Raw genomic sequence first — 55688 nt, 5'->3', positions numbered from 1 at the left:
ACACCAACTTCGGCAGCAACGGCACCGCGCTGAGTGACGCGGCCACGAACGCGTCGGCCTCGCTGCACAGCGCGAGCACCACGGCCAGCGCCGCCATCACGAGCACTCCGAGTACCACCTGCCCGGACAGCACGCCGAACCACTGCGCCGGCACGAGCACGTTGAGCGCGGCCGAGATCAGCGCCCCCAGCACGAGGAATCCGCCTGCCTCCACCAGGTCGGTGCGGGCGGTCTCCGCGAACACCTGCCAGCGCCTGCCCGGTTCCACGTCGGGCAGCCGGCGCAGGGCCCGTTCGGTGATCCAGGACAGCTTGCCCCAGCGGGCCCAGATCCAGCCCATCACCATCGCGGTGACCAGCGAACCGGCGAACCGGGCGAGCACCATCTCCGGCCGGCCGGGAAACGCGACCGCGGTGGCCACCAGCACCACCGGGTTCACCGCCGGCGCGGCGAGCAGGAAGGTCAGCGCCGCCGCGGGCGCCACGCCCTGGCCGATGAGCCGGCGCGCCACCGGCACGGACGCGCATTCGCACCCGGGCAACGCCACACCGGCCAGACCGGCCACGCCCACCGCCGCCGACGCCCGGCGCGGCAGCACCCGCTCGAGCACCCGCGCCGGCACGAACGCCGCGATCGCCCCGCTGATCAGCACGCCCAGCACCAGGAAGGGCAACGCCTGCACGCACACCGCCACGAAGACCGTCGAACCGGTGCGCAGCGCGGGCACGTCGAACAGATCCTGCAGCCGGCTCTGCGCGAGGATCGCGACGAGCAGCACAGCACACAGGATCTCGATCGAGCTGACCCGGAACCGCCGCGTGCGCGGCCGCTCCTCGGTGGCGTTGCCGGAAATGGTTTCCACGAAGGCGATGATGCCAGCCACCTCCGACGGAATGCCGCCCGCTGGTGCAGTGAAGGGGACCGTCACGCACGTTTCGCGCGGAAGTCACCCGTTAGAGGTGGACAGAACGGCCATTTCGGCCATGGTGGCGGTGGTTCAGGGCGGCTGCATCGGCGCACGCGTCACACCCGACAGACAGACTTACCTTCACGAGCCGTCGCCACTGCCTGTGGGCGGTGCGGGCAGCGGGGCCACACAACCGACACGCCCGGCAACCCGGACGGCGGCGCGAGACAACAGCGCCACAGGACAGCACTGCGACACGGCAGCCGACGCGGGTTCGGTGGGGGGCTGTCAGTCCTGGACGCCGGGCAGTTCGGCGCGGAGCTGCGAGGCGGTCGACACCACCAGCATCAGCAGGGTTCCGAGCGGTGACGGCGCCATGCCCTCGGCCGGGAAGGCGTAGCGGAGGGTCACGTCCACACCGTTGTCGGTGTGTCCCAGGCCCAGTGTGCCGAACAGGCCCTGCCCGGCACGTTCGGCCACCGCGACCGCCAGCGCCGGGTCGTTCGGGCGGTCCCAGGCGACCACGCAGGTCAGGCTGAGCACCGTGAGGCCGTCTGCCAGGCGGGTGGCCTGCACGACGCACGGCACGTCCCCGTGCGAAAAGGTGATCGCGCCGTCGTCGTCCACGTGGACTTCGAGGTAACGCTCCAGCGCTTCGCGGGCCTGGGTCAGCAGGGCCCCGGTTTCGGCGGCTTCCGCGGTGCTCACGGTCGGCTCCCCTCGGCCTGGTCCACGGCCGCACCGAACCGGCGGTCGCGCTTGGCGAAATCCAGGCACGCGCGCCACAGGAAGGTCCGGTCGAAGTCCGGGAACAGCGTGTCCTGGTAAACCATCTCCGCGTACGCCGACTGCCACAGCATGAAGTTCGACGTGCGCTGCTCGCCCGAGGGCCGCAGGAACAGATCCACGTCCGGCATGTCCGGCTGGTACAGGTACTTCGCGATGGTGCGCTCGTCGATCTTGTCCGGGTTCACCTTGCCCGCCACCACGTCCTGGGCGATCCGGCGCATCGCGTCACCCAGTTCGGCGCGCCCGCCGTAGTTGACGCACATCGTCATGTTGAGCGCGGTGTTGTGCTTGGTCTTCTCTTCGGCGACCTGCAGTTCCTTGATCACGCTGGCCCACAGCTTCGGGCGACGGCCCGCCCAGCGGATGCGCACGCCGATCGAGCCGAGGTAGTCCACCTGGCGGCGGATGGTGTCCCGGTTGAACCCCATCAGGAAGCGCACCTCCTCGGGGCTGCGCTTCCAGTTCTCGGTGGAGAAGGCGTACACCGAAAGCCATTTCACGCCCAGCTCGACCGCGCCGCTCGCGACGTCGACCATCACCGCCTCGCCGCGTTTGTGACCCTCGATCCGCGGCAGGCCGCGCTGGTTGGCCCAGCGTCCGTTGCCGTCCATGACGAGCGCGACGTGCTTCGGGACCAGCTCGGCCGGGATCTCCGGCGGCTTCGCGCCGGAGGGATGCGGGTCCGGTGCCCGCAGCTCATACCCCGGCACCCGGGTCTCGCGTCCCCTGCGCAGCACTTCGCCGTCCTCCTGCCGAGTGGACTTTCCCTACCCGGGTGACCCTACTTGCCCCTGCGTGGCCGCCTCCCGGGCACGCCGCTCCACGAGCGGCAGCGAACGCAACTGCCGTTCCAGATGCCACTGCAGATGCGCCGCGACCAGCCCGGACGCGTCCCGCCGGGTGATGCCGGGCGCGGCCTCGGCGACCGGCCACTCCCCCTGCAGCAACGCGTCCAGCAGGGTGAGCACCTCCGGTGCGGGGTGCACCGATCCGGCGATCCGGCAGTCCGGGCACATCGACCCGCCCGCGGCGACGTTGAACGCGGCGTGCGGGCCGGGCAGCCCGCAACGGGCGCATTCGGTGATCGCGGGCGCCCACCCGGCGTAGGCCATCGCCCGCAGGAAGAACGCGTCGAGCACCAGCGACGCGTCGCGTTGCCCGCCGGCCAGCGCCCGCAGCGCGCCGACGACCAGCAGGTACAGCTTGAGCACCGGCTCGCCCTCCTCGGCGGAGAGCCGGTCGGCGGTCTCGGCGATGGCACTGGCGGCGGTGTAGCGCTGGTAGTCGGCGACCAGCGGCAGCGCGAACGCGTCCACGGTCTCGACCTGGGTGATCACGTCCAGCGTGCGGCCGGGGTAGAACTGCACGTCCACATGGCCGAACGGCTCGAGCCGGGCACCGAACCGGGACGAGGTGCGGCGCACTCCTTTGGCGACCGCACGGACCTTGCCGTGCCGCCGCGTGAGCAGGGTGACGATCCGGTCGGCCTCACCCAGCTTGTGCGTGCGCAGCACCACCCCGGTGTCGCGGTAGAGGTTCACCACCTCGACATCGTCCCACTTCCGGGCGACGCCGGGGCGGTGACACCCTGGTTCAGCAGTAGTAACCGGTGCAGTAGTGGGTGTGCACCTCGGTCGCGGCGACGATCCCGACGATGACCAGCACGATCGCGAGCGCGTAGACGACGCCGCCGAAGATGGTGGCGATCAGGCACAGGGTCTTCGTGGTCTGCGAGGCCTGCTGCGCCATCGCGTAGTTGCCCTGCATCTTGAAGGTGCGGACCTCGTTGGACTTGATGATCGCGAAGATCGCCAGGATCCACATCAGGAAGATGCAGCCGATCGCCCAGCCCTTGTACTCCTTGATGGCGTTGAGGTCGCCGGGTGCCCCCGGCCCGCCGCCGTAGCCGGGCTGGCCGAACGGCGCCTGCTGGCCGTACTGCGGGGCACCGTAGGGCTGCTGCTGTCCGTACGGCTGCTGCCCGTAGGGCATCGGCTGGCCACCGGACGGTGCGCCGTAACCGGGCTGGCCGTAGGGCTGCTGCGGCTGTCCGTAAGGATTGGTCATGTCTGCGTCTCTCCCCGACTTCTCAATGCTGGTGAAGCGATCAGTGCTGCGGCGGGTCGCTCTTCGGCGCGGACTCCGGCTTGATCATCTGGGTTCGCTCCGGCCCGGGATCCGCGGTGCTGCCGCCCGGATCGAGCATCTGGGTGCGCTCGGGCCGGTCGAACGGAGCCGGCCCCGCGGGCGGCTGGCCGAAGCCACCGGACGGCGGCTGGCCCGGCTGCGCGAAGCCGCCCGACGGCGGCTGGCCCGGCTGCGCGAAGCCGCCCGACGGCGGCTGGCCGGGCTGCCCAAACCCGGGTGGCGGCTGACCGAAACCAGGCTGCTGCTGACCGGGCTGACCGTAACCGGGTTGCGGTGCGGGCGGGAATCCGCCGGGCTGACCGAAACCGGGCTGACCGTAACCCGGCTGCGGTGCGGCGGGTGCGGCCTCGGCGGGCACCACGACGGTGCTCAGGATCTTGTCCGCGAACGTCTGCGAGCGCTCGTCCCACAATGGCCACAGGAAACCGAGGTAGCAGATCGCCGAGTCGAGCACGTGGGCCAGGTCGCGGGCGAAGGCCATCGCCGCGCCGATCGGTTGCCCGGTCTGCTCGCTCACGAGCTTGATGCCGACGATGCGCTTGCCGAGCGACTGCCCGGTGGTACCGCCCTGGATCCACCGGTTGTAGATGCCCCAGCCGATCGTCGCGAGCCCGCCGATGACGTAGAAGATCGCCGCGGCGGTGGGCGAGGCGAAGCTCAGGATGATCGCAATGACGTAGAGGACGATGATGGCGCCGTAGTCGATCAGGAACGCCCCGGCGCGCTTGCCCCAGTCCGCGTACCCGCCGGGCGGGCCGTACGGGTTCGGGCCGCCGAACGGCGCGGGCTGACCGAAACCGGGTGGCGGCCCGCCGAATCCGCCGGGCTGACCGTAACCGCCGGGCTGGCCGTATCCGCCCGAGGGCGGCTGCCCGGGGTGTCCCGGCTGGCCGAATCCGCCCGGCTGGGCGGGAAAACCACCCGGCGCCTGCGGCACACCGGGCTGTCCCGGCGGCGCACCGAACGGCGGCGCGCCCTGCGGCTGGCCGCCAGGCTGGCCGTAGGGATCGGTCATCGGGAATTCCCCCTCGTGTCGTGGTCCGCTCGCACGTGCCCGGCCTGAAGCGTCCACCATGGACGGCCGGTGCGCGGAGCGTACTCGGTTGGTGCGGTCCGGGCTCATCGAGGCGGGCCCCGGCGGAGGGCACGAGCCCCTTCGACGGCCACCGCGCCATCGCGGTTCCGTCCCCGGCGAAATTCAGACGAACAAGCCGCTGAACGGCGCGAACGGGAGGTTGCGCACCACGAACCAGAGCGTGAACAACACCCCGACCGCGACCGGGGTCCACCGCCAGTGCAGCCACGAACGGACGGCGCGGCCGCGCACCCGGCCCAGCGTCCAGGCAAGCCCGCTCCAGGCGAACAGCACCACGAACGCCACCGCCACCGCGTTGTAGTGCACGGCCGCGAAAACGTTGCCGTGCATCAGGCTGTAGGCCATCCGCAGCCCACCACAGCCAGGGCAGTCGATGCCGAAAAGGAGTTTGGTGGGACACACCGGGAGCAAACCGCCGGGCGTGGTCGGATCGGCCAGCCACACCACCGCGCAGGCCACCCCGGCCCCGGCGAGCACCGCGGCCGGCCCGGCCAGCGCCCGGGCCAGCGCACGCGAGCCGTGCGCCGGCACTCCGGTGTAGACAGTGCTCACGGCGTGAACCGGCTCACCGACGTACCGACGATCAGGAAGACCACCACCAGGAACAGCACGTACAGGCCGATCAGGATGCCGATGCTGATCGCCGACCACATCGCCCATTTCCGCGCCTCTTCCGCGGCCCGGTGCGCCTCCGCCGGAAACCCTTGGTACCACAGGGAGTTCACCTGGCTCGCCTTGACGATCGAGACGATCCCGAGCGGCAGGCAGCAGAACACCGTGCTGAGGATGGCCCACACGAGGTGGTTGTCCGGCGGTGGCCCGTAGGAGTACGGGTACGGCTGCGGCGGCGGATACGGCCCGCCGGGCGGCGGGTACGGACCGGTCATGTGCTTGCCCCCTGTGGTCGCGCTGCCCAGGGCACACTACCCGCCGAGGGCGGGCGCCGGATCAGAACCCGAGCCGCCGCAGCTGCTTCGGATCGCGCTGCCAGTCCTTGGCGATCTTCACGTGCAGATCGAGGTAGACCTTCGAGCCCAGCAGCCGTTCGATGTGTCCGCGTGCGGTGGAGCCGACCTCGCGCAGCCGCGCCCCGCGGTGGCCGAGGATGATCCCCTTCTGGCTGGGCCGCTCGACGTACAGCAGCGCGTGCACGTCGATCAGGTCGTCCCGGCCCTCGTGCGGCAGCATTTCCTCCACGGTGACCGCGATCGAATGCGGCAGCTCGTCGCGCACGCCCTCGAGCGCGGCCTCCCGGATCAGCTCCGCGATGAGCGTCTGCTCGGGTTCGTCGGTCAGCTCGCCGCCCGGGTACAGCTGCGGTCCCTCGGGCAGCCGCGCCACCAGCAGGTCGGCGACCGTGCCGACCTGGAACCCGTCCACTGCGGACACCGGGACGAGCTCGGCGAACTCCATCACCTGCTGCAGCGCGAGCAGCTGCTCCGCGACCCGCTCGGGTGCGACCAGATCGGTCTTGGTGACGATGCCGAGCACCGGTGTGCGGCGCGCGATCTTCTTCAGCTCCTCGGCGATGAACCGGTCGCCGGGGCCGACCTTCTCGTCGGCCGGGACGCAGAATCCGACCACGTCCACTTCGGACCAGGTCTCGTGCACGACGTCGTTGAGCCGCTGTCCGAGCAGCGTGCGCGGACGGTGCAGACCGGGCGTGTCGATGATCACCAGCTGCGCGTCGGCGCGGTGCACGATGCCGCGGATCGCGTGCCGGGTGGTCTGCGGTTTGCTCGAGGTGATGGCGATCTTGGTGCCGACGAGAGCGTTGGTGAGCGTCGACTTTCCCGCGTTGGGCCGCCCGACGAAGCAGGCGAAACCGGACCGGTGCGGCTCGGTCATGGCTTAAGCACCTCGGCGATCTCGCCCGCCGGATCGGCACGCAGGATCGGCGCCTGCTTCGCCACGTCCCGCACCGCGTGCACGGACGCCTCGTCCACGAGCGCATCGGCGGTCACCACGGCGGCCGCTTCGAAGCCCTCGGCCCCGCTGGACAGCGCGGCGGCGACCGCGGCCTGCACCGCGGTGAGCCGGAACGAGGGCTGGTCGACGGTGGTCGCGGCGTAGGTCCGGCCGTCGCTGTCGCGCACGGCGGCGCCTTCCGCGGCTCCGGTGCGGGCCCGCGCCGAACGGGCCAGCGTGACGAGCTTCTGGTCCTCGGCGTCGAGGTCAGGCATGTTCGACTCTCCTGTCGCTTTCGTCGGGCTGGGGCACCCGGGTGCGCCGGCGGGTGCCGGGCCCCTCCGCGGCGTCGGCCGGGTGGACCACCACCGAGGTGATCCGCATGCGCCCGCGGCGGTCCTTGCCCCCCTCGGCGAACAGCCGAAGGCCGGCGACCTCGGCTTCGGCCCCCGGCAGCGGGACCCTACCCAGTCGCTGCGCGAGCAGCCCGCCGACCGTCTCCACGTCGTGGTCTTCCAGGTCGACGCCGAACAGCTCGCCGAGGTCGTCCACCCCGAGCCGGGACGACACGCGCACCGCGCCCTCCTCGAGCTCCTCCACGTCGGGTCGTTCCTCGGTGTCGGACTCGTCGGTGATCTCGCCGACGATCTCCTCGAGGATGTCCTCGATCGTCAGCAGACCCGCGGTGCCGCCGTACTCGTCGACCGCGATCGCCATGTGGTTGTGCGTGCGCTGCATTTCCTTCAGCAGCTCGTCGAGCCGCTTGGAATCGGGAACGAAACCAGCCGGGTTCATCACCGCTCCGACCAGCGTGCTCGGCCCGTCCGGGTCCAGGTAGGCCGACATCAGGTCCTTGATGTTGACCACCCCGCAGATGTCGTCGACCGAATCGTCGATCACCGGGACACGGGTGAAGCCGGTGCGCAGGGCGAGCGCGAGCGCCTGGCGCACGGTCTTGGCCCGCTCGATCCAGACGATCTCGGTGCGCGGGACCATCACCTCGCGCGCCACCGTGTCGCCCAGTTCGAACACCGAGTGGATCATCTCCCGCTCGGAGTCCTCCACCACCCCGCGTTCCTGCGCGAGGTCGACCAGCTCACGCAGCTCCACCTCGGAGGTGAACGGGCCCTCGCGGAAACCCTGGCCGGGGGTGATCGCGTTGCCGATCACGATGAGCAGCCGCGACAGCGGGCCGAGCACCGAACCGAGCACGCGGACCGGACCGGCCACGATCATCCCGACGCGGTACGGGTGCTGGCGGCCGATGGTGCGCGGGCCGACGCCGATCAGCACGTAGCTGACCACCACCATGACCACCGCCGACAGCAGGACCGCGAGCCACAGCCGGTCGAACCACGCGAGGAAGGACAGCGTGACCAGGACCGTGGCGGTCAGCTCACAGCCCAGCCGGAGCAGGAGCAGCAGGTTGATGTGCCGGCGGCGTTCGGCGACGATCGCGGCGAGCCGGCGCGCGCCACCGCGTCCGCCGCGCACGAGCCCGTCGACGCGAGCCTGCGAGACGGTGCCGATCGCGGCGTCGGCCGCGGCGAAGACGCCGGCGAACAGCACCAGTGCGATCGCGACGACGAGCTGTGCCGTGGGACTGCCCATTTTCGCGGTCCTAGGGGGTTTCCCCGGGGGCCGGGGTGTCGAGCCCGGCGATGCCGAGCACGCGGTCGTCGGCGTTGCGCTGCGCGTCGCGCGCGTCGAGTGCGTCGAGCGCGGCCTGGAACTCGCCGAGGATGCGCTTCTGCAGGCCGAACATCTCGCGTTCCTCGGCCGGCTCGGCGTGGTCGTAGCCGAGCAGGTGCAGCACCCCGTGCACGGTGAGCAGGTGCAGCTCGTCGAGCAGCGAGTGCCCGGCCGCCTTCGCCTGGTCCTTCGCGAAGGCCGGGCACAGCACGATGTCGCCGAGCAGCGCCGGTGAGGCGTCCGGTGCGTCCGGGCGGCGGGAGGAGTCCAGCTCGTCCATCGGGAAGGACATCACGTCGGTGGGTCCCGGCAGGTCCATCCACCGCTGGTGCAGGTCCTCCATCACGTCGAGGGTGACGCACAGGATGGACAGCTCGGCGAGCGGGCTGACGTCCATCTTGTCGAGGGCGAAGCGGGCGGCCGAGACGATCGACGCCTCGTCGACGTCGGCGCCGGACTCGTTGGCGATCTCGATGCTCATCGGCGGGAGCCCTTCCAGCCGCCTGCCTGCGGCTGCTGTGCGTCGTGGGCGGCCTGCCACTTCTCGTAGGCGTCGACGATGTCGCCGACCAGCTTGTGCCGCACCACGTCCTGACTGGTCAGCTCGGCGAAGTGCAGGTCGTCGACGCCCTCGAGGATCTCGCGCACGACCCGCAGCCCGCTGCGCTGCCCGGTGGGCAGGTCGACCTGGGTGACGTCGCCGGTGACCACGATCTTGGCGCCGAATCCCAGCCGGGTGAGGAACATCTTCATCTGCTCGGGCGTGGTGTTCTGTGCCTCGTCGAGGATGATGAAAGCGTCATTGAGGGTACGCCCGCGCATGTAGGCCAGCGGTGCGATCTCGATCGTGCCCGCCTGCATGAGCCGCGGGATGGACTCGGGCTCGATCATGTCGTGCAGTGCGTCGTAGAGCGGGCGCAGGTACGGGTCGATCTTCTCGTTGAGCGTGCCGGGCAGGTAGCCGAGCCGCTCGCCGGCTTCGACCGCGGGGCGGGTGAGCACGATGCGGGTGACCTGTTTGGCCTGCAGGGCCTGCACGGCCTTGGCCATCGCGAGGTAGGTCTTGCCGGTGCCGGCCGGGCCGATGCCGAAGACGACGGTGTGCTTGTCGATCGCGTCGACGTAGCGCTTCTGGTTGAGCGTCTTGGGCCGGATCGTCTTGCCCCGCCGGGAGACGATGTTGAGGCTGAGCACTTCGGCCGGCGAGGCGTCGCCGCTGGAGAGCATGCCGACGGTGCGCCGCACGGTGTCCGGCCCGACCTGCTGGCCGCCGCCGGCGAGCTGCACCAGCTCGGTGAAGACGCGTTCGGCGAAGGCGACGTCGGCGGGAAGGCCGGTCAGGGTGACCTCGTTGCCGCGCACGTGCACGTCCGCGGCGAGCAGCTCCTCGGCGACGCGCAGGTTCTCGTCGCGTGAGCCGAGCAGGCTCAGCGCCGCCGCGTCGGGGATCGGGAAGCGGGACTGGGCCACGCTCGTGGCCGGGGCGTCGTCGGGGACGTCGGGACGGGCGGCTCCACCCGGTGCGGTTCCGGCCACGTGGCCTCTGGCCTGCTTTCTGCGCGTTTCGCTGCTCGGGGTACTTGCGGACCCCTCGATGCTACTTGCTCGCGGGTGCGGCCCGCAGGCCGGTTTCGCTACTTCGCGGCCCCGCCGAACCACCCGAGCTGCTCCCCGCCGAGCACGTGCGCGTGCACGTGGAAGACGGTCTGCCCGGCGTCGGCGTCGGTGTTGAACACGATCCGGTACCCGCTGTCGGCGATTCCCTCGAGCTCGGCCACCTTGCGGCAGCTCCGCAGCACCTGCGCGAGCAGGTCCGGATCGGCGGCCGCGAGCTCCCCCACGTTGCGGTACCGCTTCCGCGGCACCACCAGCACGTGCACCCGGGCCTGCGGATTGACGTCCCGGAACGCGAACGTCGTCTCGTCGGAGTGCACGACATCCGCCGGGATCTCGCCGGCCACGATCCGCTCGAACAACGTCTCCGCCGCATCATCCATGGACCCCACCCTACAAAGCCGGGCGGGACGGCTCACCCGGACTCGCGCGCGTACAGATCGCGCAGCAGCGCGATCTCGGCCCCGTGGTGGATCACCTCGCGGTTGATGTGCAGGACGAGCGCGGCCAGCGGCCGTCCCTCGAACGGTCCCGCATCCGTTCCGAGCAGGCGGCCGAGTCCGGCCGGAGTGGCCGCCCGGACGCCGGACGACCAGGCGTCGTAGGCGCGGTCCAGCTGGTCCAGCCCGTCCGCGGCGGTCGCGGCGTAAACGTGCGTGGCGTAGTCGATCGGGGGCCCGTCGAAGTACAGCTCGGCACGTTTGGCCAGGACGTGCACGGTGAGGTGCGCCATCCGCCAGGCGATGGTGGTGACCGGCGCCGGATCGGGTGTGGGAAAGGCGTAGTCGACGGTGAGCCGCCCACCACCCAGTTCGCGTTCGGTCCGGCGCGGACGCAAGGTCCAGCAGCCCGGTACCGGCTCGCGGAAGTACTCCCCGTCGGTCAGCCCGGCCAGCCGGGGGCGCAGCCGCTCCCGCCAGTGCCAGTCCAGCTGGTCATCGAGTTCGTGTGCCCAGTCGGTGTCCACGGGCCTCCCCTCCTGCGGCCGGAATGAAGATGCCGCGACGAGGTGGAGCCTGGGGGTCGCTCCACCGCGCCGCGGCTCCGCCGGACCGAGGGGGAGGTGCCCGGCGGCGTTCGGGTATGCGCGTAGAGGTATGCCCACCCAGTGGCGCGCTGAAACCTCGTCGTACCGCGCGTTGCCGTGCAGCTTAACCGGCGGCGACCGGCTCGCGCCACGTTCCGGCTCGATTCCCCCGCGGCCCGGCTCCGGGTCAGGACCAGCGGCCGGTCAGCGCGCCGAGAGCGCCGAGGGCGACCGCCGCCGCCGTGGAGGTGCGCAGCACGGTGGGGCCGAGCCGGACGGTGCTGGCGCCCGCGGCTTCGAGAGTGGCCAGCTCCCCGTCGGTGATGCCGCCTTCCGGGCCGACGATCAGCAGCAGGTCGCCGCCGGTCGGCAGGTCGAGGTCGACGAGCCGGGCGCCGGCGGCGGATTCGAGCACGAGGGTGGCGGACATGGTGGCGGCGAGCTGGGCGAGTTCGGCGGTGCCGACCGGTTCGGTGACGTCGGGCAGATGCGCCCGGCGGGCTTGTTTGGCGGCCGAGCGCGCGGTGGCCCGCCAGCGGGCGAGTGCCTTCTCGCCGCGGGGCCCGTCGTCCCAGCGGGCCACGCTGCGGGCGGCACGCCAGGGCACCACGGCGTCGGCGCCGGCCTCGGTGGCCAGCTCCACGGCGAGCTCACCGCGATCGCCTTTGGCCAGCGCCTGCGCCACGTGCACGCGCAACGCGGGCGGATCCTCGGTCCAGTGCTCGTCGACGGTGACGGTGAGCGTGGCGTCCCGGCCGGTCCGCACGGCCGACACCGTGCAGCGCGCCATCGCGCCGGCGCCGTCGGTGAGCACCAGCTGCTCGCCGACCCGCAGGCGGCGCACCGTGGCCGCGTGCCGGGCCTCCTCGCCGTCGAGCAGCGCCGCCCCGGACGCCGGGACGTCCGCGGCGAGGAACACCGGCAGCGTGGTGTCCGGCACGGTCAGCGGTTCTTGGTGCGGAGCTTCGAGAACAGACCACCGTGCCTGCCGTTGGTGGCGAGGGTGGGCACCTCCTCGCCACGGTGGCGGGCGAGGTCCACGAGCAGCTCACGCTGCTCCTCGTCGAGTTTGGTGGGGACCACGACGTCGATGTGCACGTGCAGGTCGCCGCGGCCGTCGACGCGGCCGGACGAGCGCAGCCGCGGCATGCCCTTTCCGGTGAGCACGAGCTCGGTGGCCGGCTGGGTGCCGGGCTCGATGTCCAGCTCGTAGTCGCCGTCGACGAGGGTGGCGATCGGCACCGTCGCACCGAGCGCCGCGGTGGTCATCGGGATGCGGAAGTTGCAGTGCAGCTCGTTGCCCTCGCGGACGAACACCTCGTGCGGAGTCTCGTCGATCTCCACGTACAGGTCGCCTGCCGGGCCGCCGCCGGGGCCGACCTCGCCCTGCCCGGAGAGCCGGATCCGCATGCCGTCGCCGACGCCCGGCGGGATCTTGGCGGTCACGTCGCGGCGGGCGCGGACCCGTCCGTCGCCACCGCACTGGCGGCACGGATCGGGGATGACCTCGCCGAAGCCGCGGCACACCGGGCACACCCGGGCGGTGACGACCTGGCCGAGGAAGGACCGCTGCACCGACTGCACCTCGCCGGCTCCGCCGCAGGTGTCGCAGGTCTTGGTGCCGGTGCCTTCCGCGGCGCCGGCACCACGGCACAGATCGCAGACCACCGCGGTGTCCACGGTGATCTCGCGGTCGGCGCCGGTGGCGCACTCCTCGAGGGAGAGTCCCAGCCGGATCAGCGCGTCGGAACCGGGCTGCACGCGGCTGCGCGGTCCCCGGCCGCGACCGCCGCCGCCCCCGCCCGCGGCGCCGAAGAAGGCGTCCATGATGTCGCCGAGCCCGCCGAAGCCGGCGAACGGGTCGCCGCCCCCGCCCCCGCGCCCGCCCGAGTCCATCGGGTCGCCGCCGAGGTCGACGATCTTGCGCTTCTGCGGGTCGGAAAGCACCTCGTAGGCCGTCGTGACCTCGCCGAAGCGGTGCTGGGCGTCCTCCGACGGGTTCACGTCGGGGTGCAGTTCACGGGCCAGCTTGCGGTACGCGCGCTTGATCTCCTGATCGCTCGCGTTCTTGGCCACCCCGAGGATCCCGTAGTAGTCCCTCGCCACGTTGTTCTGCCTTCTCCTTCGTGTTCCGCCCGTACCGCCGGTCAGCGGCCGGACAGGATCTGCCCCACGTAGTTGGCGACCGCACGGACCGCCGCGATGGTGCCGGGATAGTCCATCCGGGTCGGCCCGACGACGCCCATGCCCCCGAGCAGCATGTCGTCCCGGCCGTAGCCGACCGACACGACCGAGGTGCTGCGCATCTGCTCGTCCTCATTTTCCTCACCGATGAGGACGGTCACCGCACCGGGGTTGCGGGCCGCGGCGAGGAGCTTGAGCACCACGACCTGTTCCTCGAGTGCCTCCAGCACCTGGCGCAGCGACCCCGGGAAGTCCGCGACGTTGCGGGTGAGATTGGCGGTGCCGCCGAGCACGATCCGTTCCTCCGGGTGCTCGACCAGCGTCTCGACCAGTGTCGTGCAGATCCGGGTGAGGTGGTCGCGCAGGTCGGCGGGTGCCGATTCGGGCAGCTCCGCCACGGCGGCCGCGGCGTCGGCCAGCCGCCGCCCCGCCAGCGCGCCGTTGACCACCGTGCGCAGCCGCAGCACGGTCTCCTCGGTGACCACATCGCCGAGGTCGACCGTGCGCTGGTCGACTCGGCCGGAGTCGGTGATCAGCACGAGCATCAGCCGCGCGGGCGTCAGCGGGACGACCTCGAGGTGGCGGACCACGGTGTTGGTCAGCATCGGGTACTGCACCACCGCGACCTGGCGGGTCAGCTGGGCGAGCAGCCGCACCGACCGGCGCAGCACGTCGTCGAGGTCGGTGCCGGAGTCGAGGAAGTTCGTGATGGCCCGCCGCTCGGCCCCCGACAGCGGCTTGATCTCGGACAACCGGTCGACGAACCGCCGGTAGCCCTTGTCCGTGGGAATCCGCCCGGCACTGGTGTGTGGCTGGGCGATGTACCCCTCCTCCTCGAGCACCGCCATGTCGTTGCGCACGGTGGCACTGGACACCCCGAGGTTGTGCCGCTCGACGATCGACTTCGACGCCACCGGCTCCTGATTGGAGACGTAGTCGGCGACGATCGCGCGCAGCACGTCGAAGCGCCGTTCGTCGGTGTTCGCCACCTGCACCTCCCTGCGGTCCGCCCCGGTTCTCACCCCGAGTTTACGGAAACGCCGGGTGGCCGGTCGCGGCCCCGCGCGGGAAGGGCCGGTGCGGGGGTCAGGAGTTCTTCGGGAAACCCAGGTCGATCCCGGCGGACGAGTTGTCCGGCCAGCGGGAGGTGACCACCTTCGTGCGGGTGAAGAAGTGGAAGCCCTCCGGTCCGTAGGCGTGGCTGTCGCCGAACAGGGAGTCCTTCCAGCCGCCGAAGGAGTAATAGGCGACCGGGACCGGGACCGGCACGTTGACGCCGACCATGCCGACCTCGACCTCGTTCTGGAAGCGCCGGGCGGCCGCTCCGTCACCGGTGAAGATCGCGGTGCCGTTGCCGTAGGGGTTCGCGTTGATCAGGTCCAGCGCCTCGCCGAAGCCCGCGGCACGGGTGACCGACAGCACCGGGCCGAAGATCTCGTCGGTGTAGACCGACATCCCGGGACGCACGTGGTCGAACAAGGTGGGGCCCAGCCAGAAGCCGTCCTCGGCGCCGGGTACCTCGACGCCCCGGCCGTCCACCACCAGCGTCGCACCCTCGGCCACTCCGGCGTCCACCGCGGACGAGACGCGCTCGTGGTGGGCCCGGGTGACCAGCGGGCCCATCTCGGACCCGGGATCGCGGCCGTCGCCGACGCGCAGCCGGCGCATCCGTTCGGTGATCTTCGCGACCAGCTCGTCGCCGATCTCCTCGACCGCGACCACCACCGAGACCGCCATGCACCGTTCGCCCGCCGAGCCGAACCCGGCCGACACCGCGGCGTCGGCGGCCAGGTCGAGGTCGGCGTCGGGCAGCACGACCATGTGGTTCTTCGCGCCGCCGAGCGCCTGCACCCGCTTGCCGTGGCGGGTGCCCGTCTCGTAGACGTAGCGGGCGATGGGCGTGGACCCGACGAAGGAGATCGCCTTCACGTCCGGATGTTCCAGCAGGCCGTCCACCGCGACCTTGTCGCCGTGCAGCACGTTGAGCACGCCGTCGGGCAGCCCGGCCTCGGCCAGCAGCTCGGCCAGGAACACCGCCGCGGACGGGTCCTTCTCACTCGGTTTGAGCACCACGGTGTTCCCGCACGCCAGCGCGTTCGGCACGAACCACAGCGGCACCATCGCCGGGAAGTTGAACGGCGAGATCACCCCGACCACGCCGAGCGGCTGCGCGATCGAGTACACGTCCACATTGGTCGAGGCGTTCTCGCTGAAGCCGCCTTTCAGCAGCTGCGCGGCGCCACAGGCGTACTCGACGTTCTCGATCGCGCGCGCGATCTCCCCCGCCGCGTCGGACTCGACCTTGCCGTGCTCGCTCGTGATGATCTCGGCCAGTTCGTCCTTGCGTGCCTCGAGCAGTTCCCGGAACGCGAACAGCACCTTGGTCCGGCCGGCGAGCGAGGTCCCGCGCCAGCCGGGCAGCGCGGCCGCGGCGGCCGCCACCGCGCGCGCCACCTCCGCCGGTCCCGCGAAGTCCACCTGCGCGCGGACCTGCCCGGTCGCCGGGTCGAACACGTCACCGGAGCGCCCGGCGGTGCCCGGCGCCGGCTTTCCGTCGATCCAGTGGCTGATGCGGTCGGTCACGGCGGCCGCTCCTTCCGGTCGGGAGTGCCTCCGAGTCTCGGGGCGGACGCCACGCTGGCGCCATGCGCAACGTGTACGGACTCCCCCACTCCGCCGTACAGTCTGTGCCTGCCCGGAGGACCGAGACCCGAGGACCCGATGTACCCGACGATCGCCGAGCTGCTCGCGTTGCCCGTGCTGCGCCAGGGCCGTCCGCAGGTGGTCGCCGGCAGCACCGGGCTGGACCGGCCGGTGCGCTGGGCGCACGTGGCCGAGATCGCCGAGATCGCGCCCCTGCTGCGTGGCGGTGAACTCGTGCTCACGACCGGGGTGGCGCTGCCCGACGACGGTCCGTCGCTGACCCGTTACGTCGCCGACCTCGCCCGCGTCGGCGCCGCGGGGGTGGTCGTGGAGCTGGTCCGGCACTGGAACGACCGGCTGCCGGTGTCGCTGGTCACCGCCGCCGAGGCGCACGGCCTCCCGCTGATCACACTCTCCCGCGAGACCCGGTACGTGGCGGTGACCGAGGCCGTCAACGGGACGATCGTCGACGCCCAGGTCGCCGAGCTGCGTGCGGCCGAGCGGGTGCACGAGACGTTCACCGCACTCACCGTCGCCGGTGCCGAGCCGGAGGTGGTGCTGCGTGAGGTCGCGCGGTTGACCGAGCATCCGGTGGTGCTGGAAACGCTCGGCCACGAAGTGCTCGCCTACGACACGGCCGGCTCCGATCCGGCCGAACTGCTGACCGGCTGGCCCGGCCGTTCGAAGACGGTCCAGGTCGGCGAGCGGACCGGCTACCACCCGGGAGCGGACTGGCTGGTGACCGTGGTCGGCGCGCGGGGACACGACTGGGGACGCCTGGTCCTCGTGTGCACCGACAGTCCGGACACACCGCCGCACCGGCACCGGGTGGTCGTGGAACGAGCGGCGTCGGCGCTCGCCGTGTACCGGCTCGTGGCGCGGGATTCCGAAACGCTCGAACGGCAGGCGCACCGCGCGGTGCTGGCCGAACTGATCGCTTCGCCGACGCCGTCCACGGAAATCCTCGCGCGGGCGTCGGCGCTGGCCGTGCCGTTGCCGTCGCGGCGGCTGGCCGGATTGGCGGTGCGGCCGCGGATCACCGCCACCGCACGGCAGTCGCTGTCCACCCCGCCGTTGCTGCGTGAGCTGGCCGAGGCGACCGCGCTGGCGGCGCGGCGGGCGAAGGTGTCGGCTCTCGTGGCCACGGACGAGACGGCCGTCCGCGCGCTGCTGGCGCTTTCGCCGGAGGCCAATGCCGACGCCGTACTGGACCGGCTGGCCGGCGACATCCACGACGCCCGCGCGAGCGCTCCGGCGGTGGTCGGCGTCGGCACGATCGTGACCGGGCCCGCGGAAGCGCACCGTACGCTGGTCGAAGCCGCCCAGGTCGCCGCCGCCGCGCTCGACGAGGGGGCCGAGCGGCCGATCCACCGCCTGCGGGACGTACGGCTGCGCGGTCTGCTGCACTTGCTGTCCGGCGACGAGCGGGTGAGCGCCTTCGCGGCTCGGGAGCTGGAACCACTGCTGCAGCGCGACGCGGCGTCCGGGAGCCGGCTCGTACCGGCTTTGCGGCACTACTGCGCGCACGGTGGGAACAAATCCGCGGCCGCGGCCGCCGCGCACACCTCGCGCACCGCGTACTACCAGCAACTGGCCCGGATCGAACAGGTCCTCGGAGTGCGGCTGGAAGATCCGGAGTCGATGTTGTCGCTCTACGTGGCACTGCTCGCCCACGACCTCGGCGCCGCCACTCGTCCGAGGGAGGAGAACCTACCCGGACGAGGAACACAGTAGTCAGGTCCGACCTGCCGATAGCCGTATCATGGTGTTCTCTACCTTCGCTCCGATAGCGGCCTGTGTCCTCGGCGTCAGCAGCCTTGGCAGCCCGGCTGGCCCTGCCGCGCCACAGCTGCCCGACTCGAGCCTCCGGCTGACCATGCACGAGACCACGGGCCGGGTCACGTCCGCCTCGCTCACCTGCGACCCGACCGGCGGCACCCATCGGCACCGCGACGCCGCGTGCGCCACGCTGTCCCGGGTGGACGGCGACCTCGACGAGGTCGAACCGCGCCTGCAGCGCTGCACGATGATCTACTCGCCGGTGGACGTCTCCGCGGTGGGCACCTGGCACGGCAAGCCGCTGATGTTCCACACGACCTATCCGAACAGGTGCGCGGCGGACAGCCAGTCCGACAGCGTGTTCGCGCTGTAGCCCGCCGCCCCGGCCGCGTCCGCCCGTGGCTCCGCGGCCGGATGTTTCGCCTGCTTTGCCTCCAGGCAACGGCCGGATTGTGACGCACGTCATGCACTGCCGGGCGCTTCCGCGCAATCGACAGACTGCGCCCAGGGCGGCCGAACCCTGAACAGACTGTCTCTGCCCACCGCACCCGCCCGGCGCGCACCATTCCGCAATGGAACCGACGACACGCGGGTACCACCGGGACGACCTCGGCGACGTGCGGGCCCTCAGCGGGAGCCGGTTCTACAACGACGAGCTGGCCCCGGTCCCGCCGGAGAAGCGCACCTGGACCGGCTACAACTACTTCGCGCTGTGGATGGGCATGGCGCACAACATCCCCAGCTACGCACTCGCCGCGTCGCTCATCGCGCTCGGGATGAACTGGCTGCAGGCGCTGATCACGATCGTTCTCGGCAATGTCATCGTGCTCGCCCCGATGTTGCTCAACAGCCACGCCGGCACCAAGTACGGCATCCCGTTCCCGGTGTTCGCGCGCGCCTTCTACGGACTGCGCGGCGCCAACCTCGCGGCGTTGCTGCGCGCGTTCATCGCCTGCGGCTGGTTCGGCATCCAGACCTGGGTCGGCGGCGAGGCGATCTACGTGATCGTGGGCAGGCTGGCCGGCTCCGGCTGGCGGGATTCCGCGGTGCTCGCCGGCCAGCACTGGACGCTGTGGCTGTCGTTCGCGGTGTTCTGGCTGGGACAGATGCTGATCATCTGGCGCGGGATGGAGGCGGTCCGCCGGTTCGAGAACTGGACCGCGCCGCTGGTGTCCGTCGGCTTCCTGGTGATGCTCGGCTACGTGCTGGTGAAGGCAGGCGGCCTCGGCCCGATCCTGCACGACACCGGCAAGCTCGGCTGGGGCGCGGACTTCTGGAAGGTGTTCGCGCCGTCGCTGATGGCGATGATCGCCTTCTGGTCCACGCTGTCGCTGAACATGCCGGACTTCACCCGCTTCGGCGGCAGCCAGCGCAGGCAGATGCGTGGCCAGATCCTCGGCCTGCCCACCACGATGACGTTCATCGCGGTCGTCGCCATCCTCACCACCTCGGGCGGGCACGTGCTCTACGGTCAGGACATCTGGGATCCCGCGCAGCTGGCCGACAGGTTCGCCAGCCCGGTCGTGGTCGTCGTCGCGTTGATCGCGCTGGTGCTGGCCACCGTCTCGGCGAACCTCGCGGCCAACGTGGTCAGCCCGTCCTACGACTTCTCCAACGCCTTCCCCAAGCGGATCACCTTCGCCCTCGGCGGCCTGATCACCGGGGTGATCGGCATCCTGATCCAGCCGTGGCGGCTCTACTCCGACCCGAACATCTACATCTACGCCTGGCTCGGCTTCTACGGCGGCGTGCTGGGCTCGGTGGCCGGGGTGCTGGTGGCCGGCTACTGGGTGGTCAACCGCACCCGGCTGAAGGTCGCCGACCTCTACACCCCGGGTGGCGCCTACTGGTTCACCGCGGGCTGGCACTGGCGCGCCGTGGTCGCCACGGTGGTCGGTGCCGTACTGGCGGTCGGCGGCGCCTACGACGGGCCCTTCCCCGCCGACGGGCTCATCCCGTTCCTCAAACCTCTCTACGACTACAACTGGGTGGTCGGCCTGGCCGGTGCGTTCGTCGTCTACCTGCTGCTGACCCTGCCCGCGACGAAGGAGGAAACCCGTGAGCAACCTGGTCCGAGCCGGATTGATCCAGCAGCGGTGGACAGGTGACAAGGAGTCGATGATCGCGAACGCGGTCGAGGCGATCGGCAAGGCGGCCTCGCAGGGCGCGCAGGTGGTCTGCCTGCAGGAACTGTTCTACGGCCCGTACTTCTGCCAGGTCCAGGACACCGACTACTACTCCTACACCGAGCCCGTTCCGGACGGCCCGACCACCAGGCTGATGCAGGACGTCGCGCAGCGCCACGGCGTGGTGCTCATCGTGCCGATGTACGAGCAGGAGCAGCCGGGCGTCTACTACAACACCGCCGCGGTGATCGACGCGGACGGGAAATATCTCGGAATGCACCGCAAGAACCACATCCCGCAGGTGAAGGGGTTCTGGGAGAAGTTCTACTTCCGGCCCGGCAACCTCGGCTACCCGGTGTTCGACACCGCGGTGGGCCGGATCGGGGTGTACATCTGCTACGAGCGGCACTTCCCGGAGGGCTGGCGCGCCCTCGGGCTGGCCGGTGCGCAGATCGTGTTCAACCCGTCCGCGACGAGCCGCGGGCTGTCGGAGTACCTGTGGCGGCTCGAACAGCCCGCCGCCGCGGTGGCCAACGAGTACTACGTCGGCACGATCAACCGGGTCGGTGTGGAATCACTGGGCGACAACGACTTCTACGGCCAGTCGTACTTCGCCGACCCGCGCGGTCAGCTGGTCGGCGAGGCGGCCTCGGATTCCGAGGAGGAGATCGTGGTGCGCGACCTGGACATGGACCGCCTCGCCGAGGTGCGCGATCTGTGGGCGTTCTACCGCGACCGCCGCCCGGACAGCTACGGCCCGCTCACGGAGGCCTGATGAGTTCCGCCACCGCGCGCAACCGAGGCGAATCCACCCTGATCCACGGCGGCCAGGTCGTGTCCCCGTCCGGCGCGGTCGCCGCCGATGTCCTGGTGGACGGGGAAACCATCGCCGCGGTGGGCGCACCCGGCACGCTAACCGGCACCAAGAGCATCGACGCGACCGGGAAGTACGTGCTTCCCGGCGGCATCGACGCGCACACGCACATGGAAATGCCCTTCGGTGGCACGCATTCGGTCGACACCTTCGAGACCGGCACTGTAGCCGCGGCGTGGGGCGGTACCACCACGATCATCGATTTCGCGGTACAGGCCAAGGGCACCTCGTTGCTGTCCACTATGGACAAATGGCACGGCAAGGCCGACGGCAACTGCGCGATCGACTACGGCTTCCACATGATCATGTCGGACGTGAACGATTCGACGCTCAAGGAAATGCGCGCGTGCGTGGACGCGGGTGTCGGCAGTTTCAAGATGTTCATGGCCTACCCCGGCGTCTTCTACTCCACTGACGGGGAGATCCTGCGCGCCATGCAGCAGGCGCGCGAGATCGGCGCGACGATCATGATGCACGCCGAGAACGGCATCGCGATCGACCAGCTGGCCGCGCAGGCGTTCGCCGCCGGACGCGTCGAACCCGTGCAGCACGGGATCACCCGGCCACCGGAACTGGAAGGAGAGGCGACGTCGCGGGCGATCCGGCTCGCCCAGGTGACCGGCGCGCCGCTCTACATCGTGCACCTCTCGGCGGCACAAGCCCTGACCGCGGTGGCCGAAGCACGCGACGGCGGGCAGAACGTGTTCGCGGAGACCTGCCCGCAGTACCTCTATCTGTCCATAGAGGACTTGGCGAAGCCGGGCTTCGAAGGCGCGAAGTTCGTCGCTTCGCCGCCGCTTCGGGAGAAGTCGCACCAGGCGGACCTGTGGCGCGGGCTGCGCACCAATGATCTGTCCGTGGTGTCCACCGACCACTGCCCGTTCTGCTTCAAGGACCAGAAACAGCTGGGCCGGGACGACTTCCGTGCCATCCCGAACGGCATTCCCGGCGTCGAGCACCGGATGGACCTGCTGCACCAGGGCGTCGTGGCAGGCGAGATCTCACTGAGCCGCTGGGTCGAGACGTGCTCGGCGACGCCCGCCCGGATGTTCGGCCTGTATCCACGCAAGGGCGTCATCGCGGTGGGTTCGGACGCGGACATCGTGCTCTACGATCCGGCGGCCACCCAGACGCTCTCCGCGGCCACGCACCACATGAACGTGGATTACTCGGCCTACGAAGGCTTCGAGCTGACCGGGAAGGTCCACACTGTACTGTCCCGCGGCCGGGTCGTGGTGTCGCCGGACGGGTACACCGGATCCGCCGGGCACGGAAAGTTCCTCTCCCGCGAGCTCAACCAGTACCTGAACTAGGGGGCAGCCGGATGGATTTCGGGATCGTGCTGCAGACCGACCCGCCCGCCTCGGGGGTCGTGCGGATGATGAAGGCCGCGGAGGACCAGGGCTTTCGCTACGGCTGGACGTTCGACTCGTGCGTGCTGTGGCAGGAGCCGTTCGTGATCTACGATCGGATTCTGGCGGAGACGTCCTCGCTCGTGGTCGGCCCGATGGTGACCAGTCCGGGTACCCGTGACTGGTCGGTGATGGCGTCGACCTTCGCCACGCTCAACGACATGTACGGCAACCGCACCGTGTGCGGGATCGGCAGGGGCGACTCGGCGCATCGCGTGGTCGGGAAGCCACCGTCCACTTTGGCCACTGTGCGCGACTGCATGCGAACGGTGAAGGATCTGGCCGAAGGCCGTGAGGTCACACTGAACGACACCGCGGTGCGCCTCCCGTGGGTGCGGGGCGGGCGGCTGGAGATGTGGATGGCGGGCTACGGCCCGAAAGCGCTGAAGACCGTGGGCGAGCACGCCGACGGCTTCATCCTGCAGTGCGCCGACCCGGCCATCGCGCAGTGGACGATCGGCGCGGTCCGGGACGCCGCCCGCGCGGCCGGCCGGGACCCCGGTGGGATCACCATCTGCGTCGCGGCCCCCGCCTACGTCGGCGAAGACCTGGCGCACCAACGGGAACAGCTGCGCTGGTTCGGTGGAATGGTCGGCAATCACGTGGCCGACCTGGTGGCCCGCTACGGCGCGAGCGGCCCGGTCCCCCGCGAACTGACCGACTACATCCGCGAGCGCGAGGGATACGACTACGCCCACCACGGCCGCGCCGGCAACCCGTCGACCGCCTTCGTCCCGGACGAGATCGTGGACCGGTTCTGCCTGCTGGGCCCGGCCCCCGCACACATCGCCCGGCTGCAGGAACTCGCGGAACTGGGCGTGGACCAGTTCGCCCTCTACCTGATGCACGACGAACGGGAGGAAACCCTGTCCGCGTACGGATCCCAGGTGCTGCCGAAGCTGATCGCCTGAGTTGTCCCGGCTTGATTCAGACTGCAGTACCGACACTTTTTGGAAGTATTTTTCCTGTTCGCGAGTCATATGGTGTCTTCGTACCGTTACTCCACTCCGTGGATGTAACACACTTAGTCGGTATTCCGATCTCACACCCACGGAACACCGACGCAAGGACTGGATACCGGACATGGACATCGCGGAGCGTGCTCAAGCCCTGGCATTGAAGATTCGCAAGCACAAGGACGTCATTGAAACGGAAGAAGCCACCAAGAATGCGTTCATTATGCCATTCATCGGCGGAGTTCTTGGCTACGACGTCTTCAACCCGGCCGAGGTCATCCCAGAGTTCACCGCTGATGTCGGAATCAAGAAGGGCGAGAAGATCGACTACGCCATCGCCCACGATGGCCAAGTCCAGGTCCTGGTGGAAGCGAAGAAGGTCAACGAGACCCTCCGCATCGAGCACGAAGTTGACGAAGGAGTCTTTCGATCTTGATTCGATCATCAGCGCCGCCGGGGAGCTCAAGTATATCGGTCAGCTCAAACGAATCCTTGCCGCACAGTTCAAGCAACCAGAAGACGAATGGGTCCGATTCCTCACGAACCGGGTATACGATGGAGCCTTCACGCAGCGCGTCCGCGACCAGTTCATACCTCTTGTCGAAAAGGCCACCCAGCAATTCTTGAACGAACAGGTCAATGACCGATTGAAAAATGCATTAGGCGGTCCGGACGCCTACGTGACGATTACGAACGGGGCAGCAACCGATACCGGACAGACCGCCGCCGATTCCGAACCTGCCGATAAATCCGACGACAAGGCCAAGGTGACGACGACCGAAGAAGAGCTGGAAGGTTTTCGGGTAGTTCGTGCGATCACCTGCGCGGAAGTGACGGCGAGCCGCATCACCCCTCGCGACAACCAGAGCTACTTCAGCGTTCTGCTCGACGACAACAATCGGAAGCCGATCGCGCGACTCTGGTTCAACCGACCAAAGAAGTACCTAGGAATTTTCGATGAGAACAAGGAGGAAACCCGCGTACCCATCGATCATGTCGAAGACATCTACCGGCATGCAGAGCACCTTCGCCGGACCGTCGTACAGTATCTCAACATCACCCCCGCAGCACCAATTGAAATAATCTCGTCCAGCGCTGAAGAGTTCGACAGCCGCGTCGCTGTCCAGCCGAACACACCGACTCGCTTGACGTGAGCATGGCGAGCGCCAAGACGAAACGTCAGTCCAGCAGTGCCTGATACACCAGCTGTCGCAGCTGCTGGCGGAACGGGTGGGTGCTCGAGGGCAGCAGCTGGGTGTAGAAGGCGACCGTGAGGTCCTCGTCCGGGTCGACCCAGAACGCGGTCGAGGCCGCGCCGCCCCAGGCGTATTCGCCGGGGGTGGACAGGGTCTTCGCCTTCACCGGGTCCACCAGCACGGAGAATCCGAGGCCGAAACCGAAACCGTCGAAGGGCATTTCCGCGAACAGGGGGCGGCCGTAGGCCTCGAGGTCGACGTGGCCGGGCAGGTGGTTGGCCGTCATCAGGTCCACGGTGCGCGGCGCCAGTACGCGCACGCCGTCGAGTTCACCGCGGCGCAGCAGCATCTGCGTGAACCGGTGGTAGTCGCCGGCGGTGGAGACCAGCCCACCGCCGCCGGAGAAACAGTCCGGGCGCTTCGTGCCGATCGCGCCGAACACCTCGTCGTTGCGGACGATCCGCTTCGTCTTCGGGTCGGGCAGGTACAGCGCGGCGAGGCGATTGTGGTCGGCGGTCCAGAAACCGGTGTCGGACATGCCGAGGGGGCCGAAGATCCGCTCGGCGAGCACCTCGTCGAGCGGCTTCCCGGCCAGCACCTCGACCAGTCGGCCGAGCACATCGGTGGCCACCGAGTAGTTCCACTCGCTACCCGGCTGGAAGACCAGCGGCAGCCCGGCCCACGCCCGGCTCGCCCCCGCGAGGTCCACGCCGGACGGCGTGCCCCATTCGTAGCCGGCGGCGCGGTAGCGGGCGTCGACCGGGTGGGTGTGGTGGAAACCGTAGGTGAGGCCCGCGGTGTGCGAAAGCAGGTGCCAGAGACGGATCGGCTCGGTCGCCGGCTCGGTCACCGGGGCGAGCGCCGAACCCTTGGTGTACACCCGGGGTTCGGCGAACTCCGGCAGCCATCGCGCGATCGCGTCGGTGAGGTCGATCATCCCCTCTTCGACGAAGGTCATCGCCGCGACCGAGGTGATCGGCTTCGACATCGAGAAGATGCGCCAGACCGTGTCGGACTCGACCGGGGCGCTGGCCTCGACGTCCCGCGCGCCGTGCGCGGTCACGTGCACGATCCGCCCGTGCCGGCTCACCACCGCGAGAAACCCGGGGAGCAACCCGTCCTCGACGTACCGGGCGAAGTGCCGGTCGATCCGCCGGAGCCGCCCCTCGTCGAAACCCGCCTCGGCCGGATCGGCCTCCACCTTCACCTCGGTCGCCATGGGCGCGACCTTACGCCGGCCCGGCCGCCGTGCGCTCCGCTGCTTTTTCCTCGCGCCAGGCCTCATCGTCCTTGCCCTCGCGCCAGTACCCGGAGACCGACACCCGCTCGCGCGCGACTTCGCGTTCGGTGAACAGGTACCTGCGCAAGTCGCGCACGAAACCGGCCTCACCGTGCACGAACGCGTGCACGTCGTCGCTCCGCCACGGCGCCGACCGCACTGCCGAAGCGAGATCCCCGCCCGCCGACCGGTGCAGCCAGGTCACGTGCACATCGGCCTTCGTGACGAGGGCCTGCTCTTCCGCCGCGTCTTCGACGAGGAGGAAGACCTGCGCCGGCACCCCGGCCGGCAGTGCTTCCACAGCCGCGGCGATCGCCGGCAGCGCCGACTCGTCACCGGCCAGCAGATGCCAGCCGGCGTCCGCACGCGGCGCGTACGCCCCGCCCGGCCCGGCGAGCAGCAGTTCGTCACCGGGCTGGGCACGCTGCGCCCACGGACCGGCCAGCCCCTCGTCACCGTGCACGACGAAGTCGAGCACCAGTTCGCCGGCCGCCGCGTCGTAGGAGCGCACGGTGTACGTGCGCATCCGGGGCGCGTGCTCCCGCGGCAGCTCCTCGCGGACCCGCTGCATGTCGAACGGTTCGGGATACTCGACCCCCGGCACCTTGAAGATCACCTTGACGTAGGCGTCGGTGAACTCGTTGGGCCGGAAATCCCGCAGCCCCTCGCCCCCGGCGACGATGCGGATCATGTGCGGCGTGAGCGTTTCCTTGCGCAGGACCTCGAGCCGGACGGCCCGCCCTCCCCTGCGTGCCGGAGCTTCGGCCATCGGACACCACCATTCAGTAAGGCTTGCCTAATCTGTAGCCCACGGTACGCGCCGATCACCTGTTTCGCCCAGTACCGCTGCGCGCGGATCCGAGACCCGGGTGTTCTGGAAGGCAGTGACCAGCCACCCGCGCGAACCCCGGACCAGCACGGTGGTCAGCGTACTGAGACGTCCCTCGGCGGCGGGACCCGTGCCGGACAGCGACGAACCGCCCCCGCTCACGACGATCGCGACGTCCGGCTGCGGGAACCGGACGTCCGCGTCGCCGAAACCGCTGAGCTTCGAACCCCGCAGCGGGCCCTCGAACAGCTTCCGGTGCGAGCTTCCGATCGCCTCTCTGCCGCTGAACCGCATGCCGAACCATGTGACGTAGTCGGCGTCGGCGGTGAACTCCCGGGCGTAGGCCTCGCCGTCACCACTGTTCCACGCGTCGGTGATCCGGGCGAGGACAGCGAGGACTTCTTCCCTGTCGGACATGAAATACTCCTTCGCGAACGGCGTTCGTCAACGGTTCCGTTCTACTCACGAACACCGTTCGCGTCAAGACCGCGGTCTCGGTTACGCTGCCTGGGTGACCACCTCGCCCGCACCGCGGCGCCGCGCGCCCGTGCCCCGCCGGCGCGCGGAGAAACCGTTGCTGTCGCAGGAACTTGTCGTACACACGGCGCAGGAGATCCTCGCCGCGGAAGGCATCCGCGCGGTTTCCATGCGACGGGTGGCGCAGCGGCTGCAAACCGGACCCGCGTCGCTGTATGCGTACGTGTCCGGCAAGGAAGAGCTGGACGAGCTCCTGCTCGACGCGGCGCTGGGGGAAATCCCGAGCCCGGAGCCGGATCCGCACCGATGGGACGCCCAGCTCAAAGAGCAGGTGCGGCTTCAGATCACCGCGATGACGGCCTATCCCGGCATCGCGATGGTCGCCTGGAACACCCCTGTGCCGGGCACTCCCCACGCACTGCGCCAAGGCGAGACGATGCTCGCGCTCTTGCGCGCCGGCGGTCTGGACCTCAAACAAGCCGCCTTCGCCGCCGATGCGCTCAGCACTTACGCGAAGGCCTTCGCGTGCGAAGCGAGTAGCTGGGCGTCCGGCGAATACGACGCGGAGCAGGTGGCCGAACGCGGCAGGCAGATGACCGGCGGGTCGCAGTCCGGGCCTGCGGAAGCGTTTGCCCACCTCGGGCAGATCGGGGAGTTCTTCACCGCGGACACGAGCGAGGAGCGGCTGGAATTCGCGCTGGAGACCTTCGTGGCGGGGCTCCGCGCACTGGTCAGGGCGTGAGCACGACGCACACGGGCCAAGGCTTGGGCACGAGGTCCATGAGTCAGGGCGTGAGCACGATCTTGCCGCGGGTGTGCCGGCGTTCGAGCTCGCGGTAGGCGTCCTGGACCCGCGCCAGCGGGTAGACCGCGGCGATCGGCACCTCGAGCAAGTCCTTGTCGACCAAGGCGGCGAGGTCGCGCAGCACTTCGGCGCTGGACGCGGCAGCGTTGCCCGCCACCTGCACCCGGTACTTTTCCGCGGCGGCGAAGTCGATCACCGTGTTGATCCGTCCCGTGTAGACACCCAAGCGCAGGGCCAGCTCTACGTACCCGTCGCCGTAGGTGTCCAGGAAGACGTCGACCTTGCCGCCGGTGGTCTCCCGCAGCCGCTCCTCGAGCCCCTCACCGTAGGCCACCGGGACGACGCCGTGCTCGCGCAGCCATTCGTGGTTGGCTTCGCTCGCGATACCGATCACGGTGGCGCCGGTGAGCTTCGCCAGCTGGACCGTCAGCGAGCCGACGCCGCCGGCCGCTCCCGAGACGACGACGGTCTCCCCTTCGCGCGGGCACGTCGCGGCCACCGACGCGTACGCCGTGGTCCCCGCGACGAACAAGCTGCCCGCCACCTCCCACGACACTCCGCTGGGCTTCGGGGTCAGTGAGCCGGCCTCCACGATCGCGTATCCGGCCTGGCTGGAGCGGCTGTCGACGAAGCCGATGACCTCGTCGCCGACCGCCACCCCGGACACCTCCGGGCCCACCTCGGCGACCACTCCGGCGAGGTCACTGCCCTGGCCGGACGGGAACGTCGAGGGCCACCTCTCCGCGAAACGTCCCTCGCGGATCCCGGCCTCCCCCGGGTTGATCCCGGCCGCGCGGACCGCCACGAGCACCTGCCCCGAGGCCGGGACCGGACGTGTCACGTCCACCACCCGCAGCACGTCGACCCCGCCGTACTCGCTGTACCTGACCGCCTGCGGCATGCGTGTTCTCCCTCGCTCGTGTACTTCGACCAACGAACGATCGGCCGCGGTTATGCCCGGAAGCGGGAAATCAGCCGGCCAGGCGGCGCACCACCCCGTCGGCCAGCAGCCGTCCGCGATCGGTGAGCACGGCGCGACCCCGACTGTCCAAAGCAGACTGTTCGAGCAGTCCCTCGGCCGCCGCGGCGCGCGCCTGCGCGAGGCCGCCGGCGTCCAGCGTGGACAGCGGAAGTCCTTCCACGATCCGCAGTTCGAGCATGATCCGCTCCAGGTGCCGGTCGGCGGCGGTGAGCACCTCCCGGTCCGCTTCCGGGCTGCGGCCGTCGGCGAGCAGGCCGGAGTACTTCGCCGGATGCTTCACGTTCCACCAGCGCACCCCGCCGACATGGCTGTGCGCGCCGGGACCGGCACCCCACCAGTCCCCGCCCTGCCAGTAGCCGAGGTTGTGCCGGCACCGCGCGGTCTCGCCGGCGGCCCAGTTGGACACCTCGTACCAGCCGAGCCCGGCGGCCGAGAGCACCGAGTCGATCAGCTCGTAGTCCTCGGCCAGCACGTCGTCATCCGGCGCCGGCAGCTCGCCGCGGCGCACCCGGCGGGCCAGCGCGGTGCCCTCCTCGACGATCAGGGCATAGGCCGACACGTGGTCCACCCCGGCGGCGAGCACGGCGTCGAGCGAGGCCCGGAGGTCGCCGATGCGCTCACCGGGTGTGCCGTAGATCACGTCGAGGTTGACGTGGTCGAAACCGGCGGCCCGCGCCTCGCGCGCGGCCTCGACCGGACGGCCCGGCGTGTGCACCCGGTCCAGCACCCGCAGCACGTGCGGCGCCGCGGACTGCATGCCGAGCGAAACCCGGGTGTACCCGGCGGCCCGGATGCCCGCGAAGAACTCCGGCGAAGTGGACTCGGGATTCGACTCCGTGGTCACCTCGGCTCCCGGAACGAGCCCGAAGATCGACCGCACGCCGTCGAGCACTTCGGCCAGCCCGTCCGCACCCAGCAACGACGGCGTTCCGCCTCCGACGAACACGGTCTCGGCCGAGGGCGGGCTGCCGAGCATCTCCGCGCCGAGCTCCAGCTCACGCCGCAACGCGTCCAGCCAAGACCGGGCCGAGGCGGCGGAACCCAGCTCACCGGCGGTGTAGGTGTTGAAATCGCAGTAGCCGCAGCGGGTGGCGCAGAACGGCACATGCACGTACACCCCGAAGGGCCGGGTTCCCAGCCCCTCCAGCGCACTCTCGGGCAGCCCGGCGGGCGGGCTGCTGACGTCGGGAACAGGCACGGCTCCATTGTCCCCGGTGCCTCGAGGGGCACCGCGCGGGCAGGGTACCGACCGGGCGATAGTTCGGCGGCAGAAGAATCACCCTGTCCTGATTTCCGGGCCGAACAGGTCCGCCAGACCGTCCGAAGACCGGGAAACGCCTGGCAGAGAAAGCCGTGATGCCGTGCCCGCCGGCCGGCTCCCACGATCCGGACGTCCTTGGACCACCTTCTGCACACGTGGCAATCTGGAGCAGTGAGTCCTGCCGGTGTCCTTCTCGTGGCGCGCCGCCACGTCGACCTGCTCCGGGTCGCGAGCGCGCTCTGCCGGCGCGCGCGCTGACTCCCGACCAGCCCAGCACATCCGGACCGCATCGTCGCGTACTCCCGTGCCCGCCGCACCGCCGCGACCGGCCGGTGCCACCACCACACCCGCCCGGAGGACCTCCATGGCCGCACCCACGCGTGACACGCCCGCGAAGGGCCGCGCCCGGCAGAAGCGCGGCGAGGGCCAGTGGGCGCTCGGTTACCGCGAGCCGCTGAACCCGAACGAGCGCTCCAAGAAGGACGACCACCCGCTCAACGCCCGCGCGCGGATCGAGAACATCTACGCCCACCGCGGGTTCGATTCGATCGACCCCGGTGACCTACGCGGCCGGTTCCGCTGGTTCGGCCTCTACACCCAGCGCCGGCCCGGCATCGACGGCGGCCGCACCGCCACCCTGGAGCCCGAAGAACTCGACGACCGGTACTTCATGCTGCGCGTCCGGCTCGACGGCGGCATGCTCACCACCCAGCAGCTGGCCGTGCTCGCGGAGATCTCGCAGACGCACGCCCGCAGCACCGCGGACATCACCGACCGGCAGAACATCCAGTACCACTGGATCCGGATCGAGGACGTGCCCACGATCTGGCGAAAGCTGGAGGACGCCGGGATGACCACGATGGAGGCGTGCGGCGACAGCCCGCGCGTCATCCTCGGCTCCCCGGTCGCCGGGATCGCCGCCGACGAGGTCATCGACGGCACGCCCGCGATCGAGGAGATCAAGCGCCGGTTCATCGGCGACCCCCGGTACGCGAACCTGCCACGCAAGTTCAAGACCGCCGTCTCCGGCCAGGCCGACGTGGCCCACGAGATCCACGACGTCGCGTTCGTCGGTGTGCAGCACCCCGAGCACGGCGCCGGGTTCGACGTCTGGGTCGGGGGCGGGCTGTCCACGAACCCGATGATCGGGCAGCGACTCGGCGCCTGGGTGCCCCGCGAGGAGGTGCCGGACGTGTGGGAGGCGGTGATCAGCGTCTTCCGCGACTACGGATACCGGCGGCTGCGTTCCCGGGCCCGGATCAAGTTCCTGGTCAAGGACTGGGGCGCGGAGAAGTTCCGGGAAGTGCTCGAGACGCAGTACCTCAAGCGTCCGCTGCTGGACGGGCCGGCTCCGGAGGTGCCTTCCGCGCCGATCGACCACGTCGGCGTGCATCCGCAGGTCGACGGCCGGTTCTACGTCGGTGCCGCACCGGTGGCCGGCCGGGTCGACGGGGAGACGCTGCTCGCCGTGGCCAAGGCCGCGGAGCGGGCCGGTTCCACCAGGGTGCGGCTGACCCCGCAGCAGAAGCTGGTCGTGCTCGACGTGCCGGGCTCCGAGGTGCCCGGGCTGGAGACCGAACTGGCCGAACAGGGCCTGCACACCCGGCCCTCGCCGTGGCGGCGCAGCGTGATGGCGTGCACCGGGCTGGAGTTCTGCAAGCTGGCGATCGTCGAGACGAAGGCCCGCGCCCAGGAGCTGGTGGCCGAGCTCGAGACCCGGCTGGCCGATCTCCAGGGCGACCTGGACAACCCGGTGAGCGTGCACCTCAACGGCTGCCCCAACTCGTGTGCCCGGGTGCAGACCGCGGACATCGGGCTGAAGGGCCAGATCGTCACCGACGGCGAGGGCCGCCAGGTGGAGGGTTTCCAGGTGCATCTGGGTGGCGGGCTCGGGCTCGACGCCGGGTTCGGCCGCAAGCTGCGGGGCCACAAGGTGGTCGCCGACGAGCTGGTCGACTACGTCGAACGCGTGGTGCGGTCCTACCTGGCCGGCCGCGAGCCCGGCGAGCGGTTCGCGCAGTGGGCCACGCGCGCCGAAGAGGGCGTGTTGCAGTGAGTTCGGCCGAGCTGACCGGTACCGAACGGGCGGTGCCTTACTATTGCCCGTTCTGCGGAGACGAGGATCTGCGTCCCGCCGACGACGGCGATTGGCTGTGCGCCGCCTGCCGGAGGAGGTTCTCGGTGAAGTTCCACGGACTGTCCCTACCTCAGGAGGCGCACGGATGACCGCCACCGCGGACTACCGGACCCTGGCCGAGCGGGCCGAGAAAGAACTGGCGCGGGCCACCGCCGGGGAGGCGCTGCGCTGGACCGCGGAGACCTTCGGCGACGACTTCATCGTGGCGTCGAACATGCAGGACGCCGTGCTGATCGACCTGGCCACCCAGGTCAAGCCGGACGTGGACGTGCTGTTCCTGGAGACCGGCTACCACTTCGCGGAGACCATCGGCACCCGGGACGCGGTGCAGACGGTCTACCCGCAGGTGACGATCGTCAACGCGCAGGCCGAGCAGAGCGTCGCCGAGCAGGACGCCGAGTACGGCCCGAAGCTGCACGACCGCGACCCGGGCCAGTGTTGCTTCCTGCGCAAGGTCGTGCCGCTGCGCAGCACGCTGTCGCGGTACTCGGCCTGGGTCACCGGCGTGCGCCGGGTGGACGCACCGACCCGCGCGAACGCCCCGATCGTCTCCTGGGACGAGCGCAACGGCCTGGTGAAGATCAACCCGATCGCGCCGTGGAGCGACGAGGAGTTCACCGGCTACATCCGCGACCACGGGATCCTGGAAAACCCGCTGGTGTCCGCGGGGTACCCGTCCATCGGCTGCGCGCCGTGCACGGCGAAGGTCGAGGCGGGTGCCGATCCACGCAGCGGCCGCTGGGCCGGGCAGGCGAAAACCGAATGCGGACTGCACGGCTGAGGAAGGACGAATGACCACACTCGAACCGGCCACCGACAATCTGGTGGCGCTGGAGTCCGAGGCGATCCACATCTTCCGTGAGGTCGCGGGCGAGTTCGACCGGCCGGTGATCCTGTTCTCCGGCGGCAAGGACTCGACGTTGATGCTGCACCTGGCGATCAAGGCGTTCTGGCCCGCCCCGGTGCCGTTTCCGCTGCTGCACGTGGACACCGGGCACAACTTCCCCGAGGTCCTCGACTTCCGTGACCACGTCGTGGAGAAGCACGGCCTGCGCCTGGTCGTGGCGAAGGTGCAGGACTGGATCGACGACGGCCGCCTCGAGGAACGAGCGGACGGGTTGCGCAACCCGCTGCAGACCACCCCGTTGCTGGAAACCATCGCCGGACACAAGTTCGACGCGGTGTTCGGCGGCGGCCGCCGGGACGAGGAACGCGCCCGCGCCAAGGAACGCATCTTCAGCCTCCGCAACGCCTTCGGCCAGTGGGAACCGCGCCGGCAGCGCCCGGAGCTGTGGAACCTCTACAACGGACGCCACCGCCCCGGCGAGCAGGTCCGCGTCTTCCCGCTGTCCAACTGGACCGAGGCCGACGTCTGGCACTACATCGCTCGCGAACAGGTCGCCCTGCCCTCCATCTACTACGCCCACGAGCGGCCGGTCTACCGGCGCGACGGCATGTGGCTCACCGAAGGTCCGTGGGGCGGTCCCCGCGACGGGGAAGACGTGGCGACGAAGTCGGTGCGGTACCGCACCGTCGGCGACGGTTCTTGCACCGGTGCCGTCGAATCCACCGCCACCACCGTCGACGAGGTGATCGCCGAGGTGACCGCCTCGCGGCTCACCGAACGCGGCGCCACCCGCGCCGACGACCGCATGTCCGAAGCAGCGATGGAAGACCGCAAACGGGAGGGCTACTTCTGATGAGCTCGCTGCTGAGGCTGGCCACCGCCGGCAGCGTCGACGACGGCAAATCCACCCTCGTCGGACGCCTGCTGTACGACACCAAATCCGTCCTCGCCGACCAGCTCGACGCCGTCACCAGGGCCAGTGTCGACAAAGGACTGTCCACTCCCGACCTCTCGCTGCTGGTGGACGGCCTGCGTTCCGAGCGCGAACAGGGCATCACCATCGACGTCGCCTACCGCTACTTCGCCACCCCGAAGCGGTCGTTCGTGCTCGCCGACACGCCAGGGCACGTGCAGTACACGCGCAACACCGTCACGGGCGCCTCCACCGCGCAGCTCGCGGTCCTGCTGGTGGACGCCCGCAACGGCGTCGTCGAGCAGACTCGCCGGCATGCCGCCGTACTGGCCTTGCTCGGCGTCCCGCGGCTGGTACTGGCCGTGAACAAAATCGACCTGCTCGACTACGACGAGACCACCTTCACCGTGATCGCCAAGGAGTTCACCGCGCACGCGGAATCCCTCGGCTACGACCCGGCGTCCGTGGTCACCATCCCGGTTTCGGCGCTCCACGGCGACAACGTGGCCACCCGTTCCGGCCGGACCCCGTGGTACGACGGTCCCACGCTGCTGGAGCACCTGGAGACCGTGCCGGTCGCGCCGGATCCGCACGATTCGCCGCTGCGCTTCCCGGTGCAGTACGTGATCCGCCCGCGCACGCCCGAGTACCCGGACTATCGCGGGTACGCCGGGCAGATCGCGGCCGGGACGGTACGGCCGGGCGATGAGATCGTGGTGCTGCCCCAGGGCATCCGGAGCCACGTCGAGCGCATCGACACCGCCGACGGCCCACTGGGTGAAGCCGGTGCCGGGTCTTCGGTGACGCTGCTGCTCACCGAAGACATCGACATCACCCGCGGCGACCTGATCGCGGCGGCGGACGCGCCCCCGTCGGTCACCGACGAGATCACCGGCACGGTGTGCTGGCTGTCGTCGAAGCCGCTCAAACCCGGTGCGCGCGTGCTGGTCAAGCACGGGGCTCGCACCGTGCAGGCGCTCACCGACGAACTGCACGCCCGTTTCGACGAGCAGACTCTGTCCAGTGTGGACGATCCGGAAACCCTGGAGCTGAACGACATCGGCCGGGTCACCCTCCGGCTGGCCGAACCGCTGCCGGTGGACGACTACGGCAGCAGCCCGCGGACCGGCGCGTTCCTGGTGATCGACCCCAAGGACGGCGACACCCTCGCCGCCGGCCTCGTGGGTGAGCGGTTCTCGTGACGCCTCCCCTGGTCGCCGTCGCACACGGCAGCCGCGATCCCCGCTCGGCGGCGACCGTGCGGGCGCTCGCCGGCGTCGTCCGCGCGCAGGCGCCGGGGCTGGAGGTACACGAGTCCTTTCTGGACCTTTCCGAACCGCGCGTGACCGACGTCCTGCGCGGGCTCCACGCCCGGGGTCACCGCAGCGCCGTGGTCGTGCCGCTGTTACTCGGCAGCGCGTTCCACGCGCGGGTCGACCTGCCCGCGCTGGTGGCCGAGGTGGCCGACGACTGTCCCGGTTTCCGCATCCAGGTCTCCGACGTGCTCGGCGCCGATCCGGCGCTACAGGCCGTGGCGCTCGACCGGCTCGCGGACGCCCGTCACCGCAAGGGCACCGGGGTGCTGCTCACCGCGGTCGGCTCGTCGAACCCGGAGGCGAACGCCGTGGTCGCGGAACTGGCGAAACGGTGGGAAAGCCGGCTCGGGCTTCCGGTCAGCGAGGCGTTCGCCAGCGCCACCCAGCCCGATGTCCCCACCGCCGCCGCCCGGCTGCGCGCACGCGGGGTGCGCCACCTCGTCGCCGCCTCCTGGTTCCTCGCCCCCGGCCTGCTGCCCGACCGGATCGCCGCGCTGGCCCGCGAGGCGGATCCCGGCGCGTTCCTCGCCGGGCCGCTGGCCGATGACCCCCGCGTGGCCGACGTGGTGATCGCCCGCTACGCCGCCGCGGTCGCCGGCCTGCTGCGGACCGCACAATTCGTCTAGACCACTGTCGGTGTCCGCGGCATCCGGCCGCGCTGTCCGACACCGCCAGGCAGCGAGTCTTTTCACCAGTTCCGTCACCGTCCGCGCATGGGAACGGGCAATCCTTGACGCACTACTTAACGTGCCGGTAACTCTCTAAACGCTGCGCAGCCTTCGTTTCTCCCCTCCAAAACCCCAGGTAGGTGGACACAGATGAAAGCTCTTCGCCTTTCTCGTCCGCGGCTGATCGCCCTCGCCGCGGCTGCGGTCCTGCCCCTCACCCTCGCCACCCCCGCCTCGGCGGCCACCACCATCAGCTTCGACTGCCAGGCGGACGCGCCGGTCGTCGGACCGCAGAAGGTCGCACTGGACCAGGACGCCGACGTGACCGCGCCGGAGACCGTGGCACCCGGCGGGACGCTCGACGTGGTCATCGACCCCGCGCCGAACACGGTGCCCGGCGAGGTCAGCGGCAACACGGTGAAGGAGATCAACACCTTCGCGCTGAAGTTCCCGGTACCGGCCAACTCCACCTACGTGAGTGCCGATCTCGCCGGCGGATCCGGGCTGGGGTCGACCGCGCCCGAGATCGCGGTCGCCGACGGCGTCGCGACGCTGAGCTTCCCCGGGCCGATCGCCGGCGGCGCGACCTTCGAACTGCCCACCATCACCGTGCACCTCACGGCAGGCGACTCCGGGACGATCGAGACGAAACTGGCCGGGTCGAGCTACGACGATCCGGGCCTGACGTTCCAGGCGATCGCCAGCAGCATCATCGGCGACGTCACCGCCCCGACGGCCTGCTTCCCGTCTCCCAGCCCGGTCTTCACCACCACGACCATCGGCTGACCGCCCGGCTCCGGTGTGACCACCTTCGCGAGGCGGCCACACCGGAGCCGCGGTGTGCCAGAGTGTCGGACATGGCTGACGAACTGGTGCACTACACGGTGGCGGGCGGCACCGCCACGATCACCCTGGACTCCCCGCACAACCGCAACGCGCTGTCCGCGCAGCTGCGCCGGGAACTGAGTGCCGCGCTGGAGCGGGCCAAGGCCGACGACGCGGTGCGGGTCGTGCAGCTGACGCACACCGGTTCGGTCTTCTGCGCCGGCATGGACCTCAAGGAGGCCCGCGGCGCCGGGGCGGGCGACCAGGGCGTGAACGAGTTCCCGAAGATCCTCGACCAGCTCTGGAGCAGCCCCAAGCCGGTGGTTGCGCGGCTGGCCGGACCGGCCCGTGCCGGCGGCATCGGCATGGTCGCCGCGTGCGACATCGCGGTCGCCGTTCCCGAGGCCACGTTCGCGTTCTCCGAGGTCCGCATCGGCGTGGTGCCTGCGGTCATCTCCCTGACCGTGCTGCCTCGGCTGCAGCCGAGGGCCGCGCACGAACTTTTCCTCACCGGCGAGCTGTTCGACGCGCACCGCGCCGTGGAGATCGGCCTGCTCAACGCCTGTGTCCCGGCCGACGAGCTGGACGCCACCGTGGCCGGCTACCTCAGGTCACTCACCCTGGGCGGGCCGAAGGCCCTCGCCGCCACGAAGGAACTGCTCGGCCGCCCGCGCCCGGCCACCCCCGCGGACGGGTTCGCCGCGATGAACGAGCTGTCCGCCGGGTTCTTCGCGAGCGAGGAGGGCCAGGAGGGCATCCGTTCGTTCGCCGAGAAGCGCAAGCCGAACTGGGTGCCCGCGGACTGACCCGACCCGCGGCGGCCCCGGCACGCGACCGGAGCGTCAGGAATCCGCCAGCACCACGGTCAGCCGCCAGCCGTCCGCGCGGCCGTCGCCGGGCCCGAGTGCCCGCTGGGCGTCCGAGAGCACACTCCGGATCGCCAGGTAGGTCTTGGGCTCGGCACCGCGCAGCGCCTCCGATCCGGTCCAGATCAGCACGTGCTCGCCGCGCGGAAGCCACGACAGGTCTGTGAGCATGTCGTAGAGCGCGTCGAGGTTGCGGCCGAAATGCTCCGGGAACGACATCGCCGCGGCGATCGCGTCCAGCGTGCTCGGCTTGTCCACGGTGCTCCCGTCGACCCGGTGCGGGTAGGCACCGCGGGCGAAGGCCTGGTCCGCCGCGGCCTTCGCGTCCTCGCCCGCGCTCACCGGTTCGGGTCCACGACGACGAACGACGTGTAGTGGTCGCCGGTGTAGTACAGCTCCTGCGCCGCCCCGGTGACCAGCCGCCGCGGACCGCGGTCCGGGCTGCCCGGGGTTTTCACCGTGTACTCGTGGTAGTAGCCGGACTTCTCACTCGGCAAGACGTTCTCGCGATTCTGGAAGACGACGTCGTCGTTGTGCGGATACGGGTACGGGCCACCCCGGCGGATCAGCCGCCAGGTGTCACCCGCCTGCGACGGCAGCGCCGACAGCGGTTTCAGCGGCAGCCCGGACGCGGCGGCCCCGGGCACCTGCCCGGCGGAGGCCGCGGCCGGGGCGTTGCCGGACGGGGTGTCCGGTCCGCCGGTCCCCTCCTTCACCAGCCAGCCCCCGAGCACCAGCACGAGAAGACCGACGAGCGCGGCGGTGATCCGCCTACGGTTGACCATGGTTCGCCAGCTTAGGAGCCGCCGGGGCCCTCGTCGTCACGGGCCGTGCCGAGCCAGCGGGCGCAGCGTTCGACCAGCTTGTCGATGAGCCACGCGACCAGCAGGCACAGCGGCACGAGCACGACCATGACCAGCGCGAACTGCACGGGAAACCAGGCCTGGGCAAGCCACAGCTCCACCCCGTCCCACCAGTCGGCCAGCCCGTTCAGCACGAATGTGAGCCTACGCGCGCTCTGCTGCGCGAGGACGGTGAGGGGCGGTAGGTTGCTGCAATGTTCGCCGTATACGCGAAGGAACCCAACGCCGAGTCCCCGCTCGACTCTCTGGTCGTCGGCGAGCGGCCCGAACCCGAGGTGCCCGAGGGCTGGGTCCGGGTCACCGTCAAGGCCGCCAGCCTCAACATGCACGACCTGTGGACGTTGCGCGGCGTCGGCATCAAGCCCGACCAGTTCCCGATGATCCTCGGTTGCGACGGGGCCGGGACCCTGGACGACGGCACCGAGGTCGTGCTGCACTCGGTGATCAACGCGCCGGGCTGGCAGGGCGACGACACACTCGACCCGAAGCGCACGCTGCTCACCGAGAAGCACCAGGGCACGTTCGCCGACCAGGTCGTGGTGCCCGCGCGCAACGCGGTGCCCAAACCGGCCGGGCTGAGCTTCCCCGAGGCCGCGACCATGGGCACGGCCTGGCTGACCGCCTACCGGATGCTGTTCGTGAAGTCGGGACTGCGTCCCGGCCAGACGATGCTGGTGCAGGGTGCCTCCGGCGGGGTGTCGACCGCGCTGATCGCGCTCGGCCGCGCGGCCGGCTTCCGGGTGTGGGTCACCGGCCGTTCCGAGGAGAAGCGGGCGCTGGCCGAGAGCGTCGGCGCGCACCAGACGTTCGAATCCGGCGCCCGGCTGCCCGAGCGGGTGGACGCGGCGTTCGAGACCGTCGGCAAGGCCACCTGGGGACACACGCTGAAGTCGCTCAAGCCGGGCGGCGTGGTCGTGGTGTCCGGTTCCACCAGCGGACCGGACCCGTCAGCGGACCTGCAGCGGGTGTTCTTCCTGCAGCTGCGGGTGCTCGGCTCGACGATGGGCACGCGCGACGAACTGGCCGATCTACTCGGGTATCTGGACCTGAAGGGCATCACGCCGCAGATCGGCACCCAGCTGCCGTTCGCCGACGCGGCGGAAGGCTTCCGCGCGATGGCCGGCGGCGAGACGGCCGGGAAGATCGTCTTCACCCGCTGAAACCCCTGCTCCGGCCCGGGTCGGCCGCCTCACGCGGCGGCCCGGGCCGGGCTTCTACCCGGTGCGCGGTGAATCGTCAACACCCCGGATTCGCAACCGGATGGTGACCCCCGAAGTTCGACCTGTTTTCGACCTTGGGCGGTTAACCTGGAGAACATGACCGCGACGCAGCGGCCCGCACCCGCCGATCGGGGCGGCCGGCACCCCAGTGATCCGGAGCCGATCCGGGAGTCCTTCCGGCGCTTCGCCGGCGTGCGGACCCGGGTGCTCGAGGTCGGTCCACCGGTCGCCGAGGCGCCCCGGCGCGCCCGCCGCCGTCCGGCCGACAAGCCGAGCGCCCCTCGCCTCGTCCTGCTGCACGGCTACTGCGACAGCGCGGACACGTGGCGGCCGGTACTCGGCGAACTCGCCGCGGAAGGCATCGCGGCGGTCGCGGTCGACCTGCCCGGCTTCGGCGACGCGCAGCCACTGCGGCCCGGCCCGATGCTGCCGCAGCTCGACGCGTTCGCCGCCGCGGTGGTGCGCGAGCAGTCGGTGCTGGGGCCGGTGGTGCTCGCCGGCAACTCCCTCGGCGGCACGCTGGGCCTGCGCGCCGCGCAGAGCCCGCGGCTGCCGATGGCCGGGGTGGTGTCGATCGCCGCCCCCGGCCTGGTCGATTCGTGGCTGGTGCGCACGGTCGCACGCAACCCGCTGCCGTTGCGGCTGTACTCCTCGCTTCCGGTGCCGGTGCCCGGTTTCCTGGTCCGCGCGGTGGCCGAACAGATCGTGCCGAGGATTCTCTACGCCGACTCCCGGCACGCGGACGCCGGCCAGGTGCGCCGGTTCACCACGCTGTTCCCGGACTACCGCGCCACCACCCAGCGGCTGGAGCAGGCCCGCCAGCTCGTCGCCGAACTGACCGACGCCTACCACCTCGACCAGGTGCGTGTCCCGCTGCTCGTGGTGGCCTGTGGCAAGGACAAGCTCGTCACCTCGGCGTCCGGGAAACGGCTGCACACCCTGGTGCCGCACAGCCGGCTGCTGGTACGCGAGGACTGGGGCCACTGCCCGCAGCTCGACGATCCGCCGGAAGTCTCGCACCTGCTGTCCTTCTTCACCGCCGGGGCCGTGCGCGGTGCCGGCTTCGCGGTGCCCGAGGAGGCCGGGGCGAAGTCCGGATCGGACACCGCGACCGGCTGAAAGGACATCGGAATCGTCACGGTCGGGCATCGATCCGCCGGTCCCGGACCGGTGCACCGCTGACCTAGTACGGTGCGCTGCCAGAGCCCGTGGCCCGGGCTCGCTTCACGACCGCTTGAGGAGACGTCGATGTCCGCTCCGCGCAGCCTGGGTACCGGGTCCGGGATCTTCCGGCGCAAACCGATCGAGACGATCGAGGGGTCCGGTGACAGTGGCCTGCAACGCACGCTGGGGTTGCGCCAGCTGACCGCGATCGGCGTCGGCGGCATCATCGGCGCCGGCATCTTCTCCCTCGCCGGTGCGGTGGCGAACCAGACCGCCGGACCCGCGGTGCTGATCTCGTTCCTCATCGCCGGTATCGCGAGTGCCGCCGCGGCGTTCTCCTACGCCGAGTTCGCCGGGCTGATCCCGCGCGCCGGTTCGGCCTACACCTACGGCTACGCGGTGCTCGGCGAGATCGTCGGCTGGTTCATCGGCTGGGACCTGCTGCTGGAGTACACCGCGATCGTGTCCGTCGTGGCGATCGGCATCTCCGGCTATTTCAACGATCTGCTCAGTTTCCTGCACGTTTCGCTGCCGCAGTGGATGGCGGGCGCACCGGGCACCGAACCGGACGGCGTGGCCTCCGGCTCGTACAAGGTGAACCTGTTCGCCGTGCTGCTCTGCCTGCTGATCGCGTTCATCCTGAACCAGGGCATGAAGAACGCGGCGCGGTTCGAGACGCTGCTGGTGTACCTGAAGGTCGCGCTCGTCGTGCTGGTGGTCGTGGTCGGCGCGTTCCACATCAAGACCGGCAACTACAGCAACTTCTTCCCGTTCGGCGTCAGCGGCGCGTTCACCGGTGCGGCGACAGTTTTCTTCGCCGTTTTCGGCTACGACGCGATGTCCACGGCGGCCGAGGAATCGCAGGACTCCCAGAAGCACATGCCGAAGGCGATCATCTACTCGCTGGTGATCTCGATGGTGCTGTACGTGCTCGCCTGCCTCGTGCTGACCGGCATGGTGAAGTACACCGACATCGACCCGGACGCGGCGTTCTCCGACGCCTTCGCGAAGGTGGGCCTCGGCTGGCTGGGCGCGGTGATCGCGGTCGGCGCGATCATCGGCATCCTCACCGTGCTGTTCACCTTCATGCTCGGCGCGACCAGGGTCGGCTACTCGATGAGCCGGGACGGCCTGCTGCCCAAGTGGTTCTCGAAGACGCACTCGGTACGCAAGGTGCCTTCCCGGATGACCTGGGTTCTGGGGATCGCGTCGGCCATCATCGCGGGCGTGCTGCCGATCAACGAGGCCGCCGAGCTGACGAACATCGGAATTCTGCTGGCTTTCGTGGTCGTCTGCATCGCGGTGATCGTGCTGCGCTACCGGCGTCCGGACCTGCCCCGTACGTTCAAGACCCCGGGCATGCCGGTGGTGCCGATCATCGGCGTCGTGTTCTCGATCTGGCTGATCACCTTCCTGAAGCCGGAAACGTGGTGGCGCTTCGGCATCTGGTTCGTGATCGGCATGGCGGTCTACTTCGGCTACAGCCGGCGGCACTCCCTGCTGCACCGCACCGGTCCAGCCGAGTCGGAGTCCACTTCGGACTGAGCAGGCGGGCCGCCCTCATCGACCCCGGGGGCGGCCCGTGCTCCGTTCAGCGCAAGCGATCGATCCGGCCCGCGGCCGCCTTCGCCTCAGCACGCAGACGTTCCACAATGGACGCGGCGGATCCGTCCCCGGCGAGCGGGTAGGTCTGCCCGGCCCACAACGACATCGCCTCCGGATCACCGGCGCGTCCGGCTGCGGCGCGCACCGGCTTGCTCAGGTGGTGCAGCTGCGGGTAAGCCGCGGGCGCGTCGGCGGAAAGGTCGCTGAGCACGCGGTTCATCATGCCGCGGGCCGGGCGGCCGCTGAACGCCCGCGTGAACGCCGTCCGGCGCCCCGCCTCGGCCAGCGCCCGCCGCTGCGGGTCGGCCGTACCGGCCTCGGTGGCCTGCAGGAACGCCGTGCCCAGCTGGGCGGCTGAGGCACCCGCGGCGAGCACGGCGGCCACGTCGGCGCCGTGCACCAGCCCACCCGAAGCCACCAGCGGCAGGCTCGTCCGCGCGCCGATCAGCCGCAGCAGCGCCAGCAGCCCGTACTGTTCGCCGCCTGCCGGGTCCGTGGCGTCGTCGGTGAACAGCGCACGGTGGCCACCGGCCTCCATTCCCTGCACCACCAGCGCGTCCGCACCGCGCGACGCGGCGAGGTCGGCCTCGTCCGGGCTCGTGACCGAGACCAGCACCTTGCCGCCGGCCTCGTGCACCCGCTGCACCTCGGCCGAGGTCGGGGCACCGAAGGTGAACGAGACCAACGGGACCTGCCGCTGCACCACCAGGTCGAGCTTCGCGGGGTACTCGTCGTCGTCCCACGCCGGTTCACCGGGTTCGACGCCGTAGCGCAGCGCTTCGGCCAGCATCCGTTCGCGGTGCGCGGTGAGGTCGGCGGCGGAACGGCTGCCGGGGACGAACAGGTTGGCGCCGTAGCGGCCGCCGGTGAGGTCGGCAGTGTGCGCGAGCTTGGCCTCGAACGTCTCGATCGAGAGGTAGCCCGAGGGCAGGAACCCGAGACCGCCTGCCGCGGTGACCGCACCGATCAGCTCGGGCGTGCTCGGCCCGCCGGCCATCGGCGCGGCGAGCACGGGGAACTCCAGGTCTTCGAACATGACCGGAGCCTAGTCCCGGCAGATTTCGCGGCCTTCCCGCGTTGGAAAGGACATGACTGTCGATCTGGCCACCGTACGCACCCTTTCGCTGCAGGAAAACGGGCTCGCGACCATCGCGACCACCCGCACCGACGGAACCGTGCACAGCACGGTCGTCAACGCCGGCGTCCACCCCGACCCGGTGACCGGCGTGCCCTGCGTCGCCTTCATCGCCCGCGGCGACGCACGGAAGCTCGCCCTGCTGCGCCACACCGGCCACGCCACGGTGACCTTCCGCCGCGGCTGGCACTGGGCGTCGGTGACCGGCCGCACCCACCTCCTCGGCCCGGACGACCCGGACCAGGCCTTCCCCGCGGCCGACCTGCCGACACTGCTGCGCGAGGTGTTCACGTCCGCAACCGGCACCCACGAAGACTGGACCGAGTACGACCGCGTCATGGCAGCCGAACGCCGCACCGCGGTCCTCGTCACCGCAGACCGAATCCTGGGCGTGGCGTGATCTTGTTACGAACCGGGCGTCCACCCGGTTAACCGGAACTCACCCGATCGCGGGGACCTTGTTGCCTGATCGTCAACTGCTGGTAAATCGTCTTGTTCGTCCTGTTTCTCGGGGGCAGGGTCCATCCGGCACACCCGCTTCGACGAGAGGACCATCATGACCGACCAGCCCCCGACCGCCCGCCACCGCTGGCTGAAGCGCACCCTGGTGACCGGCGCGTTCGCCGTCCCGATGCTCGCACTGGCCGGTGGCTCTGCCTCGGCCGCCGAACTCACCCCGATCGCGGAGTACCTCGACTCGACGGTCGCGAGCACGTCGGCCTCCTTGGTGAGCGCATTGGCCACCCTGCTCGGCGTGAGCTGACCCGGCCACCGCCCACGTCCCGCCGGGTGGCGGGGCGTGGGACCGGGCAGGGCTCCGTGGGTACAGGCGTGGACGTGACTCCTGCCCGCCGGCCGTGCGGCCGCCCAGCAACTCGTCCGGAACCAGCCCCGGCCGGTCAGCCGGCCAAGCGGCCACCCAGCAACTCGTCCGGAACCAGCCCCGGCCGGTCAGCCGGCCAAGCGGCCACCCAGCAACTCGTCCGGGACCAGCCGCACCGGGAACGGCCGCAGTGCCTCGTACGACTCGGCTCCGGCGGCTTTGGCGACCTGCTGATAGCAGCCGTCACTGTCCACCTCGAACACCGTGATCGCCGGTGCGACCGGGTCGATCACCCAGTAGCTCGGCACCCCCAGCCGTTCGTAGGCGGCCTTCTTGGTGTTGAGGTCGTGGATCGCCGTGCTCGGGGACAGCACCTCGACCGCGAGCACGGGCGGCGCCGGCAGGTCCGTGTCGGTGAAGTCCTCGGCTCGTCCGACCAGGACGTCCGGCTGCAACTCGACACTGTCACCGGAGTGCACAGCGAACGGCGCGGTCAGTACCTCCAGGTCCGGCGGCCGCGCAGATTCGAGCGCGAACGACAAGAGCAAGACTACTTTCTGATGTCTGAAACCCGGTGCGGGACTCACGACGAGCACCCCGTCGATGAGTTCGTGACGGCGGCCATCCTCTGGCATCCCCTCGAGGTCGCGCACCGTCATGGGACCTGCTCCGGGCGGATGCTCGATGTCCGTCATGACCGTCATGGTGCTCTCCTTTCCCTGTCCGCACCAGAGCACAGCAGAGGCCACCGACAGAAACGGCGGCCACGGGCATCCCGCGGCCGCCGTTCACCCGTAAGAGTGGGGCTTACTTCTTGTTCTTCCCGTTGTCCTCAGTGGACAGTGCGGCGACGAAGGCCTCCTGCGGGACCTCGACCCGGCCCACGGTCTTCATCCGCTTCTTGCCTTCCTTCTGCTTCTCCAGCAGCTTCCGCTTGCGGGAGATGTCCCCGCCGTAGCACTTGGCGAGCACGTCCTTGCGGATCGCGCGAATCGTCTCGCGCGCGATGATCCGCGAGCCGATCGCGGCCTGGATCGGCACCTCGAACTGCTGGCGCGGGATCAGCTCGCGCAACCGCGTGGCCATCCGGTTGCCGTAGGTGTAGGCCGCCTCCTTGTGCACGATCGCGGAGAACGCGTCCACCGTCTCGCCCTGCAGCAGGATGTCGACCTTCACCAGATCGGCCATCTGCTCGCCGGCCTCCTCGTAGTCGAGCGAGGCGTACCCGCGGGTGCGGGACTTCAGCGTGTCGAAGAAGTCGAAGATGATCTCCGCGAGCGGGATCTGGTACCGCAGCTCCACCCGCTCCTCGGACAGGTAGTCCATCCCCAGCAGCGTGCCGCGCTTGGACTGGCAGAGCTCCATGATCGTGCCGACGAACTCCGAGGGCGCGAGGACGCTCACCTTCGACACCGGCTCGTGCACCTCGGCGATCTTCAGCCCGGTCGGCCAGTCCGACGGGTTGGTGACCACGACCTCGGTGTGGTCCTCCAGCAGCACCCGGTACACCACGTTCGGCGCGGTCGAGATGAGGTCGAGGCCGAACTCCCGCTCGAGCCGGTCGCGGGTGATCTCCAGGTGCAGCAGGCCGAGGAAACCGCAGCGGAAGCCGAAGCCCAGTGCCACCGACGTTTCCGGCTCGTACGTCAGCGCGGCGTCGTTGAGCTGCAGCTTCTCCAGCGCCTCGCGCAGCTCCGGATAGTCCGATCCGTCCACCGGGTACAGCCCGGAGAACACCATCGGCTTCGGTTCGCGGTAGCCGGCCAGCGGCTGTTCCGCGCCGCCCCGCTCGGCGGTCACGGTGTCGCCGACCTTCGACTGGCGCACGTCCTTCACGCCGGTGATCAGGTAGCCGACCTCGCCGACGCCCAGGCCCTTGCTGGCTTTGGGCTCCGGCGAGATGATGCCGACCTCCAGCAGCTCGTGCGTGGCGCCGGTGGACATCATCCGGATCTTCTCGCGCGGGGTGATCCGGCCGTCCACCACGCGGATGTAGGTGACCACGCCGCGATAGGTGTCGTAGACCGAGTCGAAGATCATCGCCCGGGGCGGCGCGTCCGCGTCGCCGACCGGCGGCGGGACCTGGCGCACGCACTCGTCGAGCAGCTCGGTCACGCCCATGCCGGTCTTCGCCGACACCCGCAGCACGTCGGTCGGCTCGCAGCCGATGATGTGCGCGATCTCGGCCGCGTACTTGTCCGGATCGGCCGAGGGCAGGTCGATCTTGTTGAGCACCGGGATGATGTGCAGGTCGTTCTCGAGCGCCAGGTACAGGTTGGCCAGGGTCTGCGCCTCGATCCCCTGCGCGGCGTCGACCAGCAGGATCGCGCCCTCACAGGCTTCCAGCGCGCGGGAGACCTCGTAGGTGAAGTCGACGTGGCCGGGGGTGTCGATCAGGTGCAGCACGTGGTCCTGGCCGTCCAGGCGCCACGGCAGCCGCACGTTCTGCGCTTTGATCGTGATGCCGCGTTCCCGCTCGATGTCCATCCGGTCGAGGTACTGCGCGCGCATGGCCCGTTCCTCGACGACGCCGGTGAGCTGCAGCATCCGGTCGGCCAGGGTCGACTTGCCGTGGTCGATGTGCGCGATGATGCAGAAGTTGCGAATGAACTCCGGCGGCGTGAAGGTGGTGTCGGCGAACGTCTTGGGCGCTGTCACTCGGGCTGTCCTCGGGATGGTCGGGGGTGTCCGGACACCATGTTCCCATGGACCTCCGGGTGCGGGTGGGGGTCATCCCCGATGCGGGGTCGTGAAGCTCGTGGTGACCTCGAAGGATGACCACTTCGCATTCCTCCGCGCCCGACCCCGGCGGCGGCCTGGAGGCCGCGCTGGACCGGGCGTTCGGGCACCCCAGCGGCATGCTCGGCCGGCTCGGCGGCCGGCTGATGGCGCTCGGCAACGCGGCCACCGAACGCCGTCTCGTCGACCTCGCCCGGCTCGAACCCGACGAGACGGTGCTCGTCGTCGGCCCCGGCCCCGGGGTCGGCCTCGACGCCGCGAGCCGGCTGGCCGGCGAGGTGATCGGCGTCGAGCCGTCCGCCGAGATGCGTGCGCTCTGCCAGGAACGCTGTGGCGACCGGGCCGAGCTGCGGACAGGCACGGCGGCCCGCACCGGCTCCGCGGACGCCTGCGTGGACGTGGTGCTGACGGTGAACAACGTCCAGCTGTGGGACGACCGGCCGGCCGCGTTCGCCGAACTGCTGCGGGTGCTGCGTCCCGGCGGACGGCTGTTGCTGTCCGCGCACGAGAAGTGGCTGCCGGTCACCCGGCACGAACTCGCCGACGAAGCCACCGCCGCGGGCTTCACCGACCTGCAGACCTGGACCTGGGACCCGCCCGGTTTCGCCGCGCTGGCCGCGCAGCTGCGGGCACGCAGGCCGGGCTAACGCTTGTCGCGGCGCAGTGGATGGTCCTCGGGCACTTCGACGAGCACGATGCGCAGCCCGTCCGGATCGGTGATCCACGCCTCGTCCGTCCCCCAGGGCTCGCGTTGCGGCCCGCGCACCGGGCGGACACCGCGCCCGGCCAGTTCGGCGAGCACCGCGGGCAGATCACGGACCTGCAGGAAGAGGTTGACGTCCTGGCTCGGGGTGCTCTCCCCGGTGCCGACCACCTCGATCGAGCCGCCACCGGCGAAGAACCTCGTGCCGCCGGGGAATTCACGTTCGACCGCCAGCCCGAGCGTGTCCCGGTAGAACGCCGTCGAGACCTGCGGATCGCGGGGGTGGATCAGCACCCGGCTGCTCAGTACTTCCATGGCTGCATCCCTACTCCAGCGGCTCAGGCGACCGCAATCGCGGCGATCCCGGCCAGCACCACGACCGAGCCCACCAGCCGGCGTACCGCGTTGCGCTCCCCCAGCAGCAGCCACGCGGCGACCCCGCCGAGCACGATCGAGAGCTCCCGAGCCGGTGCGACGAGGCTCACCGGCGCGATCCGCAGCGCGTACAGCACCAGCAGGTACGCCACCGGCGAAGCGATGCCGACGAGCAGCACTTCGCGGCGGTGGTCCCGCCAGAGCCGCCCGACCTCGGCCCGGCCCCGCATGGCCGCCGGCGCGAGCAACAGGCTCTGCCCCAGCGCACCGCCACCGAAGTACACCAGCGGAGGTACCCCGACCGAGGTGACCGAATGGGCGTCCCAGAGGGTGTACGCCGCGATCGTGGCGCCGGTGAGCACGCCGTAGAAGATCCCGGCTCGCCGTGCCCCGGCCGCGGCGTCGCTGCCGCCGAGACTGATCACGAGCACGCCGGCCACCACGAGGAACGCACCGACGAGCCCGAGCACACCCGGCCGCTCGTGCAGCACGAGAACTGCCGCGAGAACCGACAGCAGCGGCCCGGTGCCGCGCGCGAGCGGATAGACCAGCGACAGGTCGCCGACGTGGTAACCGCGCTGCAGCACGATCCCGTACCCGACGTGGAAGACGGCCGTGACGAGCGCGGCACCCAGCCAGCTCCACTGTGGACGCTCCGGCTCGACGACCAGCGCGACCACCACGATCGGCAGCATGAGCACCGCGGAGACGGTGTAGTAGAGCCAGACGAAGCGCGCGCCGCCGCCGGAGACCCGCTTGGCCGCGAGATTCCAGACCGCGTGCACGACCGCGGCGACGAGGACCATGGCGAGCGCAGTGCCGTTCACGAGAACCCTTCTGGTCTTCCGCGCACGCCGAAGACCGGGTCCTCCAGGCTTTTGTCCCGTCAGATGAACGGCCGGCACCCTGTCTCGGCCGACGGTGCCGCTCGGACCAGCCCCACCGGCCCTCGTTGTCTCGACGGCCACTCGGCGGAGCGGCCACGGGCCGGCGGCGGAACCCTAGGCACTATCGAGATCCACGGTAACCGACGGCGCAAGGGGGCACCGTCGGAGTGTGCGGGCCCGGACTGTTAAGCTGCTCGCTCGTTGCCGTGCGGCATTCCGTCAGGGAGGAAACCCGGCCGCCTTCGCGGGCGTCCCGGAGCCGAAACGTCGCGGCGACGACCTTCACCGAGTGAAAGCAGGATCCCTCCATGGCCAACATCAAGTCGCAGATCAAGCGCATCACCACGAACGAGAAGGCGCGGCAGCGCAACCTGGCGATCCGGTCCTCGGTGAAGACCGCGATCCGCAAGTTCCGCGAAGCCGCCGAGTCGGGCGACAAGGACAAGGCCCTCGAGCTCCAGCGCGAGGCCGCCCGCAAGCTCGACAAGGCCGTCACCAAGGGCGTCATTCACGCCAACCAGGCCGCGAACAAGAAGTCCGCGATCGCGAAGCGCGCGAACCAGCTCTGAGGCTCGTTCTCGGAAGGCCCGGCGACCTCGGTCACCGGGCCTTTCGTGTGTCCGGGCTTGGTGTGTCCCGCTCGGTACATCCGGGCTTGGCGTGGCCGGACTTGGCGTGGCCCGGCTCGCTACATCCAAGCTCGGTGTCTCGGGTTCGGAATCTCAGAATCCGACGTTTCGCACGCTCCTCGGGCAAGAGGCCACGCGTCTCCGGGGCCGACGTTTCCGATCCGTCAATCTCCAGGGCCGGTGTCTCCGAGCGCGACATCCCCGAGGCGGTGTCGCCAGGCCCGACTTCTGCGGGGCTGGTGTCTCGGGTCCTGCTTCTTGGGTTCTGCGCCGCAGGTTCGTTCAGGCTCGCTGTCAGGCCGGGCCGGGTACCGCGACCTCCGCTCGGACTCGATGCCTCGCATCCAGTGCCGCAAGTCCCACCCGAGCACAATGCCCCAGGTCCGGCGCCACAAGTCCCACCCGGGCACGATGCCTCGGAACCGGTGCCGCGAGCCCCCTGGCTCGGTGCCTCAGGGCCGGTGCCACAACTCCCACTCTGGGTCGGCGCCTCGGATTCCGGACGCAACGTCCGGGGGCCGAACCCGGCAACCGGCTGACACCTCGTCCGCCGTTCGCCGCAGCACCCCGGGAGAGCCTCGGCACCCAACCAGACACCGAGTGGGTTCCCCGCTTCACCACCCCAGCACAGGCACGCCACCCGACCAGACACCGAGCGGGTCCCTCACACCAACACCCGTAACACAGGCACGCCACCAGCCAGAACCTCACGGATTCCTCAGTCCGGCGCCCGAAGACAAGCTCGGCAGCCAGCCAGACACCGCGCGGACCCCGGCTCCAGCATCGGTACCTCGGCTCCGCCGGACCACGGCTTCTGGCGCCCGCGACTGCCCGTTCCTCGCGGAGGCCTTGCCGAGCACTTCACTCCGGGCGCATCGTCGGCCGGCGCCGGATTTACGGCGCCCAGCTGCGTCGTCGGGGCGCGTGGCGGTGCCGGCTGCGCGTCTCGCCGGTGTACCGCAGGTTCAGCGTTCGCCTTTCGCGGTCACTACCTCGACCACCGCTCGTTCCAGGGCGTAGTCCGCGTCGGCGGCCGCGCCTTTCACCTCGGCGTTCAGCCTTGCCACCACGCGCATCGCGGCGGCAAGGCCGTCTTGGCCCCAGCCTCGGGACTGGCCTTGCGCCTTGCGGATCTTCCACGGCGGCATGCCGAGCTCGCCGGCCATCTGGTTCGGGTTGCCGCGGCCCGCCGCCGAGACGCGGGCGATGGTGCGGACCGCGTCAGCCAGCGCGTCGGCGACCAGGACGTGTGGGACTCCCAGCTGCATCGCCCAGCGCAGCGACTCCAGAGCAGCCGCACGGTCGCCACCCACGGCTTTCTCCGCGACCGCGAACCCGGTCACGTCCGCCCGCCCGGTGTGGTAGCGGCGTACGGCCTGCTCGTCGATCGCGCCGCCGGTGTCGGCGACCAGCTGGGTCGCCGCCGAGGACAGTTCGCGCAGGTCGGACCCCACGGAATCGAGCAAGGCCTGCACCCCGGCCGCGTCGATCTTGCCGCCCGCGCGGCGAACCTCGTTACGCACGAACGATTCCCGCTCGGCAGGCTTGGTGAGCTTGGCGCATTCGGTGATCTCCGCGCCCGCCTTTTTCAGCGCGGCGGGCAGCGCCTTCGCCGCCTTGCTGCGCCCGCCGCCGCTGTGCACGACCACGAGCACCACGCCTTCGGCCGGCGCCTTCAGATAGCCGAGCACGGCATCGGACAGGTCCTGCGAGATGTCCTGCGCCGACTCCAGTACGATCACCCGGCCCTCAGCGAAAAGCGAAGGGCTCACCATCTCGGCCAGCTCCGGCGGTGTGAGTTCGGACACGCGCATCCGGGTCAGGTCGGCCGTCGAGTCCGCGGCCCGTGCCGCGTCCAGTGCGGCACGCACGGCCCGTTCGATGAGCAGTTCTTCCTCGCCGGTGACGAGGTGCAGCGGCGCGGGTGCGGTGGTCACCCGGACATCTTCTCACCCGGCCACCGGTGCGCCCGCTCCGGTGATCTGGCCCGCCTCCGTGGCACGAGGCGATCGGTGTGTCGTACGGTGTAGCCCAGGCAGCGCCCACCGCGGCGCGCCCACAACCGAATACCGCTCATCCAGAGGGGCAGAGGGAACGGCCCGACGAAGCCCCGGCAACCGGCGTACAGCCCGTCATCCCGCGATCGCGGGGTAGCTGACGACCACGGTGCCAATTCCGGCCCGCCACAGCGGGACAGATGAGGAAAGGAACCTCGCGATGACCGCATCCCTCGGCACGACCTCCACCTCCACCAAGCTCGACCTCGGCCCCGCCGTCGAGCTGGTGTCGAAGGAAGAGGGACACCGGCAGCCGCTCGCCCCGGAGTTCGTGTCCGCCGAGGACTTCTCGCCGCTCGAGGTCGCCTACGACTTCGGCCGTGTGCGCCGCGAGGACATCGAGTCCGGCCCCAAGAACATCTGGCGTTACAAGAAACTCCTTCCCGTCCCCTCGACCGTCGAGGAGACCCCGAACACCGAACCGGGCGGCACCCGGCTGGTGCGCGCCGACCGGCTCGCCAAAGCACTCGGGCTGAAGCGCGTGTGGGTCAAGGACGACACCGGCAACCCCACCCACTCGTTCAAGGACCGTGTGGTCGCCGTGGCACTGGCCGCCGCCCGCGAGTTCGGCTTCGAGGTCCTCGCGTGTCCCTCGACCGGCAACCTGGCCAACGCGACCGCGGCCGCCGCCGCGCGCGCGGGCTGGCGGTCGGTCGTGCTGATCCCGAAGTCCCTCGAACGCGCCAAGATTCTCACCACCGCGGTCTACGACGGCGACCTGGTCGCCGTCGACGGCAACTACGACGACGTGAACCGGCTCGCCACCGAACTGGCCGCCGAGCACCCGAAGTGGGCTTTCGTCAACGTCAACGTCCGCCCCTACTACTCCGAGGGTTCGAAGACGCTCGGCTTCGAGGTCGCCGAACAGCTCGGCTGGCGCCTGCCGGAACAGATCGTGGTGCCCATCGCCTCCGGTTCCCAGCTGACCAAGGTGGACAAGGGTTTCCGCGAACTCGGCCAGCTCGGTCTGGTGGAATCGAGCCCGTACAAGGTGTTCGGTGCCCAGGCCACCGGCTGCTCCCCGGTGTCGACGGCCTACCGCAACGGGCACGACGTGGTCCAGCCGGTGAAGCCCGACACCATCGCCCGCTCGCTCGCGATCGGCAACCCGGCCGACGGCCCCTACGTTCTCGACGTGGTCAACCGCACCGGTGGCGCGATCGAGGACGTGACCGACGAGGAGGTCGTGGAGGGCATCCGGCTGCTCGCCCGCACCGAAGGCATCTTCACCGAGACCGCGGGCGGCGTCACCGTCGCCACCGCCAAGAAGCTGGTGGAGACCGGCAAGCTCGACCCGGACGCCGAAACCGTGCTCCTGATCACCGGCGACGGCCTCAAGACCCTCGACGCGGTGGAGAACCACGTCGGCCCGAAGGCCACGGTGCCGCCGTCCACGGACGCCGTGAGCAAGGCCCTCGGCTACTGAGCCGAGACCCGGGCCACAGCACCTCCGGCGGTGGTGGCTGTCTCCACAGCCACCACCGCACAGCGAAGGGCGACCTAGCCGGCTAATGCGGCGGCCCGCGCGGCTCTCCGCGGCGCGCGACCGCCGGCCCGCCGTCCCCGGGCAGCACCGCGGTGTCTCCGTCGAGGTCGGTCCGGGTGACCAGGACACCCAACGTGCCCAGTACGTCCACTGTGGACTTGCTCGGATGCCCGTACCCGTTGTCCGCGCCGACGCTGATCAACGCCGCACGCGGGCGTACCGCGGCGAGAAACTGCGGCAGCGAGTACTTCGAACCGTGGTGCGGAACCTTGAGCACGTCCGCACGGAGATCCGCCCCTTCGGCCAGCAAGTCGGCCTGTGCGGCGAGTTCGACATCTCCGCTCAGCAGCACCCGGCCGGCCGGCGTGGTCGCGCGCAGCACCAGCGAACTGTTGTTGATCATCGTGCCGTCCTGGAGGGCCGGCGACCGCCTGCTGGCGTAGCGCGGCCCGAGGACGTCGAGGGACAACCCCGGCCAGTCCAGCCGCTGTCCCTGGCTCAGCTGTACCAGCGGTACCCGATGCTGCGCGGCCTCCGAGGAAACCTGCTGCCACGCCCACGCGGGCGCCCGCCCTGGCCCGACCGCGACCGCACCGACGGCCCGCCCGTCGAACACGGACGCGAGCCCGCCCACGTGGTCGGCGTGCAGGTGACTCAGCACGATCAACGGCACGCGGTCGACGCCCAGCCGGTGCAGGCATTCGTCGACTGGTCCCGGTTCGGGTCCGGTGTCGACCACCACCGCGCGCCCGGGTTCGGCCGTGGCGAGGACGAGGGCGTCACCCTGCCCGACGTCGCACTCCACCACCGCCCATCCCTTCGGTGGCCAGCCGGGTTCCAGTACCCGTGCCGGGACGACCGCGAGCAGCACCACGACCAGCCCGACCGCCACGAGCACCCGCATCCGCCGGAACCGCAGCACCACGGCGACGAGCACCAGCACACCCGCCGCACACAGGCCGCCAAGCCAGCCACCGGGCCAGCCGAGCACCGCGCCGGGCGCCCGGGCACCCTGCCGGGCCACGGCGATCAGCCATCGTGCTTCCGGATCGGCCAGCCGTACCAGCAGATGCCCGGCCCCGGTCCACCACGGGCCGACGACCGTGGCCAGCACGCCCAGCACGGTGACCGGCGCGACCACCGGCGCGGCGAGCACGTTGGTGACCACTGAGACCAGGCTGACGGTGCCTGCCATCCCGGCGATCACCGGCGCGGTGACCACGAACGCCGCCAGCGGGACCGCCAGTCCTTCCGCGTAGCCCGGTGGAATCCCGCGCCGTGCCAGAGAATCCGCCCACCGCGGCGCGAGCAGTACCAGCCCGGCCGTCGCGAAGACCGACAACGCGAACCCGAAGTTTGCTGCCATCGCCGGATCCCACGCGACAAGCGCGCACACCGCGAACGCGAGCGCGGGCAGCGCGGAACCACGCCGACCCAGCGCCAGCGCGAGCAGCCCGACCGCACCCATCACTCCGGCCCGCACCACACTCGGTTCGGGGCCGACGAGGACCAAAAATCCAACCAGGCAACCACCGGCCGCCACCGCGGACAGCCTCGGTCCGGCCCGAAGCAGCCGGCACAGCAGCAGCACGGCACCGCACACAATGGCCACGTTCCCGCCGCTCACTGCCATCAGGTGGGTGAGCCCGGAGGCGGTGAACTCCTGCTCCACCTGTTGCGGCAGCGCACTCGTGTCTCCCAGTACGAGACCGGGCAACAGTCCCGCCGGTTCGTCGGGCAGGATCGAGCACAGGGAGTGCAATCCGCTCCGCAAGGCCTGCGCCGCCCGTTGCCACCAGGGCGCCGGTGTGGCCTCGGAAGGACTGCCACGGACGGAAAGCACTGCCACCGTCAGGTCGCCGCCTCGGGCGGGGGCGAGCCGTCCGGACGCGGTCACTTCCTGCCCCGGGAGCACCGTGCCCCATCCCGCGACCGGAGCGAGCAGGAGAACCCGCCCGGTCGATGCGATCGCCTGTCCGTCCACTGTGGCCGCTTCCGCCGCCACTGGAATCGCCACCGACCGCGTGCCGGCTTGCTGATCGGCGTAGCCCGCCTGGTGCATCGGACGCGGGCGTTCACTGATCTCGACGCGCAGCGTAGCCACGGTCCCCCGCGCCGCAGCTGACGCGAGTGAGTCGTGCTCGGCGCCGTGAATTCGTGCCGCAGTGGGGATCGCGGCGACAAGGCCAAGCAGCAGCAGAGCTCCGGCCGTACCGGTGAACCGGGCGCGGCCACGCACGAGGATTATCAGCGCCACGCCTGTCGCCAGGGCACCCACCACGACTGCTGCCCACCAGCCGAGCCGCAGCCCGGCGAGCGCGCCCGCCCACCCGGCGACAGCCGCCGGGACGAGGCGGAAATCGTGGTCACGCAAGGCCCGGCGCTCCGAGCGGCTGGTGATCGTCATCCGACGCTCACCTGCTCGCGCAGCTTCTCGAATTTGCTC

60 protein-coding genes and 1 riboswitch (1 of these 61 running past the window's edge) are annotated in these 55688 nt (G+C 70.4%); of the genes, 26 read left to right on the top strand and 34 right to left on the bottom strand.

The window, feature by feature from the left end; genetic code table 11:
* From BJY18_RS00285 to BJY18_RS00195, 19 genes are all read right to left on the bottom strand, one after another.
* Window positions 1–862, bottom strand: the 5' portion of a protein-coding gene (locus BJY18_RS00285) for a permease (RefSeq protein ID WP_184776725.1). 158 nt of this gene lie to the left of the window's left edge; the window shows 862 of its 1020 coding nt (coding positions 1–862); the start codon lies at window positions 860–862; its stop codon lies beyond the left edge, outside the window.
* A gap of 333 nt (window positions 863–1195) precedes the next feature.
* A complete protein-coding gene (locus tag BJY18_RS00280) occupies window positions 1196–1615 on the bottom strand; it encodes a YbjN domain-containing protein (RefSeq protein ID WP_184776724.1) in 420 nt (139 codons plus the stop codon).
* Window positions 1612–2433: an isoprenyl transferase gene (locus tag BJY18_RS00275; protein ID WP_184776723.1), complete on the bottom strand. Its 822-nt coding sequence runs from the start codon at window positions 2431–2433 to the stop codon at window positions 1612–1614. Before BJY18_RS00275 ends, BJY18_RS00280 begins: the two co-directional genes overlap by 4 nt.
* Before the next feature lie 30 nt (window positions 2434–2463).
* Window positions 2464–3240, bottom strand: coding sequence for a DNA repair protein RecO (recO, locus tag BJY18_RS00270; RefSeq protein WP_184776722.1), 777 nt, complete (start codon window positions 3238–3240; stop codon window positions 2464–2466).
* A gap of 49 nt (window positions 3241–3289) precedes the next feature.
* Window positions 3290–3763: a CD225/dispanin family protein gene (locus tag BJY18_RS00265; protein ID WP_184776721.1), complete on the bottom strand. Its 474-nt coding sequence runs from the start codon at window positions 3761–3763 to the stop codon at window positions 3290–3292.
* 40 nt (window positions 3764–3803) lie between these two features.
* Window positions 3804–4859, bottom strand: a complete 1056-nt coding sequence (locus BJY18_RS00260) for an RDD family protein (RefSeq protein WP_184776720.1) — start codon at window positions 4857–4859, stop codon at window positions 3804–3806.
* A gap of 183 nt (window positions 4860–5042) precedes the next feature.
* Window positions 5043–5492: a DUF2752 domain-containing protein gene (locus tag BJY18_RS00255; RefSeq protein WP_312873678.1), complete on the bottom strand. Its 450-nt coding sequence runs from the start codon at window positions 5490–5492 to the stop codon at window positions 5043–5045.
* Window positions 5489–5827, bottom strand: a complete 339-nt coding sequence (locus BJY18_RS00250; RefSeq protein ID WP_184776718.1) for a CD225/dispanin family protein — start codon at window positions 5825–5827, stop codon at window positions 5489–5491. The genes BJY18_RS00255 and BJY18_RS00250 overlap by 4 nt, the downstream gene beginning before the upstream one ends.
* Window positions 5828–5888: 61 nt before the next feature.
* Window positions 5889–6788 (bottom strand): GTPase Era, encoded by a 900-nt coding sequence (gene era, locus BJY18_RS00245; RefSeq protein ID WP_184776717.1) that lies wholly within the window; start codon window positions 6786–6788, stop codon window positions 5889–5891.
* On the bottom strand, window positions 6785–7123 hold the full coding sequence (locus tag BJY18_RS00240; protein ID WP_184776716.1) for a cytidine deaminase-like protein: 339 nt from the start codon (window positions 7121–7123) through the stop codon (window positions 6785–6787). The genes era and BJY18_RS00240 overlap by 4 nt, the downstream gene beginning before the upstream one ends.
* Window positions 7116–8459, bottom strand: coding sequence for a hemolysin family protein (locus tag BJY18_RS00235; RefSeq protein WP_184776715.1), 1344 nt, complete (start codon window positions 8457–8459; stop codon window positions 7116–7118). The genes BJY18_RS00240 and BJY18_RS00235 overlap by 8 nt, the downstream gene beginning before the upstream one ends.
* 10 nt (window positions 8460–8469) lie before the next feature.
* A complete protein-coding gene (gene ybeY / locus BJY18_RS00230) occupies window positions 8470–9021 on the bottom strand; it encodes an rRNA maturation RNase YbeY (protein WP_184776714.1) in 552 nt (183 codons plus the stop codon).
* A complete protein-coding gene (locus BJY18_RS00225) occupies window positions 9018–10076 on the bottom strand; it encodes a PhoH family protein (protein ID WP_184776713.1) in 1059 nt (352 codons plus the stop codon). The genes ybeY and BJY18_RS00225 overlap by 4 nt, the downstream gene beginning before the upstream one ends.
* 98 nt (window positions 10077–10174) lie before the next feature.
* Entirely contained in the window at window positions 10175–10537 is a 363-nt protein-coding gene (locus BJY18_RS00220; protein ID WP_184776712.1) for a histidine triad nucleotide-binding protein, read from the bottom strand.
* Window positions 10538–10569: 32 nt separating this feature from the next.
* Window positions 10570–11121: a DinB family protein gene (locus BJY18_RS00215; protein WP_184776711.1), complete on the bottom strand. Its 552-nt coding sequence runs from the start codon at window positions 11119–11121 to the stop codon at window positions 10570–10572.
* 247 nt (window positions 11122–11368) lie between these two features.
* Entirely contained in the window at window positions 11369–12121 is a 753-nt protein-coding gene (locus BJY18_RS00210; RefSeq protein WP_184776710.1) for a 16S rRNA (uracil(1498)-N(3))-methyltransferase, read from the bottom strand.
* A gap of 2 nt (window positions 12122–12123) precedes the next feature.
* Window positions 12124–13287: a molecular chaperone DnaJ gene (gene dnaJ, locus BJY18_RS00205; RefSeq protein ID WP_184776709.1), complete on the bottom strand. Its 1164-nt coding sequence runs from the start codon at window positions 13285–13287 to the stop codon at window positions 12124–12126.
* Window positions 13288–13328: 41 nt separating this feature from the next.
* The gene (hrcA, locus tag BJY18_RS00200) at window positions 13329–14354 is read right to left on the bottom strand and encodes a heat-inducible transcriptional repressor HrcA (RefSeq protein WP_184776708.1); all 1026 of its coding nucleotides are present in this window, start codon (window positions 14352–14354) and stop codon (window positions 13329–13331) included.
* Between the two features lie 97 nt (window positions 14355–14451).
* On the bottom strand, window positions 14452–15948 hold the full coding sequence (locus tag BJY18_RS00195; protein WP_184776707.1) for a CoA-acylating methylmalonate-semialdehyde dehydrogenase: 1497 nt from the start codon (window positions 15946–15948) through the stop codon (window positions 14452–14454).
* Between the two features lie 138 nt (window positions 15949–16086).
* Between BJY18_RS00195 and BJY18_RS00190 the strand changes: the two genes are divergently transcribed.
* The 8 genes from BJY18_RS00190 to BJY18_RS36540 all read left to right on the top strand — a co-directional run bounded on the left by BJY18_RS00190 (window position 16087) and on the right by BJY18_RS36540 (window position 24309).
* The gene (locus BJY18_RS00190; RefSeq protein WP_184776706.1) at window positions 16087–17742 is read left to right on the top strand and encodes a PucR family transcriptional regulator; all 1656 of its coding nucleotides are present in this window, start codon (window positions 16087–16089) and stop codon (window positions 17740–17742) included.
* Window positions 17743–17770: 28 nt separating this feature from the next.
* The gene (locus BJY18_RS00185; RefSeq protein WP_184776705.1) at window positions 17771–18160 is read left to right on the top strand and encodes an SSI family serine proteinase inhibitor; all 390 of its coding nucleotides are present in this window, start codon (window positions 17771–17773) and stop codon (window positions 18158–18160) included.
* A gap of 199 nt (window positions 18161–18359) precedes the next feature.
* A complete protein-coding gene (locus BJY18_RS00180; protein ID WP_184776704.1) occupies window positions 18360–19895 on the top strand; it encodes an NCS1 family nucleobase:cation symporter-1 in 1536 nt (511 codons plus the stop codon).
* A complete protein-coding gene (locus BJY18_RS00175) occupies window positions 19846–20688 on the top strand; it encodes a nitrilase-related carbon-nitrogen hydrolase (protein WP_184776703.1) in 843 nt (280 codons plus the stop codon). The genes BJY18_RS00180 and BJY18_RS00175 overlap by 50 nt, the downstream gene beginning before the upstream one ends.
* Window positions 20688–22100, top strand: a complete 1413-nt coding sequence (gene hydA / locus BJY18_RS00170) for a dihydropyrimidinase (RefSeq protein WP_184776702.1) — start codon at window positions 20688–20690, stop codon at window positions 22098–22100. The genes BJY18_RS00175 and hydA overlap by 1 nt, the downstream gene beginning before the upstream one ends.
* 11 nt (window positions 22101–22111) lie before the next feature.
* Window positions 22112–23110, top strand: a complete 999-nt coding sequence (locus BJY18_RS00165) for a TIGR03842 family LLM class F420-dependent oxidoreductase (RefSeq protein WP_184776701.1) — start codon at window positions 22112–22114, stop codon at window positions 23108–23110.
* Between the two features lie 172 nt (window positions 23111–23282).
* Window positions 23283–23591, top strand: coding sequence for a hypothetical protein (locus tag BJY18_RS36545; protein WP_246458706.1), 309 nt, complete (start codon window positions 23283–23285; stop codon window positions 23589–23591).
* Entirely contained in the window at window positions 23566–24309 is a 744-nt protein-coding gene (locus BJY18_RS36540; RefSeq protein ID WP_246458704.1) for a hypothetical protein, read from the top strand. The genes BJY18_RS36545 and BJY18_RS36540 overlap by 26 nt, the downstream gene beginning before the upstream one ends.
* A 25-nt stretch (window positions 24310–24334) precedes the next feature.
* Here the strand turns inward: BJY18_RS36540 and BJY18_RS00155 are convergent, their stop codons facing one another.
* From BJY18_RS00155 to BJY18_RS00145, 3 genes are read right to left on the bottom strand one after another with little or no spacing between them, the layout of a single operon-like run.
* The gene (locus BJY18_RS00155; RefSeq protein ID WP_184776700.1) at window positions 24335–25570 is read right to left on the bottom strand and encodes a serine hydrolase domain-containing protein; all 1236 of its coding nucleotides are present in this window, start codon (window positions 25568–25570) and stop codon (window positions 24335–24337) included.
* Window positions 25571–25580: 10 nt separating this feature from the next.
* A complete protein-coding gene (locus BJY18_RS00150) occupies window positions 25581–26399 on the bottom strand; it encodes a siderophore-interacting protein (RefSeq protein ID WP_184776699.1) in 819 nt (272 codons plus the stop codon).
* Window positions 26400–26426: 27 nt separating this feature from the next.
* Window positions 26427–26876 carry an SgcJ/EcaC family oxidoreductase gene (locus BJY18_RS00145; RefSeq protein ID WP_184776698.1) on the bottom strand — a complete coding sequence of 150 codons (450 nt, stop codon included), beginning with the start codon at window positions 26874–26876 and terminating at the stop codon, window positions 26427–26429.
* Between the two features lie 94 nt (window positions 26877–26970).
* Here BJY18_RS00145 and BJY18_RS00140 point away from each other — a divergent pair, with 94 nt between their 5' ends.
* Window positions 26971–27678, top strand: a complete 708-nt coding sequence (locus BJY18_RS00140; RefSeq protein ID WP_312873677.1) for a TetR/AcrR family transcriptional regulator C-terminal domain-containing protein — start codon at window positions 26971–26973, stop codon at window positions 27676–27678.
* Between the two features lie 43 nt (window positions 27679–27721).
* Here BJY18_RS00140 and BJY18_RS00135 read toward each other — a convergent pair whose 3' ends face one another.
* Together BJY18_RS00135 and hemW are read right to left on the bottom strand one after the other, a co-directional pair.
* A complete protein-coding gene (locus BJY18_RS00135; protein ID WP_184776696.1) occupies window positions 27722–28642 on the bottom strand; it encodes an NADP-dependent oxidoreductase in 921 nt (306 codons plus the stop codon).
* Window positions 28643–28712: 70 nt separating this feature from the next.
* Window positions 28713–29921, bottom strand: a complete 1209-nt coding sequence (gene hemW, locus BJY18_RS00130; RefSeq protein ID WP_184776695.1) for a radical SAM family heme chaperone HemW — start codon at window positions 29919–29921, stop codon at window positions 28713–28715.
* Window positions 29922–30155: 234 nt separating this feature from the next.
* On the opposite strand from hemW, the gene BJY18_RS37910 reads away from it, so the two are divergent.
* The 9 genes from BJY18_RS37910 to BJY18_RS00095 all read left to right on the top strand — a co-directional run bounded on the left by BJY18_RS37910 (window position 30156) and on the right by BJY18_RS00095 (window position 37496).
* Window positions 30156–30242: a putative leader peptide gene (locus BJY18_RS37910; RefSeq protein ID WP_376774748.1), complete on the top strand. Its 87-nt coding sequence runs from the start codon at window positions 30156–30158 to the stop codon at window positions 30240–30242.
* 106 nt (window positions 30243–30348) lie between these two features.
* Window positions 30349–32040: a nitrite/sulfite reductase gene (locus BJY18_RS00125; protein ID WP_184776694.1), complete on the top strand. Its 1692-nt coding sequence runs from the start codon at window positions 30349–30351 to the stop codon at window positions 32038–32040.
* A gap of 11 nt (window positions 32041–32051) precedes the next feature.
* On the top strand, window positions 32052–32210 hold the full coding sequence (locus BJY18_RS36535) for an Insertion element protein (RefSeq protein WP_246459087.1): 159 nt from the start codon (window positions 32052–32054) through the stop codon (window positions 32208–32210).
* On the top strand, window positions 32207–32902 hold the full coding sequence (locus BJY18_RS00120) for a phosphoadenylyl-sulfate reductase (protein ID WP_184776693.1): 696 nt from the start codon (window positions 32207–32209) through the stop codon (window positions 32900–32902). Before BJY18_RS36535 ends, BJY18_RS00120 begins: the two co-directional genes overlap by 4 nt.
* A gap of 10 nt (window positions 32903–32912) precedes the next feature.
* Window positions 32913–33821, top strand: coding sequence for a sulfate adenylyltransferase subunit CysD (gene cysD / locus BJY18_RS00115; RefSeq protein ID WP_184776692.1), 909 nt, complete (start codon window positions 32913–32915; stop codon window positions 33819–33821).
* Complete coding sequence (locus BJY18_RS00110) at window positions 33821–35083, top strand: sulfate adenylyltransferase subunit 1 (RefSeq protein WP_184776691.1); 1263 nt, start codon at window positions 33821–33823, stop codon at window positions 35081–35083. Before cysD ends, BJY18_RS00110 begins: the two co-directional genes overlap by 1 nt.
* A complete protein-coding gene (locus tag BJY18_RS00105; RefSeq protein WP_184776690.1) occupies window positions 35080–35823 on the top strand; it encodes a sirohydrochlorin chelatase in 744 nt (247 codons plus the stop codon). The genes BJY18_RS00110 and BJY18_RS00105 overlap by 4 nt, the downstream gene beginning before the upstream one ends.
* A gap of 192 nt (window positions 35824–36015) precedes the next feature.
* Entirely contained in the window at window positions 36016–36651 is a 636-nt protein-coding gene (locus BJY18_RS00100; RefSeq protein WP_184776689.1) for a cyclase, read from the top strand.
* A gap of 71 nt (window positions 36652–36722) precedes the next feature.
* Window positions 36723–37496, top strand: a complete 774-nt coding sequence (locus tag BJY18_RS00095) for an enoyl-CoA hydratase-related protein (RefSeq protein WP_184776688.1) — start codon at window positions 36723–36725, stop codon at window positions 37494–37496.
* Window positions 37497–37532: 36 nt separating this feature from the next.
* Here the strand turns inward: BJY18_RS00095 and BJY18_RS00090 are convergent, their stop codons facing one another.
* The 3 genes from BJY18_RS00090 to BJY18_RS00080 are packed head-to-tail and all read right to left on the bottom strand — an operon-like array spanning window position 37533 to window position 38553.
* The gene (locus BJY18_RS00090) at window positions 37533–37898 is read right to left on the bottom strand and encodes a barstar family protein (RefSeq protein WP_184776687.1); all 366 of its coding nucleotides are present in this window, start codon (window positions 37896–37898) and stop codon (window positions 37533–37535) included.
* Window positions 37895–38341 carry a guanyl-specific ribonuclease gene (locus BJY18_RS00085; RefSeq protein WP_184776686.1) on the bottom strand — a complete coding sequence of 149 codons (447 nt, stop codon included), beginning with the start codon at window positions 38339–38341 and terminating at the stop codon, window positions 37895–37897. Before BJY18_RS00085 ends, BJY18_RS00090 begins: the two co-directional genes overlap by 4 nt.
* An 11-nt stretch (window positions 38342–38352) precedes the next feature.
* The gene (locus BJY18_RS00080) at window positions 38353–38553 is read right to left on the bottom strand and encodes a hypothetical protein (RefSeq protein WP_184776685.1); all 201 of its coding nucleotides are present in this window, start codon (window positions 38551–38553) and stop codon (window positions 38353–38355) included.
* 60 nt (window positions 38554–38613) lie between these two features.
* On the opposite strand from BJY18_RS00080, the gene BJY18_RS00075 reads away from it, so the two are divergent.
* The 3 genes from BJY18_RS00075 (at window position 38614) to BJY18_RS00065 (ending at window position 42348) form a co-directional block, all read left to right on the top strand.
* Entirely contained in the window at window positions 38614–39579 is a 966-nt protein-coding gene (locus BJY18_RS00075; RefSeq protein ID WP_184776684.1) for a zinc-binding dehydrogenase, read from the top strand.
* A 156-nt stretch (window positions 39580–39735) separates the two neighbouring features.
* On the top strand, window positions 39736–40758 hold the full coding sequence (locus BJY18_RS00070; protein WP_184776683.1) for an alpha/beta fold hydrolase: 1023 nt from the start codon (window positions 39736–39738) through the stop codon (window positions 40756–40758).
* A gap of 129 nt (window positions 40759–40887) precedes the next feature.
* Entirely contained in the window at window positions 40888–42348 is a 1461-nt protein-coding gene (locus BJY18_RS00065; RefSeq protein WP_184776682.1) for an amino acid permease, read from the top strand.
* A 46-nt stretch (window positions 42349–42394) separates the two neighbouring features.
* On the opposite strand, the gene BJY18_RS00060 is transcribed toward BJY18_RS00065, so the two are convergent.
* The gene (locus tag BJY18_RS00060) at window positions 42395–43444 is read right to left on the bottom strand and encodes an NAD(P)H-dependent flavin oxidoreductase (protein WP_184776681.1); all 1050 of its coding nucleotides are present in this window, start codon (window positions 43442–43444) and stop codon (window positions 42395–42397) included.
* 52 nt (window positions 43445–43496) lie between these two features.
* Between BJY18_RS00060 and BJY18_RS00055 the strand changes: the two genes are divergently transcribed.
* Window positions 43497–43943: a pyridoxamine 5'-phosphate oxidase family protein gene (locus BJY18_RS00055; RefSeq protein WP_184776680.1), complete on the top strand. Its 447-nt coding sequence runs from the start codon at window positions 43497–43499 to the stop codon at window positions 43941–43943.
* Between the two features lie 156 nt (window positions 43944–44099).
* Entirely contained in the window at window positions 44100–44306 is a 207-nt protein-coding gene (locus tag BJY18_RS36530; protein WP_184785062.1) for a hypothetical protein, read from the top strand.
* Window positions 44307–44494: 188 nt separating this feature from the next.
* Here the strand turns inward: BJY18_RS36530 and BJY18_RS00045 are convergent, their stop codons facing one another.
* Together BJY18_RS00045 and lepA are read right to left on the bottom strand one after the other, a co-directional pair.
* Window positions 44495–45070, bottom strand: a complete 576-nt coding sequence (locus tag BJY18_RS00045) for a Uma2 family endonuclease (protein WP_184776679.1) — start codon at window positions 45068–45070, stop codon at window positions 44495–44497.
* A 103-nt stretch (window positions 45071–45173) separates the two neighbouring features.
* A complete protein-coding gene (gene lepA, locus BJY18_RS00040; RefSeq protein ID WP_184776678.1) occupies window positions 45174–47024 on the bottom strand; it encodes a translation elongation factor 4 in 1851 nt (616 codons plus the stop codon).
* Window positions 47025–47140: 116 nt separating this feature from the next.
* Here lepA and BJY18_RS00035 point away from each other — a divergent pair, with 116 nt between their 5' ends.
* Window positions 47141–47752 carry a class I SAM-dependent methyltransferase gene (locus BJY18_RS00035; RefSeq protein ID WP_184776677.1) on the top strand — a complete coding sequence of 204 codons (612 nt, stop codon included), beginning with the start codon at window positions 47141–47143 and terminating at the stop codon, window positions 47750–47752.
* Here the strand turns inward: BJY18_RS00035 and BJY18_RS00030 are convergent.
* Window positions 47749–48123, bottom strand: coding sequence for a VOC family protein (locus BJY18_RS00030; RefSeq protein ID WP_184776676.1), 375 nt, complete (start codon window positions 48121–48123; stop codon window positions 47749–47751). The genes BJY18_RS00035 and BJY18_RS00030 overlap by 4 nt on opposite strands.
* Before the next feature lie 23 nt (window positions 48124–48146).
* Complete coding sequence (locus BJY18_RS00025; protein WP_184776675.1) at window positions 48147–49010, bottom strand: DMT family transporter; 864 nt, start codon at window positions 49008–49010, stop codon at window positions 48147–48149.
* A gap of 368 nt (window positions 49011–49378) precedes the next feature.
* Here BJY18_RS00025 and rpsT point away from each other — a divergent pair, with 368 nt between their 5' ends.
* Window positions 49379–49639, top strand: a complete 261-nt coding sequence (gene rpsT / locus BJY18_RS00020; protein WP_120023376.1) for a 30S ribosomal protein S20 — start codon at window positions 49379–49381, stop codon at window positions 49637–49639.
* Window positions 49640–50664: 1025 nt separating this feature from the next.
* Here rpsT and holA read toward each other — a convergent pair.
* Window positions 50665–51636, bottom strand: a complete 972-nt coding sequence (gene holA / locus BJY18_RS00015) for a DNA polymerase III subunit delta (RefSeq protein ID WP_184776674.1) — start codon at window positions 51634–51636, stop codon at window positions 50665–50667.
* A 133-nt stretch (window positions 51637–51769) separates the two neighbouring features.
* Window positions 51770–51903: riboswitch (SAM riboswitch) on the top strand.
* A gap of 13 nt (window positions 51904–51916) precedes the next feature.
* On the opposite strand from holA, the gene thrC reads away from it, so the two are divergent.
* Window positions 51917–53182 carry a threonine synthase gene (gene thrC, locus BJY18_RS00010; RefSeq protein WP_184776673.1) on the top strand — a complete coding sequence of 422 codons (1266 nt, stop codon included), beginning with the start codon at window positions 51917–51919 and terminating at the stop codon, window positions 53180–53182.
* 82 nt (window positions 53183–53264) lie between these two features.
* On the opposite strand, the gene BJY18_RS00005 is transcribed toward thrC, so the two are convergent.
* Entirely contained in the window at window positions 53265–55649 is a 2385-nt protein-coding gene (locus BJY18_RS00005; protein WP_184776672.1) for a ComEC/Rec2 family competence protein, read from the bottom strand.
* Between the last annotated feature and the right edge of the window lie 39 nt (window positions 55650–55688).

The sequence above is a fragment of the Amycolatopsis jiangsuensis genome (assembly GCF_014204865.1).
In the GTDB taxonomy this organism is placed as follows: domain Bacteria; phylum Actinomycetota; class Actinomycetes; order Mycobacteriales; family Pseudonocardiaceae; genus Amycolatopsis; species Amycolatopsis jiangsuensis.
This window is presented reverse-complemented; position numbering and strand designations above follow the sequence as displayed.

Bases quoted from the DNA above. Each gene is read 5' to 3' on its own strand.
- BJY18_RS00265 (WP_184776721.1), bottom strand. From the start codon at position 3,763: ATGACCAATCCTTACGGACAGCCGCAGCAGCCCTACGGCCAGCCCGGT.
- BJY18_RS00260 (WP_184776720.1), bottom strand. From the start codon at position 4,859: ATGACCGATCCCTACGGCCAGCCTGGCGGCCAGCCGCAGGGCGCGCCG.
- BJY18_RS00250 (WP_184776718.1), bottom strand. From the start codon at position 5,827: ATGACCGGTCCGTACCCGCCGCCCGGCGGGCCGTATCCGCCGCCGCAG.
- era (WP_184776717.1), bottom strand. From the start codon at position 6,788: ATGACCGAGCCGCACCGGTCCGGTTTCGCCTGCTTCGTCGGGCGGCCC.
- BJY18_RS00240 (WP_184776716.1), bottom strand. From the start codon at position 7,123: ATGCCTGACCTCGACGCCGAGGACCAGAAGCTCGTCACGCTGGCCCGT.
- BJY18_RS00235 (WP_184776715.1), bottom strand. From the start codon at position 8,459: ATGGGCAGTCCCACGGCACAGCTCGTCGTCGCGATCGCACTGGTGCTG.
- ybeY (WP_184776714.1), bottom strand. From the start codon at position 9,021: ATGAGCATCGAGATCGCCAACGAGTCCGGCGCCGACGTCGACGAGGCG.
- BJY18_RS00220 (WP_184776712.1), bottom strand. From the start codon at position 10,537: ATGGATGATGCGGCGGAGACGTTGTTCGAGCGGATCGTGGCCGGCGAG.
- BJY18_RS00190 (WP_184776706.1), top strand. From the start codon at position 16,087: ATGTACCCGACGATCGCCGAGCTGCTCGCGTTGCCCGTGCTGCGCCAG.
- BJY18_RS00185 (WP_184776705.1), top strand. From the start codon at position 17,771: ATGGTGTTCTCTACCTTCGCTCCGATAGCGGCCTGTGTCCTCGGCGTC.
- BJY18_RS00180 (WP_184776704.1), top strand. From the start codon at position 18,360: ATGGAACCGACGACACGCGGGTACCACCGGGACGACCTCGGCGACGTG.
- hydA (WP_184776702.1), top strand. From the start codon at position 20,688: ATGAGTTCCGCCACCGCGCGCAACCGAGGCGAATCCACCCTGATCCAC.
- BJY18_RS00165 (WP_184776701.1), top strand. From the start codon at position 22,112: ATGGATTTCGGGATCGTGCTGCAGACCGACCCGCCCGCCTCGGGGGTC.
- BJY18_RS36545 (WP_246458706.1), top strand. From the start codon at position 23,283: ATGGACATCGCGGAGCGTGCTCAAGCCCTGGCATTGAAGATTCGCAAG.
- BJY18_RS00155 (WP_184776700.1), bottom strand. From the start codon at position 25,570: ATGGCGACCGAGGTGAAGGTGGAGGCCGATCCGGCCGAGGCGGGTTTC.
- BJY18_RS00150 (WP_184776699.1), bottom strand. From the start codon at position 26,399: ATGGCCGAAGCTCCGGCACGCAGGGGAGGGCGGGCCGTCCGGCTCGAG.
- BJY18_RS00145 (WP_184776698.1), bottom strand. From the start codon at position 26,876: ATGTCCGACAGGGAAGAAGTCCTCGCTGTCCTCGCCCGGATCACCGAC.
- BJY18_RS00135 (WP_184776696.1), bottom strand. From the start codon at position 28,642: ATGCCGCAGGCGGTCAGGTACAGCGAGTACGGCGGGGTCGACGTGCTG.
- BJY18_RS00125 (WP_184776694.1), top strand. From the start codon at position 30,349: ATGGCCGCACCCACGCGTGACACGCCCGCGAAGGGCCGCGCCCGGCAG.
- BJY18_RS00120 (WP_184776693.1), top strand. From the start codon at position 32,207: ATGACCGCCACCGCGGACTACCGGACCCTGGCCGAGCGGGCCGAGAAA.
- cysD (WP_184776692.1), top strand. From the start codon at position 32,913: ATGACCACACTCGAACCGGCCACCGACAATCTGGTGGCGCTGGAGTCC.
- BJY18_RS00110 (WP_184776691.1), top strand. From the start codon at position 33,821: ATGAGCTCGCTGCTGAGGCTGGCCACCGCCGGCAGCGTCGACGACGGC.
- BJY18_RS00100 (WP_184776689.1), top strand. From the start codon at position 36,016: ATGAAAGCTCTTCGCCTTTCTCGTCCGCGGCTGATCGCCCTCGCCGCG.
- BJY18_RS00095 (WP_184776688.1), top strand. From the start codon at position 36,723: ATGGCTGACGAACTGGTGCACTACACGGTGGCGGGCGGCACCGCCACG.
- BJY18_RS00085 (WP_184776686.1), bottom strand. From the start codon at position 38,341: ATGGTCAACCGTAGGCGGATCACCGCCGCGCTCGTCGGTCTTCTCGTG.
- BJY18_RS00075 (WP_184776684.1), top strand. From the start codon at position 38,614: ATGTTCGCCGTATACGCGAAGGAACCCAACGCCGAGTCCCCGCTCGAC.
- BJY18_RS00070 (WP_184776683.1), top strand. From the start codon at position 39,736: ATGACCGCGACGCAGCGGCCCGCACCCGCCGATCGGGGCGGCCGGCAC.
- BJY18_RS00065 (WP_184776682.1), top strand. From the start codon at position 40,888: ATGTCCGCTCCGCGCAGCCTGGGTACCGGGTCCGGGATCTTCCGGCGC.
- BJY18_RS00060 (WP_184776681.1), bottom strand. From the start codon at position 43,444: ATGTTCGAAGACCTGGAGTTCCCCGTGCTCGCCGCGCCGATGGCCGGC.
- BJY18_RS00055 (WP_184776680.1), top strand. From the start codon at position 43,497: ATGACTGTCGATCTGGCCACCGTACGCACCCTTTCGCTGCAGGAAAAC.
- BJY18_RS36530 (WP_184785062.1), top strand. From the start codon at position 44,100: ATGACCGACCAGCCCCCGACCGCCCGCCACCGCTGGCTGAAGCGCACC.
- BJY18_RS00045 (WP_184776679.1), bottom strand. From the start codon at position 45,070: ATGACGGTCATGACGGACATCGAGCATCCGCCCGGAGCAGGTCCCATG.
- BJY18_RS00035 (WP_184776677.1), top strand. From the start codon at position 47,141: ATGACCACTTCGCATTCCTCCGCGCCCGACCCCGGCGGCGGCCTGGAG.
- BJY18_RS00030 (WP_184776676.1), bottom strand. From the start codon at position 48,123: ATGGAAGTACTGAGCAGCCGGGTGCTGATCCACCCCCGCGATCCGCAG.
- rpsT (WP_120023376.1), top strand. From the start codon at position 49,379: ATGGCCAACATCAAGTCGCAGATCAAGCGCATCACCACGAACGAGAAG.
- thrC (WP_184776673.1), top strand. From the start codon at position 51,917: ATGACCGCATCCCTCGGCACGACCTCCACCTCCACCAAGCTCGACCTC.
- BJY18_RS00005 (WP_184776672.1), bottom strand. From the start codon at position 55,649: ATGACGATCACCAGCCGCTCGGAGCGCCGGGCCTTGCGTGACCACGAT.